At 28.6% G+C, this 57671-nt stretch carries 61 protein-coding genes and 1 tRNA gene (1 of these 62 running past the window's edge); 20 read left to right on the forward strand and 42 right to left on the reverse strand.

Annotated features, from left to right (window positions below; all coding sequences use genetic code 11):
- Window positions 1–153: 153 nt before the first annotated feature.
- From CMOL_RS05840 to nspC, 29 genes are all read right to left on the reverse strand, one after another.
- A complete protein-coding gene (locus CMOL_RS05840; protein WP_239820094.1) occupies window positions 154–2919 on the reverse strand; it encodes a RecB-like helicase in 2766 nt (921 codons plus the stop codon).
- The gene (locus CMOL_RS05845; protein ID WP_239820095.1) at window positions 2916–5282 is read right to left on the reverse strand and encodes a PD-(D/E)XK nuclease family protein; all 2367 of its coding nucleotides are present in this window, start codon (window positions 5280–5282) and stop codon (window positions 2916–2918) included. The genes CMOL_RS05840 and CMOL_RS05845 overlap by 4 nt, the downstream gene beginning before the upstream one ends.
- Entirely contained in the window at window positions 5279–5797 is a 519-nt protein-coding gene (locus tag CMOL_RS05850; protein ID WP_239820096.1) for a FixH family protein, read from the reverse strand. Before CMOL_RS05850 ends, CMOL_RS05845 begins: the two co-directional genes overlap by 4 nt.
- A complete protein-coding gene (locus CMOL_RS05855) occupies window positions 5790–6380 on the reverse strand; it encodes a hypothetical protein (protein WP_239820097.1) in 591 nt (196 codons plus the stop codon). Before CMOL_RS05855 ends, CMOL_RS05850 begins: the two co-directional genes overlap by 8 nt.
- Window positions 6377–6478 (reverse strand): hypothetical protein, encoded by a 102-nt coding sequence (locus CMOL_RS05860; protein ID WP_200281963.1) that lies wholly within the window; start codon window positions 6476–6478, stop codon window positions 6377–6379. Before CMOL_RS05860 ends, CMOL_RS05855 begins: the two co-directional genes overlap by 4 nt.
- A complete protein-coding gene (locus CMOL_RS05865; protein ID WP_239820761.1) occupies window positions 6475–6696 on the reverse strand; it encodes a DUF4006 family protein in 222 nt (73 codons plus the stop codon). The genes CMOL_RS05860 and CMOL_RS05865 overlap by 4 nt, the downstream gene beginning before the upstream one ends.
- Window positions 6693–7559 carry a cytochrome-c oxidase, cbb3-type subunit III gene (ccoP, locus tag CMOL_RS05870; protein ID WP_239820098.1) on the reverse strand — a complete coding sequence of 289 codons (867 nt, stop codon included), beginning with the start codon at window positions 7557–7559 and terminating at the stop codon, window positions 6693–6695. Before ccoP ends, CMOL_RS05865 begins: the two co-directional genes overlap by 4 nt.
- Complete coding sequence (locus tag CMOL_RS05875; RefSeq protein ID WP_239820099.1) at window positions 7559–7822, reverse strand: cytochrome c oxidase, cbb3-type, CcoQ subunit; 264 nt, start codon at window positions 7820–7822, stop codon at window positions 7559–7561. The genes ccoP and CMOL_RS05875 overlap by 1 nt, the downstream gene beginning before the upstream one ends.
- A gap of 4 nt (window positions 7823–7826) precedes the next feature.
- Complete coding sequence (ccoO, locus tag CMOL_RS05880; protein WP_239820100.1) at window positions 7827–8492, reverse strand: cytochrome-c oxidase, cbb3-type subunit II; 666 nt, start codon at window positions 8490–8492, stop codon at window positions 7827–7829.
- Between the two features lie 13 nt (window positions 8493–8505).
- Window positions 8506–9972 carry a cytochrome-c oxidase, cbb3-type subunit I gene (gene ccoN, locus CMOL_RS05885; RefSeq protein ID WP_239820101.1) on the reverse strand — a complete coding sequence of 489 codons (1467 nt, stop codon included), beginning with the start codon at window positions 9970–9972 and terminating at the stop codon, window positions 8506–8508.
- A gap of 184 nt (window positions 9973–10156) precedes the next feature.
- A complete protein-coding gene (locus tag CMOL_RS05890) occupies window positions 10157–10822 on the reverse strand; it encodes a sulfite exporter TauE/SafE family protein (RefSeq protein WP_239820102.1) in 666 nt (221 codons plus the stop codon).
- A 2-nt stretch (window positions 10823–10824) separates the two neighbouring features.
- The gene (carA, locus tag CMOL_RS05895; protein ID WP_239820103.1) at window positions 10825–11943 is read right to left on the reverse strand and encodes a glutamine-hydrolyzing carbamoyl-phosphate synthase small subunit; all 1119 of its coding nucleotides are present in this window, start codon (window positions 11941–11943) and stop codon (window positions 10825–10827) included.
- Window positions 11944–11946: 3 nt separating this feature from the next.
- Window positions 11947–12498 (reverse strand): DUF507 family protein, encoded by a 552-nt coding sequence (locus tag CMOL_RS05900; RefSeq protein WP_200281949.1) that lies wholly within the window; start codon window positions 12496–12498, stop codon window positions 11947–11949.
- A 57-nt stretch (window positions 12499–12555) separates the two neighbouring features.
- Window positions 12556–13074 carry a MotE family protein gene (locus CMOL_RS05905; protein WP_239820104.1) on the reverse strand — a complete coding sequence of 173 codons (519 nt, stop codon included), beginning with the start codon at window positions 13072–13074 and terminating at the stop codon, window positions 12556–12558.
- Window positions 13067–13495, reverse strand: coding sequence for a flagellar export protein FliJ (locus CMOL_RS05910; RefSeq protein WP_239820105.1), 429 nt, complete (start codon window positions 13493–13495; stop codon window positions 13067–13069). Before CMOL_RS05910 ends, CMOL_RS05905 begins: the two co-directional genes overlap by 8 nt.
- Window positions 13492–14742, reverse strand: coding sequence for an adenylosuccinate synthase (locus CMOL_RS05915; RefSeq protein ID WP_200281940.1), 1251 nt, complete (start codon window positions 14740–14742; stop codon window positions 13492–13494). Before CMOL_RS05915 ends, CMOL_RS05910 begins: the two co-directional genes overlap by 4 nt.
- Before the next feature lie 27 nt (window positions 14743–14769).
- Window positions 14770–14864 (reverse strand) — tRNA-Sec (locus CMOL_RS05920).
- A 52-nt stretch (window positions 14865–14916) separates the two neighbouring features.
- Window positions 14917–16386: a sodium/proline symporter PutP gene (gene putP, locus CMOL_RS05925; protein ID WP_239820106.1), complete on the reverse strand. Its 1470-nt coding sequence runs from the start codon at window positions 16384–16386 to the stop codon at window positions 14917–14919.
- Between the two features lie 22 nt (window positions 16387–16408).
- Window positions 16409–17431, reverse strand: a complete 1023-nt coding sequence (selD, locus tag CMOL_RS05930; protein WP_239820107.1) for a selenide, water dikinase SelD — start codon at window positions 17429–17431, stop codon at window positions 16409–16411.
- 8 nt (window positions 17432–17439) lie between these two features.
- Window positions 17440–18015, reverse strand: a complete 576-nt coding sequence (yedF, locus tag CMOL_RS05935) for a sulfurtransferase-like selenium metabolism protein YedF (RefSeq protein ID WP_239820108.1) — start codon at window positions 18013–18015, stop codon at window positions 17440–17442.
- 74 nt (window positions 18016–18089) lie between these two features.
- Window positions 18090–20195 (reverse strand): aspartate chemotaxis receptor CcaA, encoded by a 2106-nt coding sequence (gene ccaA / locus CMOL_RS07920; protein ID WP_239820109.1) that lies wholly within the window; start codon window positions 20193–20195, stop codon window positions 18090–18092.
- Between the two features lie 80 nt (window positions 20196–20275).
- Window positions 20276–21007 carry a winged helix-turn-helix domain-containing protein gene (locus CMOL_RS05945; RefSeq protein ID WP_200281926.1) on the reverse strand — a complete coding sequence of 244 codons (732 nt, stop codon included), beginning with the start codon at window positions 21005–21007 and terminating at the stop codon, window positions 20276–20278.
- The gene (fdhD, locus tag CMOL_RS05950; RefSeq protein ID WP_239820110.1) at window positions 20997–21782 is read right to left on the reverse strand and encodes a formate dehydrogenase accessory sulfurtransferase FdhD; all 786 of its coding nucleotides are present in this window, start codon (window positions 21780–21782) and stop codon (window positions 20997–20999) included. The genes CMOL_RS05945 and fdhD overlap by 11 nt, the downstream gene beginning before the upstream one ends.
- A gap of 34 nt (window positions 21783–21816) precedes the next feature.
- Window positions 21817–22713, reverse strand: a complete 897-nt coding sequence (locus CMOL_RS05955) for a formate dehydrogenase subunit gamma (protein ID WP_239820111.1) — start codon at window positions 22711–22713, stop codon at window positions 21817–21819.
- Window positions 22710–23351 (reverse strand): formate dehydrogenase FDH3 subunit beta, encoded by a 642-nt coding sequence (fdh3B, locus tag CMOL_RS05960; RefSeq protein WP_200281918.1) that lies wholly within the window; start codon window positions 23349–23351, stop codon window positions 22710–22712. The genes CMOL_RS05955 and fdh3B overlap by 4 nt, the downstream gene beginning before the upstream one ends.
- Entirely contained in the window at window positions 23348–26146 is a 2799-nt protein-coding gene (locus CMOL_RS05965; RefSeq protein WP_239820112.1) for a formate dehydrogenase subunit alpha, read from the reverse strand. Before CMOL_RS05965 ends, fdh3B begins: the two co-directional genes overlap by 4 nt.
- Window positions 26146–26334, reverse strand: coding sequence for a twin-arginine translocation signal domain-containing protein (locus tag CMOL_RS05970; protein ID WP_239820113.1), 189 nt, complete (start codon window positions 26332–26334; stop codon window positions 26146–26148). The genes CMOL_RS05965 and CMOL_RS05970 overlap by 1 nt, the downstream gene beginning before the upstream one ends.
- Window positions 26321–26998: a TorD/DmsD family molecular chaperone gene (locus CMOL_RS05975; protein ID WP_239820114.1), complete on the reverse strand. Its 678-nt coding sequence runs from the start codon at window positions 26996–26998 to the stop codon at window positions 26321–26323. Before CMOL_RS05975 ends, CMOL_RS05970 begins: the two co-directional genes overlap by 14 nt.
- 290 nt (window positions 26999–27288) lie before the next feature.
- Window positions 27289–28434 (reverse strand): carboxynorspermidine decarboxylase, encoded by a 1146-nt coding sequence (gene nspC / locus CMOL_RS05980; RefSeq protein ID WP_239820115.1) that lies wholly within the window; start codon window positions 28432–28434, stop codon window positions 27289–27291.
- Between the two features lie 120 nt (window positions 28435–28554).
- Between nspC and CMOL_RS05985 the strand changes: the two genes are divergently transcribed.
- From CMOL_RS05985 to CMOL_RS06005, 5 genes are read left to right on the forward strand one after another with little or no spacing between them, the layout of a single operon-like run.
- On the forward strand, window positions 28555–30096 hold the full coding sequence (locus CMOL_RS05985) for a multicopper oxidase family protein (protein WP_239820116.1): 1542 nt from the start codon (window positions 28555–28557) through the stop codon (window positions 30094–30096).
- Window positions 30083–30304 (forward strand): MoaD/ThiS family protein, encoded by a 222-nt coding sequence (locus tag CMOL_RS05990; RefSeq protein WP_200281906.1) that lies wholly within the window; start codon window positions 30083–30085, stop codon window positions 30302–30304. Before CMOL_RS05985 ends, CMOL_RS05990 begins: the two co-directional genes overlap by 14 nt.
- The gene (locus tag CMOL_RS05995) at window positions 30304–30747 is read left to right on the forward strand and encodes a molybdopterin synthase catalytic subunit (protein ID WP_200281904.1); all 444 of its coding nucleotides are present in this window, start codon (window positions 30304–30306) and stop codon (window positions 30745–30747) included. The genes CMOL_RS05990 and CMOL_RS05995 overlap by 1 nt, the downstream gene beginning before the upstream one ends.
- Complete coding sequence (locus CMOL_RS06000) at window positions 30744–31160, forward strand: GyrI-like domain-containing protein (protein WP_200281892.1); 417 nt, start codon at window positions 30744–30746, stop codon at window positions 31158–31160. The genes CMOL_RS05995 and CMOL_RS06000 overlap by 4 nt, the downstream gene beginning before the upstream one ends.
- Complete coding sequence (locus CMOL_RS06005) at window positions 31154–32344, forward strand: molybdopterin molybdotransferase MoeA (protein WP_239820117.1); 1191 nt, start codon at window positions 31154–31156, stop codon at window positions 32342–32344. The genes CMOL_RS06000 and CMOL_RS06005 overlap by 7 nt, the downstream gene beginning before the upstream one ends.
- 325 nt (window positions 32345–32669) lie before the next feature.
- Here the strand turns inward: CMOL_RS06005 and CMOL_RS06010 are convergent, their stop codons facing one another.
- Both CMOL_RS06010 and purM read right to left on the reverse strand, forming a co-directional pair.
- Window positions 32670–33707 (reverse strand): glycosyltransferase family 9 protein, encoded by a 1038-nt coding sequence (locus tag CMOL_RS06010; protein WP_239820118.1) that lies wholly within the window; start codon window positions 33705–33707, stop codon window positions 32670–32672.
- 143 nt (window positions 33708–33850) lie between these two features.
- Window positions 33851–34840 (reverse strand): phosphoribosylformylglycinamidine cyclo-ligase, encoded by a 990-nt coding sequence (purM, locus tag CMOL_RS06015; RefSeq protein WP_200281252.1) that lies wholly within the window; start codon window positions 34838–34840, stop codon window positions 33851–33853.
- A gap of 60 nt (window positions 34841–34900) precedes the next feature.
- Here purM and coaE point away from each other — a divergent pair, with 60 nt between their 5' ends.
- Genes coaE through CMOL_RS06030 form a run of 3 tightly spaced genes read left to right on the forward strand, consistent with a single transcriptional unit; the run spans window position 34901 to window position 36988 of the window.
- Window positions 34901–35512 carry a dephospho-CoA kinase gene (gene coaE, locus CMOL_RS06020; protein WP_200281250.1) on the forward strand — a complete coding sequence of 204 codons (612 nt, stop codon included), beginning with the start codon at window positions 34901–34903 and terminating at the stop codon, window positions 35510–35512.
- On the forward strand, window positions 35509–36258 hold the full coding sequence (dapF, locus tag CMOL_RS06025; RefSeq protein WP_239820119.1) for a diaminopimelate epimerase: 750 nt from the start codon (window positions 35509–35511) through the stop codon (window positions 36256–36258). Before coaE ends, dapF begins: the two co-directional genes overlap by 4 nt.
- A complete protein-coding gene (locus CMOL_RS06030; RefSeq protein WP_200281246.1) occupies window positions 36233–36988 on the forward strand; it encodes a glucosaminidase domain-containing protein in 756 nt (251 codons plus the stop codon). Before dapF ends, CMOL_RS06030 begins: the two co-directional genes overlap by 26 nt.
- Here the strand turns inward: CMOL_RS06030 and CMOL_RS06035 are convergent.
- The 6 genes from CMOL_RS06035 to tupB form a co-directional block, all read right to left on the reverse strand.
- Entirely contained in the window at window positions 36985–38022 is a 1038-nt protein-coding gene (locus tag CMOL_RS06035; protein WP_239820120.1) for an ATP-binding protein, read from the reverse strand. The genes CMOL_RS06030 and CMOL_RS06035 overlap by 4 nt on opposite strands.
- Before the next feature lie 514 nt (window positions 38023–38536).
- Complete coding sequence (locus CMOL_RS06040; protein WP_239820121.1) at window positions 38537–38986, reverse strand: Dps family protein; 450 nt, start codon at window positions 38984–38986, stop codon at window positions 38537–38539.
- 129 nt (window positions 38987–39115) lie between these two features.
- Complete coding sequence (locus CMOL_RS06045) at window positions 39116–40336, reverse strand: glucose-6-phosphate isomerase (protein WP_200281239.1); 1221 nt, start codon at window positions 40334–40336, stop codon at window positions 39116–39118.
- On the reverse strand, window positions 40330–41154 hold the full coding sequence (galU, locus tag CMOL_RS06050; protein WP_200281236.1) for a UTP--glucose-1-phosphate uridylyltransferase GalU: 825 nt from the start codon (window positions 41152–41154) through the stop codon (window positions 40330–40332). The genes CMOL_RS06045 and galU overlap by 7 nt, the downstream gene beginning before the upstream one ends.
- Window positions 41155–41260: 106 nt before the next feature.
- Complete coding sequence (gene tupC, locus CMOL_RS06055; protein WP_239820122.1) at window positions 41261–42241, reverse strand: tungstate ABC transporter ATP-binding protein TupC; 981 nt, start codon at window positions 42239–42241, stop codon at window positions 41261–41263.
- Entirely contained in the window at window positions 42242–42928 is a 687-nt protein-coding gene (gene tupB, locus CMOL_RS06060; RefSeq protein ID WP_200281230.1) for a tungstate ABC transporter permease TupB, read from the reverse strand.
- A 91-nt stretch (window positions 42929–43019) separates the two neighbouring features.
- On the opposite strand from tupB, the gene tupA reads away from it, so the two are divergent.
- Window positions 43020–43829 (forward strand): tungstate ABC transporter substrate-binding protein TupA, encoded by an 810-nt coding sequence (gene tupA / locus CMOL_RS06065; RefSeq protein ID WP_200281228.1) that lies wholly within the window; start codon window positions 43020–43022, stop codon window positions 43827–43829.
- A gap of 266 nt (window positions 43830–44095) precedes the next feature.
- Here tupA and CMOL_RS06070 read toward each other — a convergent pair whose 3' ends face one another.
- On the reverse strand, window positions 44096–44683 hold the full coding sequence (locus CMOL_RS06070) for an NAD(P)H-dependent oxidoreductase (protein WP_239820123.1): 588 nt from the start codon (window positions 44681–44683) through the stop codon (window positions 44096–44098).
- A 129-nt stretch (window positions 44684–44812) separates the two neighbouring features.
- On the opposite strand from CMOL_RS06070, the gene CMOL_RS06075 reads away from it, so the two are divergent.
- A complete protein-coding gene (locus CMOL_RS06075; protein ID WP_239820124.1) occupies window positions 44813–45259 on the forward strand; it encodes a lipocalin family protein in 447 nt (148 codons plus the stop codon).
- Here CMOL_RS06075 and CMOL_RS06080 read toward each other — a convergent pair whose 3' ends face one another.
- Window positions 45260–46336, reverse strand: coding sequence for an NAD(P)-dependent alcohol dehydrogenase (locus tag CMOL_RS06080; protein WP_239820762.1), 1077 nt, complete (start codon window positions 46334–46336; stop codon window positions 45260–45262). It lies immediately after the preceding gene.
- A gap of 145 nt (window positions 46337–46481) precedes the next feature.
- On the opposite strand from CMOL_RS06080, the gene infA reads away from it, so the two are divergent.
- The 7 genes from infA to rplQ all read left to right on the forward strand — a co-directional run bounded on the left by infA (window position 46482) and on the right by rplQ (window position 49790).
- On the forward strand, window positions 46482–46700 hold the full coding sequence (infA, locus tag CMOL_RS06085) for a translation initiation factor IF-1 (protein ID WP_002781436.1): 219 nt from the start codon (window positions 46482–46484) through the stop codon (window positions 46698–46700).
- Between the two features lie 169 nt (window positions 46701–46869).
- Entirely contained in the window at window positions 46870–46983 is a 114-nt protein-coding gene (gene rpmJ, locus CMOL_RS06090; RefSeq protein ID WP_002781429.1) for a 50S ribosomal protein L36, read from the forward strand.
- A gap of 2 nt (window positions 46984–46985) precedes the next feature.
- A complete protein-coding gene (gene rpsM, locus CMOL_RS06095) occupies window positions 46986–47351 on the forward strand; it encodes a 30S ribosomal protein S13 (RefSeq protein ID WP_002779545.1) in 366 nt (121 codons plus the stop codon).
- A gap of 9 nt (window positions 47352–47360) precedes the next feature.
- Window positions 47361–47753: a 30S ribosomal protein S11 gene (gene rpsK / locus CMOL_RS06100; protein WP_044598131.1), complete on the forward strand. Its 393-nt coding sequence runs from the start codon at window positions 47361–47363 to the stop codon at window positions 47751–47753.
- A 27-nt stretch (window positions 47754–47780) separates the two neighbouring features.
- The gene (gene rpsD / locus CMOL_RS06105) at window positions 47781–48407 is read left to right on the forward strand and encodes a 30S ribosomal protein S4 (protein ID WP_137620237.1); all 627 of its coding nucleotides are present in this window, start codon (window positions 47781–47783) and stop codon (window positions 48405–48407) included.
- A gap of 12 nt (window positions 48408–48419) precedes the next feature.
- Entirely contained in the window at window positions 48420–49433 is a 1014-nt protein-coding gene (locus tag CMOL_RS06110) for a DNA-directed RNA polymerase subunit alpha (protein ID WP_200281219.1), read from the forward strand.
- 3 nt (window positions 49434–49436) lie between these two features.
- Window positions 49437–49790: a 50S ribosomal protein L17 gene (rplQ, locus tag CMOL_RS06115; RefSeq protein WP_134237776.1), complete on the forward strand. Its 354-nt coding sequence runs from the start codon at window positions 49437–49439 to the stop codon at window positions 49788–49790.
- 99 nt (window positions 49791–49889) lie between these two features.
- On the opposite strand, the gene CMOL_RS06120 is transcribed toward rplQ, so the two are convergent.
- The gene (locus tag CMOL_RS06120; RefSeq protein WP_239820125.1) at window positions 49890–51053 is read right to left on the reverse strand and encodes a tetrahydrodipicolinate N-succinyltransferase N-terminal domain-containing protein; all 1164 of its coding nucleotides are present in this window, start codon (window positions 51051–51053) and stop codon (window positions 49890–49892) included.
- 151 nt (window positions 51054–51204) lie between these two features.
- Between CMOL_RS06120 and cas9 the strand changes: the two genes are divergently transcribed.
- The 3 genes from cas9 to cas2 are packed head-to-tail and all read left to right on the forward strand — an operon-like array spanning window position 51205 to window position 55539.
- On the forward strand, window positions 51205–54234 hold the full coding sequence (gene cas9, locus CMOL_RS06125) for a type II CRISPR RNA-guided endonuclease Cas9 (protein WP_239820126.1): 3030 nt from the start codon (window positions 51205–51207) through the stop codon (window positions 54232–54234).
- Complete coding sequence (cas1, locus tag CMOL_RS06130; protein WP_200281212.1) at window positions 54224–55117, forward strand: type II CRISPR-associated endonuclease Cas1; 894 nt, start codon at window positions 54224–54226, stop codon at window positions 55115–55117. The genes cas9 and cas1 overlap by 11 nt, the downstream gene beginning before the upstream one ends.
- Complete coding sequence (gene cas2 / locus CMOL_RS06135) at window positions 55114–55539, forward strand: CRISPR-associated endonuclease Cas2 (RefSeq protein ID WP_200281209.1); 426 nt, start codon at window positions 55114–55116, stop codon at window positions 55537–55539. The genes cas1 and cas2 overlap by 4 nt, the downstream gene beginning before the upstream one ends.
- 486 nt (window positions 55540–56025) lie before the next feature.
- Here the strand turns inward: cas2 and CMOL_RS06140 are convergent, their stop codons facing one another.
- Together CMOL_RS06140 and CMOL_RS06145 are read right to left on the reverse strand one after the other, a co-directional pair.
- Entirely contained in the window at window positions 56026–57039 is a 1014-nt protein-coding gene (locus CMOL_RS06140) for an aldose epimerase family protein (protein WP_239820127.1), read from the reverse strand.
- A gap of 134 nt (window positions 57040–57173) precedes the next feature.
- A protein-coding gene (locus CMOL_RS06145; protein WP_239820128.1) for an Mrp/NBP35 family ATP-binding protein crosses the window boundary here: on the reverse strand, window positions 57174–57671 show its 3' portion. The gene runs 609 nt beyond the window's last position; the window shows 498 of its 1107 coding nt (coding positions 610–1107); its start codon lies off the right edge, out of view; it ends in the stop codon at window positions 57174–57176.

Here is a 57671-nt window from a genome sequence, read left to right on the forward strand (position 1 = left end):
TTCCAATAAATATACAATTAATTTTTAAAAATCAGCAAGTTTATCTTATCAGGTAGTATGTCTATAATTGATACAAAAATATTTAACTTGCTAAAACCACTTAGTAGTTTATTATTTTTAATTTTTTGCGATAAATTTTTAAACAATAATATTTTATTTTTGAGTAAAATCTTTAATTAAAATTTTATTTTCTAAACAATAAACAACAAAAACCTTTGATCTTTTTTTTAAAATTTCATCTACGGCAATTTTATATTCATAAACTTGTTCTTTATGCTTATCCTCCATCGCAAGGCTTGTTTTATAATCAATGATTATCACTTCTTTATCATCTAGAGCAAGCAAATCTAATCGTTTAATTTCTCCTTTAAAACTCAATGCTTGTTCTTTAAAAAGTTTTTTACCTTCAAGAAGGGTTTGAAATTCTGTATTGTTGAGTAAATTTTTAACTCTTAAAAATAATACTTTAAATTCTTCATCATTTAAAAAATATCTAAATTTACTCTTAGTATTTTGACAAACTAAATCAATATTTTCACCATTTGGTAGTTTTAAATTTTGCATAAAAAAATGAAAAGCATTGCCAAAATAAATTTCTTTAGAATCTAATTTTTCATCATGAATAATTTCTTGTAATCCAACCTTTTCAAATTCTTTTAAAACAGGAGGTAAATTTTCCTGTTTTTTTTCATAAAAATCTTGCAACTGCAATACACCAATTTCTTGTTCATTAATTTCAAGCATAGAATTTAAATAGCTAGGATAACTTCCGTGTTTAAATTCACTATTTCTTTTAATAATAATCAAAGAATCCTTAGCACGAGTAAAAGCTACATAAAGTTTATTTATATCATCTTCATAATCAGCCTCAGCTATACTATCTATAAAAGTTTTATAACTGCATTCTTTGGTTAATTTACGTATATTATCTCTAAGATGAAGTTGCCAACCTTTATTAATATCATATTCTAGCATAATGCTATCGCCATTTGTGTTATTTTTTGAAAGACTATCTATTAAAATAACATGTTTAAATTCCAAACCTTTAGACTTATGCACGGTCATAATACTTATTCCCATATTTTGTTCATTGATGATTTTTAAAGGACAAGGCTCAAATAAAAGTTTTAAAAAATCCTCTTTATCTCTGGCATATTCTATAAATTGAATTAAAGCAATATCACTAAGATCAAGCCTTAAATTCTTAATCAAATAAAGCAAATTTTCTATAGCGCTTCTTGCTAAATCAAGATTTAATCTTAAGGGTTCAAATCCTAAAATCTCTTTTAAAAAATGTAAATAAAATTCATCTCCAAAAATACAATATTTTGCATATTCTAAAACAACACGTACACTGGCTTTATTTTCAAGTAAAATATTGCTTTGTGTAAATGCTTGAATTTTACATTTTTGTAAAAATTCTAAAATCATATCTGCATCATTATTTTTCCAACATAAAATACAAATATCATCTAAAGAAATATTTTTATCTTTTAAAAAATAAATTTGCTCTAACAATGCTTGAAATACTTTTTCTTTTATTTCTTGAAATTGATCTTTAGCTTTAACTTCTTTTGTTTCAATAACACGTACAAAACCTCCTTTTTTATCCTCTAAAGAAAGCTGTGGCACATAATCTTTTATTTTATTTTTAAAAACTTCATTAACAAAATAAACTAAATTTTCTTTGGATCGATAATTGACTTTTAGTTGATCTTTTTTAATTTGCTTAAAATCAAGTTGTAATAGATCAAAAAGTTCTTTTTTGCCTTTTCTAAAGCGATAAATACTTTGTTTTTTATCTCCAACATAAAAAAAGGTTCTATTTTTTTTCACGCCTTCACCTGAAACTAATTCAGCAATTAAGGGATATAAAATTTTGTATTGTATAACACTAGTATCTTGAAATTCATCAATCAATAAATGAGAAATATACCCATCCAAGCGAAAATAAATCATATCTTTAAAATCACTTGTGATTAAATCAAAAACTCTTCGACTAATATCGCTAAAACTTAAAACATTTTTTTCTTTTTGTATAGAATTTTTTGCCCCACTATAATAATTTAAAAGATTCATTAAATTGGCAATTTTATATTGTTCAAGTTCTTTAGCATAATCATTTAAAGCGTTAATAAACTCTTCCCTTTTTAAATTAAAATTTACATCTTCATCGTTTAGTTTTTGCAAATACTCCGTTTCATCAAATTTTGACATAAAACTTGTTTTAATAAATTCATTTAAATCTAAAGTTTCACTTTTAAAATTTTGCATTAAATATGTATATTTTTTAATATGAGTCAAACTTAAACAATATGTTCTTAAATCATTATAAGCTTTATTTATTTTTGCCTTTGATGGATTTGGAATTTTTATACAATCCTTATAATAAGCATTTTCATAAAATCTTTCTAATTCATTGAAAAAATCTTGATTTTCTTCTATATTAACCAAATAATAAGCTAAATCTTTCAATTCCTCTCTACTTAAAAGCTTTAAAAAAATAGCCTTAATATCAAGTTTTTCCTCACTAATATTAAAATCGCTACTAAGCCCCAAATTTAAAGCAAAAGCTCTAACTATTTTACTAAAAAAAGCATCAAAAGTGCTGATTTTTAATTCTTGTCTTAAAAATTCTTGCTTTTTGGCATCTCTTAAAACTATGAGTTCTTTTTTTTCTATACCTAAGAGTTTGCACAATTCTTGAGATTCACTCTCTTTTTCCTTGCTTTCTAAATTTAAAAAAGTATCAATAATTCTTTTTTGCATTTCATTAGCAGCTTTTTTAGTAAAAGTTAAAGCTAAAATTTCATTTATTTTTGCATTTTTTAAAATAAGCGCTACAAAGCGGACGCTCAAAGCAAAAGTTTTACCGCTACCAGCACTTGCCTCTAGAGCTAAAAAGGGTTTAAAAGTCATTTAACTTCCTTTTTATAAATCAATCTATAAGGGCAATATCCATCTTTTTTATTTTCAAATTCTATTTCTTCTTTGCTTTCATCTAATAATTCTTTTAAACTTTCAAACAAATCAGGCAAACTCTTAGCCTTCTCTTTAACAAATTTCATACGCTTTAAATCATAAAAAAAAGCTTGAGCATTATGATCATAAAGGGCCTGATAAAAGGCTAATTGATAAGAATCTGTCGGAATTTTTCCACTTTTATAGTCAATGATAAAATTTTCATCCTTATTGTTACGATCGATTCTATCAATAACCCCTATTAATTCTATGGATTCTTGTTTAAAATTTAAAACTTTAGAAATAGGTAATTCTAGTTTATCAACCTTATATCCTAGATCAAAATGCTTTTGCTCGTTTTTATAAAAATTTTCAAATCGAATTTTTAAAATTTCTAGCTCTAAATCACCAATGCCATATCTTAAACTTTCTCTTTGTAATAATTTGTTAAAGATATCACAATCAAAATAATTTTTTAAATTCTCTTTATAATAAATTTCTAAAATCTTATGGATAAAATTACCTTCATTTTTAAAATTATTTTCATAGCTTAAAGCTCTAGCTTCTTTTAAATTCAAAACATAACGATAATAATAAGTTCTTTTTTGATTTTGAAGTAAGTTAAAACGAGTAAAAGATAAAGGTTTTTCAAATGGATTATGTTTTAAAATTGGAGCTTTAATAGGCTCTAAATTTAGTCTTACACTCTGATAATTAAGCCTTAATGCATCTAAGTAAGTTTTAGAATTTGGCTTTTCGTAAAAATATTTTATATCAAGATCATCTAAAAAACGAGATTTCCTTTGCTCTTCATTTTCAACATAAGAAATACTTACTTTTTTGGCATTTTTAATTAAATTTTCATAATAAAATCTTTGCAAATTCTCTCTTCGTTCATAGCTGATTAAGCCTGCTTTTTTGCGAACTTCATTATTTAAAAAAAGCTCATTAATACTTCTTTTGGGTATCACATCTTCATTAAAATCAACTATCACAACTCCATCAAAATGGAGCCCTCTACTTTCTAAAAGCCCCATAACAGTAATTTTTCCGCCGCCAACATAACTTAAAGTTAAATTTGAAATATGTATGAAAAAAAGTTGAAGCAATTCTTTAAATTTTAAAGATTGATTTTTTAATAAATCTTTGATAAAACATAATTCTTTTTGAACTATGCTGATGAGCTCTTGTTTTTCATTCTCCAAAAATTGAATTATTAAATTTTCAAATTGTTCAAAATTAAATTGTTGATCAAATTGACTCTTAAAATATTCAAAATCAAGATTTAAATAATGTAAAAAGGTATTATAATAATCAAAAATTGTATCTTCATTTAGAAAATAATCCTCTTGTTTTTGGTAATAAAATGATTCAGAATTTGCAGCATTATAAAGTATTTTTAATTTTTGATAAAATAAACTCTCTTTAATATTAATACCACTAGCAAAATTAAACATATTATTTTTATCAAATAATCTTAAAAGATCACAAAAATTTTCATCAGGTGTTACAATAACTATATTTTCAGGTTTTAATCCCTCTCTTAAAAAATTGGAAACTTCGTCCATTACAAAAGCACATTGCAAACTTCTAATTTCAAATGATTTAACTTTAACTTTTGAATTTTGGGTATAAATTTTATCTTTTTTAAGAATTTTTTTTTGATTTAAACTCACCTCATAATAAAATCCTATTTCAAGATCCACCTCGCTTAAAAAATCAAATTTAGAAAAATATTCATAGTTAAACCGACTCACTCTAAAACATAAAATCACTTCTTTATATTTGGAAATTTGCAAAAATAAATCTTCCTCAAATTTACTCAAAAATCCTTCTAAATTATACATAATGACATCATATTCATCTATAAAATCAAAATTAATAGAGTAATCTTTTACTAAAGATAAATCATCATGAAGATTATTTTTTTTAAGCAAAGCAAGATAATGATCAAATACTTCTTTTAAAATTTCTAAATGCTCATTATAAGTTGCATAATAATCATTATTTTTAAGATCATCAATACTTTTTTTTTCTAGGCTTAGTTCTTTAAAAAATGAGAATAAATATTCATTATTTTTTAAAAAAGTAAAAAAATCAGCACTAATCCCTAACTCTTTTTCTAAGTTTTTACTTCTTAAACATGCTTCTTGCATTAAAAGTAAACTCTCATAAGAGCTTGCTTTATAGGAATTAACTAAACATACTCTCTCTAAAAAATCTTGTATATTTATGGCATCATAGAGTAAAGCATTTAAAGCTTTACTTTGTTCGTAATATTCTTTAGTTTTTCTTGTAGAACCAAATATTCTAAGTTTCATTTAGCATACAATTCGTAGCTAAAAAAGCCTATTGTTTGAGGATTTTCAATCAGCTTAAATTTTAATTGCCATCTACCTTCTTCAATTTTAGAAGGAAAAGCAATACTTAAAATTCCTTGTTTTATTTGTCCTTGTAATTTTTGATCAAATTTTTTTGTATGAGGTCTTGTAAGTAAAATTTCATACTTTAAATTTTGAATATCTGCTTTTTCTAAAGATTCTATTTTAAAATTAGCTATATAAGAATTACAACTGATAGTATAAATAGGAATTTTTTTAGGACCAATTAATTTCAAATCTTTATTTTCAAAATCAACCTTAAAAAGTTTATTAAAATTTTCTTGCTGCTTTTGAATTTCATTATAATTATTTTCTACATTTTGATAAGAGTCAAAATAAAAATCATCTTCATACACAGGATGATCACTTGAAATTACTACCGTTGCAATTGAAGCCCCTATAATCAATAAAAAAGCGATTAATAAGCCATAAGGCCAAAAAGTATTCTTACCCATTTCTTTTCCCTTTCATTCTTCTTTGCACATAATAAAGTAATGCAAAGCAAACAAAACCATAAATTAAAATTCTTAAAATATTTATTGTATCACGATTTGTATTACCGATAGAAGAATTTAATGTAATTCCTCTAGCTTGAGTTATACGATCAACTATATCAGCATAGCCATTTAAAATAGCAGCATTATAAATATCACCTTTTTGTGTTGCTAAAATAGGCAAAATTGAACCTGTTCCTGAATAGGGACTAAGTATAGCTTCTTTGTCAATTAAATTAAGAACGCCTTTAGAACCAACTATATCAACCCTATGTGATTTTTTAGATAAAATGAGAAGAATATAAGACTTTGGTAATTCTTTTTGCATATTAAATAAAGTTTCAAAATCTGTATTATCCCCTATAGCCACTCCTGTAAAAATCTGACTTTTTTCTTCGAGTTCTTTACCTATTAAGTTAATTTCTTTAACAACTTTTGGACTTAATACACCTTCATTAAAAACAACATAATCAAGAGCAAAAACTTTTAAAGGAAAAAACAAAAAGATAGCTAAAAACAAGCTATCTCGTAATATTTTTTTCATCCTATGTGCAAGTGATTAGCAGTTAATACTGACCAAGCAGTAATTACCGCAGTAGTTATAAGCCCAATAACGATTAAATATTCTAATACTTTAGTCATTGTGCATCCTTTATAACTCTATGATCTTGCTCTTTTGAGTCAAACATTTTAACACTTTGAATATCCTTAAGACTATAAGGTTTTTGCATCACTTCTTGTTGAGTTTTAATACCAAAAATAGTTAATACTACCAAAATGAAAATCAATAACACAGTTGCAATAAGCATCCCTGTAATACCTGAAAAAGAAAATACGCATCTATTTGTGTTTTCCATTATTTACCCCTTGAAAGAGAAATTACATACTCGCCAACAGCTTCTTTTTGGATATTATTTAAAGTAGAAAATGCTGGCATAGTTCCTATAAAACCTTTTTTACCCCTATTTAAAACATCCACTACAAATTCTGCAGAACCATACTTTGTAAGATCAGGGAACATTCCACCTTCCCCTCCTTTTCCATCAGCGCCATGACAAGCGGCACAAGTTTCATAAACTTCTTTTCCCCTAGCTACTAATTTTTCATTTTCAGTTTTTTTAATCGCTGAAATATCTTGGGCAACATAAGCAGCAACTGCTGGAATATCTTCTTTTGCTATGCCTAAAGTAGATGCATCTGGCATTTCTCCACCTTCATAATTCATCCCTTTAGAACCATGTATAATCGTATCAATAATTCCTTTTTCACTACCCCAAATATTTAAATTTTGAGCCTTGCCATTAATTCCATCAGCGGTAATTCCATGGCAAGCAGAACACTGAACTAAAAAAATATTTTCACCCATATCTTTTTTATCATCAGTGGATAAATGTTCAAATTTTTTCTCAAATTTAGAGTTATAAGCTTGAACCTCTTCATTATATTGACCAATGCTTGAAAAAGATTTTAAAGGATATCCCCATAAAAAATACCAAATCGCCCAAACAATAGTAAGACAAAAGACAATAGCCCAGCCCAAAGGAACAGGATTTTTATATTCTCCTATTCCATCCCATTCATGTTCACTAAGCTCAGCTTCTCCTTTTTTTTCTTTCATTTTTCTAAACATTCTGCTTACAATTACAAGCGTGATTAGAACAATAAGAACAGCTCCAATCAAAGACAATAAATTAGTATTATCTTTTAAATTTAACCATTGCATCAAGCACTCCTTTTATTTTCTAAAACACTATCATTAATACTATCATCTAAAACAAGGTTAGCATATTTTTCGTAATTTCTTTCACCCTTTTTCTCTGCTCTATAAAGATGATACAAATAACAATATAAAATCAATGATAAGAAAACAACAAATAGAAAAAATCCATAACCTTGGAAAATTTTCCACTCATCTCTATCAATTCCACTTAAATTAAAAGTGATTATTTTTTTAATTACGTCTAATAAAATTAATAAATGTTCCATCATATTACTTTAAGCTATTTAAATAAGCGATCAAAGCTACAATCTCTTTAATTTCACCTTTGGCAAAAGCTTTTTTCACTTCTTCATTTTTCATTTCATCAACTATAACTTGTGCTTCAGCTTTTACTTCTTCTTGAGCATCTTTCCAAGAACCAAGTTTTATACCGTCTGGTACATCATAAGGCACATTGAAAACTTTTTTTATAGTCAAAGCTTCAGCATAAGCTGTTTCTATATCAGCATCATTTTTAAACATATGTTTGTAAGCTGGCATAATAGAATGTGGAACTACTGAAGTAGGTTCCCACATGTGATTTTCATGCCAATCAGTCGTTCTATAACTTCCAACACGCATTAAATCAGGGCCTGTTCTTTTTGAGCCCCATAAAAATGGTCTATCATAAGCATATTCTCCACTAACTGAATACATTCCATAGCGATCAGTTTCAGATTTAAATGGACGTATAAGCTGAGAATGACAAGCATTACAACTTTCTTTTATATAGATTTGACGTCCTGCAAGTTGTAAAACAGTGTAAGGTTTTTTTCCTTCAATAGGTCTTGCATTTTCAGTAAAATTTGGTAAAACTTCAACAATACCAGCATAGGCAATTACAATAAAAACAGCTACAGCAAAAAAGAATGGATTTTTTTCTAACCAACTAAACATTTTTCCTCCCTTTTTACACTGCCATAGGTGAAGCACTTTTTGGCTCTTTATCTAGCACTCTTCCACAGGCAATTGTTTTATAAATATTATAAGTAAATATAAAGAAACCAATAAGGTATAATAAACCACCAATAGCTCTAATCCAATAGTAAGGTACTATAGCTACAACTGTATCGATAAACGAATAAATAAGATTGCCATATTTATCAGTTGCACGCCACATCATACCTTGTGTAATACCTGCAATCCACATTGAGCTAAAATAAAGTACTACACCTATGGTTTGAATCCAAAATTGAATTTCCATTAAAGACTTACTATAAAGTTCTCTTTTAAATAATCTAGGCGTCATATGATAAAGCGCAGCCATAGTCATAAAGCCTACCCAACCTAATGTTCCATCATGAACATGTCCTGGAATCCAATCAGTAAAATGTGCTAAAGCATTAACAGATTTTATAGAAAGAATAGGTCCTTCTAAAGTTGAAAACATATAAAAAGTCGATGCTAAAATCATAAATTTAATCAATGGACTTTCTCTAAGTTGACTCCACTCACCCTTCATTGTAAGCATAATATTGATCGCTGATCCCCAAGAAGGCAAAATAAGTACAATCGAAAATACAGAACCCATAGTTTGCATCCAATCAGGAACAGTTGAATAAATTAAATGATGTCCACCTGCCCAAAGATACACAAACATTAAACCCCAAAATGCAAATAAAGAGAGTTTATAAGAAAAAATCGGCTGACCACTTTCTTTTGGTAAAAAATAATAAATTTGAGCAATAATTCCTACAGTAAATACAAAAGCAACTGCATTATGTCCGTACCACCATTGAACCAAAGCATCGTTAGTTCCTGCATACATTGATACACTATGATACCATTTTCCTATACCAGCAACGAAATAAGTTGGCACTTCCATATTATTGAAAAGATAAAGCATAGCAATTCCTAAAAAAGTCGCTATATAATACCAAAGAGAAATATAAAGAGTTTTTTCACGCCTAATTCCAATAAGACCAAAAATACTCATACCCCATAATACCCAAACAATAACAACTAAAATATCCAAAGGCCATTCAAGTTCTGCATATTCTTTAGAAGTTGTAATTCCCAAAAACAAAGAAATAATAGCAAAAATCATAGTAAACATATAAAGCCAAAAATGGAGTTTTCCTATGATCATTAAAAATTTTGATTCAGCCATACTTACTTTAAGAACACGTTGTCCTATATAGTACCAAGTAGCCCAAATTCCAGAAAGCATAAAACCAAAAATAACCCCTGAAGTGTGAAGAGGTCTCAATCTTGAAAAGGTTGCATACTCTCCTGCTAAATAATTTAAATTAGGGTAAGCCATTTGAAAAGCTATCAAAGTTCCTATGGCCATACCAATAATACCAAACAATATAGTTGCAAACATAAAACATTTAGCAACTGTATAGTCATAACTCAATGCATTACCTGGATGCATAGTTTTTCTCCTTAAAATTTTGATTTATTATTATTATAGACTATTAATTATACATTTTTTCTTAAAAAAATAATTTTGTTTTATTTATTACACCTTAAAATTAAGAATTTATCGATATTTTAAGCATTTTATTTTAAAAAAATAAAATAAAATTTAGTTATTAAATTAAAAAATATAAATAAAATTATTTTATAAAAGTAATAAAACCAATATAGCTGACACGTATTCCGTATATGATAATTATGATATAAGTAATATAATTAAAAATAGTTCTTAAAAATTCACTCAAAAATTGAGATAATTTAGCAAAAAATAACATAGCTGGGAGTGTTGAAATTCCAAAAACAAACATTATGAGAATACTTTCTAAAATATTTTCTCTTTTAAGAGAATCTGCTAAAAAAAAATAAACCAAACCGCAAGGTACAAAACCATTTGAAAATCCTAATATCAAGGCAGATTTAAAACCTTTAAACTTCATAGATTTTTGCATTAAAAATTTAAATAAAGAATGGAGCACAATATTTTTTTCAAAAAAAGCCAATAAGCTACCTCTAAAAATCAAAGCGCAACCTAAAATAACCATAAAAATTCCGATAATAAAAAATGAAAAACTTTGAATTTTGGCATTAATTGCTAAAATATTTCCAAAAATTCCGCAAAGTATTCCCAAAAAAATATAAGCTAAAATTCTTGATAATTGATATAATAAAGTTAAGAAAAATAAATTTTTACATGAAGAATTTAATCTCATAAAAGCTAAAGTAAATCCTCCACACATAGCATAGCAATGTCCAAAACTTGATAAAAAAGCTATACTAAAAATAATAAAAAAATCAATATTTAACAAAATCACATCAAATCAATAAATTCTTTAAAAATATATTTACTCTCATGAGGACCAGAAGAACTTTCTGGATGATGTTGTACTGATATAATAGGATAATCTTTATATTTAACACCTTCTACATTATCTCCAAAAAGATTACGATGAGTTATATAAGCAACCTCACAAAGCTCCTCTGGAACATTATAATTATGATTTTGCGCTGTAATTTCAATATTTTTATTATTTAAATTAATAACAGGATGATTTGCTCCATGTTGTCCAAATTTCATTTTATAAGTTTCATAACCAAAAGCATTGCTTAAAAGTTGATGACCCAAACAAATACCTAATATAGGAATATTTGCCTTAGCCATTTTTTCAATTTCTGCGATTTCTTGTTTTAAAATTTTTGGCTCTCCAGGACCATTAGAAAGAAATATTCCTTGAATCTCACCTTTTTTGTAAAGTTCAATCAGCTCTTGCGCTTTAACATTATAAGGATAAACTTCTACCTCTAAACCTGCTTCAACAAGCTCATTTAAAATATTAATTTTAACTCCATAATCAATAACAGCAACTTTTTTCGCACTTCTTTTAGCATCATTATAACTTTGAGTTGAATGATTCCAAACGCCTTGCTTATGAACATAAGGTTGTTTTGTACTGACTTCTTTAACAAAATTAATTTCATCAATTTTCGCTGATTTTTCTAAAACGTTTTTTAATTCTTCTTTATTTGAAATTTCAGTTGATATTACAGCCCTTAAATTTCCAAAATCTCGAATCATTTTCACCAAAAATCTTGTATCGAGATCGCATATTCCTATTTTTCCATGTTTTTTTAAATAATCATCTAAACTTTGTTTGGCTCGAAAATTAGAAAAAGTAGAACTTAACTCTCGCACTAAAATACCGCTAGCAAAAACTTCTTTGCTTTCATTGTCATAATCATTAGTTCCAACTATACCAATTTCTGGCATAGAAAAAACAATAAATTGTCCCGCATAAGAAGGATCTGAAATAATTTCTTGATATCCAGTTAAAGAAGTATTAAAAACTAATTCTCCAAAAAAAGTTCCATTTTTACCAAAAGCTTTAGCTGTTAAAAAAATATCATTTTCTAAATAAACATAAGCTTTCATAATTTAAAACATTCCTTTTTTTCTAAGTTCTTCTTGATAAAGTTTTTCAAAAATTAACTCATATTCTTCACTACCTGGAATTGGCTTGGTTTTATAATTACTTATTTTTTCATATACTTCATCTTCTAAATTTTCATAAATTTTAAGATAATTATCAATGCTAGAAAAAATTAAATTTTTTACCCTATTTTCACTTACAATAAAATTAATATAATCATGTTCTATAAGTTCTTCTAAAATTCTATGTGACAGACGATTGTGACGATCTTCTAAATTTAAAATAACGTCAAATTTAGGTGCAAGTTTTTTCTTCACAAGCCAAAACATATTTTTTCTATCAACTTGCATGAGTTCCATTTCATCTTCTTGTTCTTCTAAAAGTTCTTTAGTTCTTTCATCTAACCTTCTTTCATTTAACACATCATTTTCTAAAATCTTTGCAACACAAGGATTAAGTTCTTCCATACTACTCTTAATTTCAACAAAAGAAGAATTGGCCAAATCTAATACTATTTTATTTGTGATATAAGGTATATGTGGTAATTTTATACGCATTTTCAAACCTTTAAATTATAATTTAAAATAATAATATATTTATGTTAAAAAATAAATTTAATGAGTCTTATTATTATCTAAATTTTTTAACAACAAGGTTAATTCACTTGCTTTTTTAGGATCCATTTTAGAAAGAACGCCTGAAATTTTACGAGAATCAAGTGAAAACATGATTTTACTTGCATCTTCAGCATCCATTTGACTTAATACATCAGCTATGGCTGTATCTTTCATCTGAGAATAAATTTCTTTCACTCTTCCTTCTGTTTTTTTATTAATAGAATTTAAAATTTTTTGCTGTTCTTCTAAAAGTTTAGCATTTTGATCTTTTAAGGATTGAATCTGCGCTAAAGTAGCATTTACTTCAGCTTCTTTTTTTACTAAAGCCTCCATTCTTTCTTTTTGCAAAGCCTCAAAAGAAGCTTTATAAGCCTCTAAAGATTGCCTTGCTTCATCAAATTCTTTTGTTTGTAATTCCAATTGTGCTTTTTTGGATTCAAAATATTCTTCACAATTTTGATCAGCCCCAAAAAGTGCAGTCAAGCAAAAAATTAAAAAAATATATTTTTTAGTCATTTTTATCCTTTTTAAAAAAACGGCTGATTGCAATTTCATCAAGAAATTTTTCTTCAATTTTGGCAAGTTCTTTTTTCTTTTGTTTAATTTCTTCAGCTTCTAAAACCTTCATTTTTTCATAATCTAGGTGAGCTTTTTTGTATAAAAACTGATAATGCATCATTTCTTTTTTAGAAAGCTCTACTTTTTCTTTGGCTCTAGATATTGCTTCTCTACCAACCTGTCTCATCAATAAATTAGTTCTTAATTCACTTATAGAACCTGATTGTGGCAAAACACTTAAATTTTCACATTCTTTTCTTGAAAGCTCTAAAAGTCTTTCATTTTCAAGCTGTCTTTGCTTGGCTTGATTTAAATTAGATTCAGCTTTATCAAGTTGTTGTTTTTTTACTTTAACAACAGAATTATATTTGCTTTTCATAAAATAATTGTATCTTCTCTTTCTGGACTTGTAGAAATAAATTTTACTTTAACTCCACAAAGTTCTTCTAATTTAGCAATATATTTTTTAGCATTTTCTGGTAATAAATCATAATCTCTAATTCCAAAAACCTTATCCCATCCATCCATTTCTTCATAAATAGGCTTAGCATTTTCTAAATCACTTGGCATATAATCAATTTCCATTCCATTATACTCATAAGCACGACAAATTTTTACCTTTTCAAAACCATCTAAAACATCAAGCTTCATTAAAGATAAAACATCCAAACCATTTAACCTTGCTGTATATTTTACCGCCACAGCATCAAACCATCCACAGCGTCTTTTACGTCCAGTGCTCACGCCAATTTCTTTTCCAATGCGTGCAATTTTTTCTCCATCCTCGCCCTTATCTTCTGTAGGAAAAGCTCCATTGCCAACTCTAGTTGTATAAGCTTTGACTATACCTATAATACTACCTATTTCTTTAGGATTCAAACCAAGTCCGATTAAAGCACCACCTGAAATTGTACTTGAACTTGTTACATAAGGATAAGTTCCATGATCAATATCAAGCATAGAACCTTGAGCTCCCTCTAGAAGGACTTTTTTATCTTCATCTAAAGCCTTCCAAAGCATCCTAGTTGTATCTGTAATGTAGGGAGTTAAAATTTCGCTAAATCTTTTAAGGTCATTCAACAAATCATCACTATCAGGAATTTCAACGCCTAAAAATTCTAAATAACTTTGATTTAATTCAAAATCTTTCATTAAAGCATTATGAAGTCTTTGTGGATCTAAAAGCTCTCCAACTCTATGTCCTGTACGATTAATTTTATCTGCATAAGAAGGACCTATTCCTTTTCCTGTTGTCCCTATAGCATCCTTACCTTTAAGTTTTTCCTTTGCAATATCTATTAAAGAATGATGTCTTAAATTAAGATGCGCCCTATCACTTATATATAATCTACCTTTTAAATTTTCAAATTGTGCCATTTCTGCAATCAAGACTTCAGGAGAAACAACAACACCATTACCTATGATATTAATGCACTTTGTATTTAAAACACCGCTTGGCATTAAATGAAGTGCATATCTTACACCTTGAACCCAAATCGTATGTCCTGCATTATGTCCGCCGGCACTCCTGCAAACAAAATCATAATTTTCACATAATTTATCAACTATCTTGCCCTTGCCTTCATCGCCCCATTGGATGCCAACAATAATATCTGCTTTACTCATGTTCTCTATCCTTCAATCTTTAAACGGCGAGAAGATGAGAGAATCGAACTCCCCAAAGAATAGCCAGCTACCCTTTCATCTGATTTGAAGTCAGTGGCGATCACCAGATACGCTAATCTTCCAAAAAACTTTTAATTATAGCGACTTTTATTGAAAAATAAAATAAATTTAAGATTAACGAATTTCTTTAAGCATTTTTTCATAAGCTATTTTTGAACCAGAACTTACCTTAGTTAATAAACTCGCAAAAATAATAACCAAAGAAGCCGCTAAAAAACCAGGTATCATCTCATACAAATTAGAATCGACACAATTTTTCCATAATACTACAACCAAAGCACCCGAAATCATACCAGCAATAGCACCGAATTTTGTCATTCTTTTCCAAAAAAGTGAAAAAATAATAACTGCACCAAAGCTGCTGCCAAAACCAGCCCAAGCATAAGAGACTATATCCAAAACGCTTGAATTTTTATCCATAGAAATTAAAAAAGCAATCAAAGCTACGATTAAAACACCTATTTTTCCCAAATTTAAAATTACCCTACTGGATGCATTTTTCTTAAAAATTTTCTTATAAAAATCTTCAGCTATAGTTGAACTTGATACTAAAAGTTGAGAACTTGCAGTACTCATAATGGCAGCTAAAATTGCAGAAAGCAAAATTCCAGCAATCCAAGGATTAAATAAAAGTTGAGACATAAGTATAAAAATTTTTTCAGGATCTTGTAAATTAAGTTGAAATTTATAAATATAAGCAATACCTAAAATTCCTATTAGGCAGGCGCTAAATAAACACAAACTCATCCAAAAAATTCCTATAAAAGTAGCAATAGGTATATCTTTAGCCGATCTAATTGACATAAAACGCACTAAAATATGAGGTTGTCCAAAATATCCAAATCCCCAAGCAAGTGCAGAAATAATACTTACAAAACTCACATGATTTATAGATAAAGCTTGAGGATTTATTTCTTTTACAATAGAAAATGCCTTAGAAATACCTCCTAAATGATAAAGCATAACCAAAGGCACAATAATCAAAGCTCCTAACATCAAAAGCCCTTGAATCATATCTGTCCAACAAACTGCTTTATAACCTCCCAAAAAAGTATAAATAACAATAATTAATGTTCCAGCAATTAAGGCATAATCATAACGGATTTGAAAAGCACCTTCAAAAAGTTTTGCTCCGCTAACAAGACCAGAAGAAATATAAAAAGTAAAAAAAACTAAAATAACTATAGCACAAATCAGACGTAAAATATGCTTATCATCATCAAAACGAGTTTCTAAATAATCTGGTATAGTCAAAGAATTTGCAATAACACCTGTATAAATTCTTAATCTTTTTGCTATAAAAATCCAATTTAAAGTTGCACCTATAATCAATCCAATTACAATATAAAAATTAATTAAACCGCCTATATATAAAGCTCCTGGTAGACCCATTAAAAGCCAACCACTCATATCAGAAGCACCCGCACTTAAAGCAGAAAGAGCAGGTCCTAAAGATCTTCCTCCTAAAAAATAATCCTCAGAGCTTTTATTTTGTTTATAAAAATAAAAACCTATATAAAGCATTAAAAAAGTATAAACTGAAAACATTGTTATAATAGCTATATTTATATGAACAACTTCCATCTTATTCCCTTTTTATATCAATTTAAACAAAAATAAATTTCTTTTCTGAAGCTAAAACACATTCAGCAACAATATTTGCCTCAAGACCTTCATTTTTTAACTCATCAAGACATTGTAAAGCTTGATTTTCATCTATAGCAATCAAAAGTCCTCCTGAAGTTTGTGGATCGCAAAGCAATAAATTTTCCTCATTTATATTAGGATCTATTTCTTGAATAAATTCTAAATTTTTATATGCTCCGGCTGGAATCAATCCCATGTTATAATATTCTAAAACTCCATCTAGATAAGGGATCTTTTCTTTAAAAATTTCAAAACTAATTTGCTGATTTAACATTTCTCCTAAATGTCCTAAAAATCCAAATCCTGTAATATCAGTCATAGCATGAACATTGAATTTTAAAGCAATTTGACTAGCCTTAAAATTTAGAGACATCATGCTTTCAATCATAGGATTTAAATATTTTTCTTCTAAAAAATCAGCCTTTAAAGCTGTGCTTAGAATTCCAACGCCTAAAGGTTTAGTTAGAATGATTTTATCTCCTAATTTTGCACGATTATTGCTAACAAAACAATCAGGATGCACCTTTCCAGTAACACTGAGTCCGAAAAACAATTCTGAACTTTCAATTGTATGTCCACCAATAATTAAACCTTGGCATTCTTTTACTTTATCATTGGCACCCTCTAACATCTCCTTTAATATCTCTAAAGAATGGTTTTTAGTATCAAATCCTACTATGTTTAAAGCATTTATCACTTCAGCTCCCATGGCAAATACATCACTAAGAGCATTAGCTGCAGCAATAGCACCAAAATGATAAGCACTATCAATCACAGGAGTAATAAAATCAAGAGTTTGGACAAGAGCTAAATCACTGCTAATTTTATAAACACTTGCATCTTCATTATTGCCAATATCAGTAAGTAAAGCTGGAGATTTTTGCATAAAATTTAAAATTGTTTTAAGGCCACCCGGGCTTAATTTTGCTGCTCAACCTGCCGCTTTTACAAAATGAGTTAAATTTTGTTTTTTATACTCCAAATTTTATCCTATAAAGTAATGATTTTTGCTTTTCCAAAAAGTTCATTAAGAATTTCATAAGCATTTCCGATAAAGCCAATTTTTAATTCTTTGGTTTTTCCAAAAAATTCCAGACAAGCTCCACAACTTATAATCTCTATTCCTAAATTTTCTAATTCTTTCATTATCTTATGCGCCTTATGATCTTCATTAGCATTTACTAAAACACTTTCATTTACACAAATAATTTTATTAGGAATATTTTCAATATTTTTTAAAGAATCTAAAAAACCTATAAATAATCTTTCTCCTAATTCCCCATAACCTACTTTATCAGTCTTTAAAAATAAAACACTATACTCATTAGGATTATTAGTTTTATTTAAGTCGATTTCTTTTTTTTCAACATGGATAATAATTTCATCTTGATATTCTTTAAAAGTCGGATTTAAATTTAAAGAATGTAAAAATTTTAAAACATTATTTTTAGAAATAATAGAATTTAAAACAATTTCTAAACTATCCCCATTATTTAAATTTTCAAGAGCTTTTTTTGTTTCAACGACAGGTTTAGGACAATCAAGATCTTTGCAATCAATTCTCATTGTATTTTCCTTAATAAAATTATACTTATTTTTAAGTATAATTTTATTATAGATATTTTAAATAATTTTTAAAACTAAAATTTCTTTTTATTTACATCTTCCAAAATTGCACTGGCTATATGATTAACCTTGCTTGTAATTTGATTAGTTACATTAGCAATTTCAGCATTTTCTTTTGTGGCAGTTTCAAGTTTCATGATAGTATCATTAATTTGAGTGATTCCAAAAGTTTGTTCTTTAACTGATTCAGCAACTTCATTAATATTTTGAACCAATACATTAATATTTGCTTCAATCTCACTTAATGATTTTCCAGTTCTTTCAGCAAGTTGTCTAACTTCATCAGCAACAACAGCAAAACCTCGTCCATGCTCTCCTGCACGTGCAGCTTCTATGGCTGCATTAAGTGCTAAAAGATTGGTTTGCTCAGCAATATCTTTAATAACACTAGCTATATTTCTAATGTCATTTACTTGATTTGTAACTTCTAAAGTTCTACCATTAATATTTTGCATAGAGTGGCTTATTTGTTCTATAGTGGTAGCACTTTGCTCGAGTGATTGTGCTTGAGAATCTGAACTATCTGTTAATTTTTGCATTGAAGCTTTTAGCTCTTCAGATTGAGAAGCTAACTCTTTAGAAAATTGAGAAGAAGTTACAAGCATCTTTCTAATTTCTTCTCCTAAAATATTTGTTGTAAGTTCAACTTCGCCTTGAGCATTATCAACAGAAATACTAAAATCAAGTGCTTTGTAACTGTCAAATACTTTATTAATTTTATTCATATCTGAACCAATTTTATTTTGCAATACATCAAGCATTCTATTTAAAACATTCTTAAGCTCTACAAGTTGAGGATTAACAGGAATTTTAGAAATTCTTGTTCTAAAATTACCTCCTTCTATTTCTTTAACTGTTTGTACTGATTCATCAACTGCTTCTTGGTCTTGTTTTAATGAAATACGAGTTTTTTCAATATTTTCGCTAATCATTTTACCCATAGAACCAAGTTCATCACTGGTATAAATTTCTATAGGTTTAAGTTCAACTTTTTCATAATTTAAAAATTTAAAAAATGATTCTAAAGATTTTAAAATAATTGGAAGTCTTATTCCAACAATTCTTCTAACGCAATAATAAACTACTATTAAAACTACAAGAACAAAAACTACAGAAGCTCCAATAATAAGCATTTGAAGCTTCCTTAAAGGTGCAAAAATAGATTCTTTTGGAGCTGTTACCATAATACTCCAAACAGAATCTCCAGCTTTAAAGCTACTCAAACTAGCATAAGAATCATCATTAGTTGAAGCTACATAGTTAAAAATTCCATCTTTACCTTCAGCTAAAGCCCTATAAACCTCTTCTGTCTTATTTCCTCTATTATTAATTTTCATAAGATTTTTAAGGATTAAATTTTTATTAGGGTGCACCGCTATATAACCTTCAGAATTTAACAAAACATTTAGCTGTCTATTAAAAAGGAATGATTTTGAATCAAGTAAATAATTTGCAATATTTTCAAAATCTAAAACCAAACCTACAACACCTACAAGCTTATTATTTTTACCAAAAATTGGCATAGCCAAATTCATACCGTTAAATTCTTTTCCACTTAAGTTCATCTTTATGGCTTTACCAATATAGATTTGATCTTCTCCATATTTCGCATTTTTTATAATATCTTGAACAACAGTAAAATGGACAATATCATCTACAGATTGTAAAACTTCAATTCCACCACGTTTTTTAATATCCTCATCAATATATAAAATAACAAAATTTCCATCTTTTGTATTAAAAAATTTACTTTCATCTTTAAAAGAAGCTGGAGGATCCAACAAATAAAGGTAAGTATAGCTTGCATAAGCACTATTGTCAAAAAGATTAATAAGAACATTGGTGATACTATCTATATCCCAATCATCCTTGCTTACTGATTTAAACATATCTGTTAATGTATAAGCTTCACTTTTATTTAAAGCTATCATTTCATTAAAGATACCTTGAGTGTGAGTTGCATATTCTTTTGAAGTTGCAGAAATAATACTTTCAGTATTTTTAGCAATATTTTGGCTTACTTGATCCGTAATTAAAAAAATTAAAAATACCAAACCTAATATTACAACAATCGCAACTGATAAAATAAGTTTTGAAGCAATATTTAAAGACTTAAACATTTGATTTATAACCTCTTATTACATTAAAAAATAATCAAAATTATATTATTTTGAATAAAAAAATTAGCTTAAAATACAAATTATTTTTTTTTATAATTGAAAAATAATTCTTTAAAACGTTTATTAGCATATTCTTCTATATCTTTTTGTAAAATAGCAAAATTTTCCATCAATTCTATAGCCCTAGGAGTCAATTTTGTTCCCGATTCTTTTGATCTTCCTTGTCTTGTACTTACTAAAATTTCTTGAGAATTTTTTTGCAAAACTTGTAAATGCATCCATGCTTTTTTATAATTTATCCCCATTAGTTTAGAAGCATGCAATAAACTTCCAGTTTGTCCTATTAATTCCAAAAGTTCAGTTTTGCCTTTACCAAAAAGTAAATCTCCATCTGAATTTTCAATCCAAGTTTTAGTTCTAATAACAAATTGTTTTCCCTTTTTCTCCTTAAAACAACCAAGTTTACAGTATTTCACATCAATTTTATACGCTTTTAAAGCTGAACGCATACTTTTTAAACCACAAGTTTTTTGAGCAATATCTCTAGCTTCTTCACAAAAAATTCTTCTTTTTTGATCAAGCTTAGGTTCTAATTCTTTTAAAACTTCAATTTTTCCTTTTTCAAAGTCCAAATGTCCAAATTGACCTAATTCGCAATTATCAATTCTTATATTATTTTCATTGGCAAGTTTGCCTATTTCTTCAATATTTTTTGAAAATTTTTTTGCTATTTTAAAAGCTGTACCACAATCTAATTTTTCATTACTATTTAACATTTCTCTCATATAGGAGAGTATTTTTTTATCTTCCATGAATTCGAAAATCTCCACTATAAATATTGATCTTATTTTCTCTTGCAAAGCCACAAAGACTTAAATTAAATTTTCTTGCTATCATTACACCCAAACAAGTAGGAGCTGTTCTTGAGACTAAAATAGGTACTCTATGCATAATCGTTTTAGCTACCATTTCAGAGCTTAAACGACCGCTTACCATTAAAAAACACTGATCAAGGTCAACTCCAGCTAATCTTGCTTTTCCTAAAGCTTTATCTATGGTATTATGCTGAGCAATATCTTCACCAATAAAAAACGTTTCTTCATCAAATAAAAGTTTAGCTGTATGCACACATCCTGTTTTTTCATATAAATCACATTGAGTATAAAATTGACTCATTTGTTTTAAGATATAATCTTTACTAAATTGAGTTTTAGAAGATATTTGCATTGCTTGAATATTTTCTATATCAATATTAGCCGTATGTGCTCTACCACAACCACTAATCACAACTCCTTCAGCATTAAGTTTAGCAAGATTTTCTTGATCTATTTTTGCTTCAATATATACACTCATACCATCATCTTTACTTTCAATCCTTTGGATATCTTCTACCTTAGCAATGATATTTTCACTCATTAAATATCCCACCGCTAAAGCTTGTTCATCAACAGGCGTCGCCATTAAAGCACCAATTTTTTCGCCATTAATAAAAATTTCAAGCTTGATTTCGCGCACTAAAGTATCATCACAAATAAAAGCTTTATCGTCTTTGTATTTTAAAATTTGAGTTGTAAATAAAGGTTCCATTGATATTCCATTAAAATTTATTTTAAGAAAGTCATCAAACTTTCTTCTTATCTTCAAGTTCTTTATACCAATAATGATGTAAAATATAAACCTCTTCTTCTTCCTTATAACCAGTAATCATAGAATGAATACTCCCTTTAATTGCAAAAACAGCCATATAAATATGCACTCCAAAAAATACCACGCAAATAATTCCTAAAATATTATGCACAATAGCAGAAATTCTTAAAAGTTCTATTTGGGTTAAACCTAAGAAATTTTGAATTACAACAGAGTCAAAATCTACAAAATACATAAACAAACCAGTAATAATCATTAAAAAACCGCCAAATACAGCAATATAATACCAAGTTTTTTGACCAAAATTAAATTTTCCTGCAGGAATTGGTTTTTTAACCTTACTTAGATAACCCCCAACAATCATAAGCCACTTAATATCATAACTTGCAGGAAGCATTCTCTTAATCCAACATAAAAACATCGGAATAATAGAAATAATAAATAAAACCATCGCTAAAGCATGCAAATTTTTACAAATTCTAACAAAATTACCACCTCCAAAAGTAGATCCAAACATCATAATTAAACCGGTAGGAACTAAAATAATCCAAGATAAAGCTGCGATAAAATGGAAAATTCTTTCAAACAAAGTAAAAGTATAAATTTTCTTTCCATTATGAGAAAATTGCTTAGGTCCAATTACCATATAATGCAAAGCAAAAGCACTCAAAGCCGCAATAATAGCGATTAAAGCAATTGTTGCTATATATTCTCCTTGTAAACTAGTCCAAAATTGACCAAAAGTATGATAATTTGGAATATTGCTAATTCTGCGATAATCCCATATTTGCGTGTCTTGTCCCATTCTTTCTTCGCCATAAGCTAATAAATTTATAAAACAAGAAAAAAGCAAGATAAACATTTTTTTCATAAACGTTCCTTTCCTATATAGGCGATTTTCCATTCTATACTTTCCTTAGGTGAAGCAATACCATAGTTTCTACTAACAAGCCTATTATGATAGATTTCTTCAATCTTTGAACTTTCGCCCACTAATAAAGCTTTAGTTGAACACATGGCTGCACACACGGGTACTTTACCTTCTGCAATACGATTTTGCCCATAAAGCTCCCTTTCTTTTTGCGAATTTGTTTCTTCTGGCCCTCCTGCACACATTGTGCATTTATCCATAATACCTTTATTTCCAAAAGCACTATCTTTTGGAAATTGCGGAGCTCCAAAAGGGCAAGCATATAAACAATATCCACAACCTATGCAAATTTCTTTATCATGCAAAACAATACCATCTGCACGTATATAAAAACAATCTACAGGACAAACAATAGAGCAAGGAGCATCATCACAATGCATACAAGAAATAGAAGTTGAAACCTCTTTTCCTTGCACTCCTTCATTAAGAGTTATTACGCGACGACGACGAATATTAATCGGAAGCTCATGAGCTTCATCACAAGCAACTGCACAACCATTGCAATCGATACAACGTTCATTATCGCAAAAGAATTTTAAACGATCTTTTTCTAAATTTATAAAATTTTCTTTACTCATTTTCCATCCTTAGAAATACGACAAAGCCCGCCTTTAGTTTCTGGAATTTGACACATAATATCATAACCATAATTAGTAATTGTATTGGCACTTTCTCCACTTATATAAGGTTTAGTTCCTTTAGGAAAATTATGAGTTAAATCCACTCCTTGCATCACACCTGTAAAATGAAAAGGTAAAAAAATCATTTCTTTTGCAATGCCTGGATTTAATTTTACTCTAACATGAATTTTTGTTCCTTCTGGAGAATGAATCCAAATCATATCTCCTTTTTGGATATTTTTTTCTTTAGCAAGTTCTGGATTAATTTCACAAAACATTTCAGGTGTCAAACGTGAAAGATACATTGAAGCTCTATTTTCCATACCAGCACCATTTAAATTAACAAGTCTTGCCGTAATAAGATTGAGTGGAAATTCCTTAGAATAATCCTTAGCTTTTTGCACAGAAATAAATTTTGTATCTACACGATAAAGCGCCTTTTGATCTTCAAAATTAGGATATTTTTGCACTAAATCATTTCTTGGAGAATGTAAAGGTTCGCGATGAAGTGGTATTTTATCTTTAAAGGTCCAAACTATCGCCCTAGCTTTAGCATTACCATAAGGAACTATACCTTTTTCCATACATTTGTTTACAATAATATCACTATCATCATAAGACCAAGTTGTACCAATTTTTTCTTTCTCTTCAGCACTTAAAGTGATACCTAAAATTTTTTCAATATTCTCTTTAGTAATTTGTGGATAACCTGTATTAATTGGTGAATTTAAAGGTGCATTCTTAGCTAATAAACTTTCACCTTCATACTCTAATCCAAAATTATTTCTAAAACCCATACCACCTTTTGCTACTTCGATATCTGTATTATAAAGTACAGGAGTTCCTGGATGTTTGTCGCTCCAACAAGGCCAAGGGAGTCCATAATATTCACCTTTTACCTCATCTTTTCCTTCTAAGGTAATTTCATCAAATTTATCCCAATTTAAAGTATGTTTTTTAAGTCTTTCAGGGCTCCATCCATTTAAACCTATACTTCTAACTGCTTTAGCAATTTCTTTTGTAGCATTTTCAGGCCAAACAATTTCACCTTTTTCATCTCGTAAAGTTTTAGTAAAATCCTCATAAAAATCAAATCTTTTAGCAAGTTCAAACAAAATTTCTTGATCTTCCATGCTTTCATAAAGCGGATCAATAACCTTAAATCTCCATTGTGCACTACGATTAGTTGCAGTAACACTTCCACTAGTTTCAAATTGAGTTGCAGCAGGTAAAAGATAAATTCCATCTTTTCTTTCTGCAATAATACCCGCTTCATTAACAAAAGGATCGGCTAAAACAAGAAGTTCTAAAGCCTCTAAACCTTCTTTAACTTTGGCTTGTTGTGCGGTTGAAGTAATACCATTTCCCATAACAACCAAAGCCTTTAAGGCGGTTCCTGCATTATCAATAGCATCATTTCCATCTTTACCATTTAAAGCAGCTGCCCACCATCTAGCAAGAGAAAGTCCTGTTTTATGCATCCAATCTTTACTTACAAAATTTCCTAAAAGCCAATCATAATCCACACCCCAAATTTTGGCATAATATCTCCAAGTCGCTTCATTTAAAGGATAATAACCTGGTAAATTTTCACTCAAACATGCCATATCCGAGGCGCCTTGAACATTATCATGGCCACGTAAAATATTAACTCCTCCACCAAATTTACCTATATTTCCAAGTACCATTTGCAAAATAGGAGCCAAACGCGTATTTGAAGTTCCTACAGAATGTTGAGTTAAACCCATAGCCCATACCAAAGTAGTTGGTTTATTTTTGGCTACTTCATGGGTTATCTCTATTAAAAGCTCTTTAGAAATTCCTGTGACATTTTCGACTTCTTCAGCTGTCCATTTTGAAGCTTCTTCTCGAATTTTATCAATTCCAAAAACTCTTTCATCGATATATTTTGCATCCTCTAATCCTTCATCAAAAATAATCTTTAGCATTCCATACATAAAGGCTATATCAGTTCCTGGGCGAATTCTTGCGTAAATGTCTGCTTTTGCTGCACTTTTCGTAAATCTAGGATCTACAACAATAAGTTTTGCACCTCTTTCTTTAGCTTTTAAAAAATGTCTAAAACCTACAGGATGATTCACTGCAGGATTTGCACCAATGATAAAAATACACTTACTCTTTTGTATATCTCCAAGATGGTTTGTCATAGCACCATAACCAAATGTATTCGCCACACCGGCGACTGTTGCGCTATGTCAAATTCTAGCTTGATGATCTACGTTATTGGTTCCAAAAAAAGCTGCAAATTTTCTTATATAATAAGCTTGTTCATTATTAAGCTTTGCAGATCCTAAAAACATTACACTTTCAGGATTTTCTTTACGATAAGCAGCAAGTTTTTCTCCGATCTCGTTTAAAGCTTGCTCATAAGAAATACGTTTCCACTCTCCATTTTCTTTTTTCATAGGATATTTTAAACGCACATGAGAACGCACCATATCGATCATATCAGATCCTTTGCAACAGTGTCCACCTGAGCTAACTGGGTGATCTTGAGCAATTTCTTGACGTACCCAAACTCCATTTTGTACTTCTGCAATAATTCCACAACCTACAGAACAAGCTGTACAGATTGTTTTAATTTTTTTACTTCCTTCAAACGCTTCTTTTAATTCACTCTTGCTTGCTTCTCTAAGATTTTCACTTCTTGTAAGCAAAGGAGTAGCTAAACTAGAAAGAGCTGCCATTTTTAAAAAATTACGACGATTAAGTTTTATATCAATATTCGACATTACTCAGCCTTTATATAATAATTTTCCCAATTCGCACTTCTTTGAAAAAGCACTTCTTTTTTCTTACTTTTACCTTTTACTATATCTTTATTTTCTTCCTTGGTAAAAGCTAAAGTGGTGCTAGGCAATAAACTAGCACTTCCTAAAGCTAAAGCAGATTTTTTAAGAAATTCTCTACGATTTTGCATTCACCCTCCTTTTTTTATTGGTTTCTCTTCTTAAAAATTCAGATCTTGAAAGATCATTTTGAACTTTTTTAGAAGTAGTTTTTGAAACTTTACCAAGATTAAAACAAGATCTTTCAAATTCTATAAAAGTCGCAAGTATCTTTGCTACTTCTTTATATAAATATGCTTTTTTATGTTCAAAAATAAACTTGATAAATTCATCAATATTTTGATGAATAAGTTTTTGAAACAATTCTTTTGCCAAATCATCTTCTTTTTGTTTTAAAAATTCACTCATTAATAAAAAACAAAATCCTATATTGTCTTCACTTTCTTTGAATTTCACTTCATTACGTCTTAAAATACTTTTTGAAAGAATTTCTCTTACGCAAAGCAAAGCTTTTGAATTTTCAAAACCTTCTTCAATATATGAAAATGTTATAGGAATAGCATTTTTTAAAGATAAAAAAAGATCTTCATATTCTTTAAAAAATAATTCCAAATTTTTTTGGGAATTTTGTAACAATAAATCAAAACTATCTAATAATTCTTCATCAAATGAATTTTCTTTCATTACACCCAAACAACGATGCAAAGAATCTAAGTTTTGTTTAGAAAAAACAAAAAGATTGCCAAAAAATTGATAATAAAGACTTCTTGCTAATCTTAAATGTTCTAAATTCATAATCAATACCCTAAGAAAATATTAGATTTGGTAGGAATAAAATATACTTTATTATGCAAATATGACTTAATATCGTTTTAAATCCCATATTTCATTAGATTTTATCTTAGTATGATTTAAGTTAAAAAAAACTGAATTTTATCAATTTTTAATATAATTAAACATTAAAAATAACTAAAATTCATGATTTTAAAAAACATATTATTTAAAAAATCAAATATATAAAAATTTCAAAAAATCATTGTATAATTTAAGTTAAAAGATATTTTATGCAAAATAGAAATAATAAATTAATTCCTTTTTGCATAGTCTTCATAGGTGAATTTTCTTATAGTTTTAAAATTTTTGTTTTGATCTAAAAATATTAAATTAGGCAATCTTATGCCATTAAAGGTTGTATTTTTAACGATTGAATAATGAATTTGATCTAAAAACACAACCTTATCACCTCTTTTCAACTCTTTTTTAAAAGCATATTCCCCCATCACATCACCTGCTAAGCAAGTATTACCTGTTAATAAATATGCTATTTCATCTTTTTCCAAGGAAGAAATATTCTCTGAATCTCTTGTACTTAAAATCCTAGCATTTTGAACTTCACTTGTATAGGGCATAATAATAGTATCTGGCATATGTGCTTCACTTGAAGTATCTAAAATAGCAATTTTCTTTTCATTTTCTATAAGATCAATCACACTTGCTACAAGCACACCTGTTTGCCAACCTACGGCTTCACCTGGTTCTAAATACACTTTAACACCATATTTGTCACTAAATTTTTTACAAAGATCAATAAGCTTTTGGACATTATAACCTTTTTTTGTGATATGATGACCTCCGCCAAAATTAACCCATTTCATGTTCTTAACCCACGAAGAAAAATTATTTTCAAATACTTTTAAAACTTGTTCTAAAGCTTCTGCACTTTCTTCACAAAGAGCATGAAAGTGCAAACCTTCAATACCTCTTAAATTTGCATCTATTAGATCTTTAGCACGAATTCCAAGTCTAGAATATCTCCCACAAGGATTATAAAGTTCTTTTGGAGCCAAAGAAAACTCAAGATTACAACGAAGTCCAAGAGAATTTTTAGTGCATATATTTTTATATTTTTCAAACTGATATAAAGAATTAAAAACGATATGATGTGACAAAGAAGCAATAGTTTCGATTTCATCATCTTTAAAAGCTGGAGAATAAGTATGAATTTCTTTATCCATATATTCTTTAGCAAATTGTGCCTCCCAAAGTCCGCTACAAGTACAACCTTGCAAATATTCTCCAACAATTTTCATTGCTCCTGAAAAAGCAAAACCTTTAAGAGCTAGTAAAATTTTTGCTCCACTCTTTTCGCCCACATAAGCTAAAAGTTCACAATTTTTGCGTAATTTATCTTCCTCTAAAATATAAGCTGGAGTTTGAATTTTTTCATACATAAATACTTCCTTATAATTTGCGAAATAATACCAAAAACAAGCCAAATTTTAAATAATTTACTGAGCTTTTAAAAATAATGACTATAATACAATAATTTATCATTATAAGGAATTTTCATAATGGACAGAAGACAATTTTTAAAATTAAATGCCTTAAGCTTAGCAAGTATTGGCATAGCCTATGGATCACCTATGCATCAAATGCATCATAGCAATACTCCTAATGCTATCAATACTTCTTTTATAAATTTCGCTCCTAGTGATCTTAAGCTTCTTAATAAAAATCAGTTTCCAAGTGGAAAAAAACTAAAAAAATTAACTTTGCTTAAAAATGAAAGTAAAGAAAAAAATTTTTTTCGCGCTACTATAGAAATTAAAGAAAGTCAAATAGAGTTTATCAAAGGTAAAAAAACCAAATGCTATACTTATAATGGCTTAATCCCTGGTCCAAAAATAGAAGTTTATGAAGGAGACACGGTTGAAATTTTAGTTAAAAATCAACTTAAAGAACCTACAACCATACACTGGCATGGCGTTCCTGTTCCACCTGATCAAGATGGCAATCCGCATGATCCTATTTTAGCAGGAAAGGAAAAAATTTATCGTTTCACATTGCCTTTAAATTCTGCAGGTACATATTGGTATCACCCTCATCCTCATTATATCACTTCTAAGCAAGTTTATATGGGACTTGCTGGAATTTTCATAATCAAAGCTAGAAAAGATGCTTTATCTCATTTTAATGAAAAAGACTTAGTTTTTAGCGATCTAAGACTTGATGAAAATGCACAAATTCCTGAAAATACTTTAACGGATTGGTTAAATGGGAGAGAAGGAGAATTTGTTTTAATTAATGGACAATACAAACCTAAAATTACTCTACAAGGCGAAAGAATTCGTCTTTATAATCTTTGCTCAGCAAGATATTTAAATTTAAAAATTCAAAATGCTAAATTTATTTTAGTGGGCACTGATGGCGGACTCATAGAAAAACCTAGAATTGAAGAAGAATTATTTTTAGCTCCTGCTTCAAGAGTAGAAGTTTTTATACAAGCAAATAAAACAGGAGAATTAAAACTAGAAAGTATTTATTATGATAGAGATAAAATGATGGTTAAAGAAAAGAAAGAAAATTTATTTTTAGCCCATATTAATATAGAAAAAAATCCCGAAAATCTACCTTCTACTTTAAGAAAATTTGAAACCTTAAAAGATCCGCAAGATTTCAAAGAAATCATAATGAGTGAAGATCATCACAAAATGCACGGTATGATGAAAAAAAACGAACAAGAGCAAAAAGCTGCTTTAGCCTCTATGTTTTTAATCAATAAAAAAACTTATGATTTAAACCGTATAGATTTAATTTCAAAGGTTGGTGTTATTGAAGATTGGATTGTTATTAATGAGTCACATATGGATCATCCTTTTCATATACATGGAACACAATTTGAACTTATTTCATCAAAACTAAATGGCACTATAAAAAAAGCTGAATTTAGAGCCTTAAGAGATACAATCAATGTTCGCCCAAAAGAAGAATTAAGACTAAGGATGAAACAAGATTTTGTCGGACTTAGAATGTATCATTGTCATATCTTAGAACATGAAGATTTAGGTATGATGGGTAATTTAGAAGTAAAGGCAAATAATGATAAAAATTGAATTTTTAGGACCTATTAATAAAGCTAGTTTGGAATTAGAAGTTAAAAATTTAAAAGAATTAAAAGAATTTTTAAAACAAGATGAAAGTTTAAAAAAATGGCTTGATCTTTGTGCGGTAGCTTTAAATGATGAAATCATCTTTGATGAAAATACAACTTTTAAAGATGGAGATAAAATAGCGCTTTTACCTCCTGTTGGTGGTGGTTAATGGAATACTTTTTACTTCACGAAGGTCCTTTAAATATCCCTGAAATTTATGCAAAATGGTATGAATTTAGCATCAAACAAAATTGCGGAGCCTTAATCACTTTTTGTGGTATAGTTAGAAATGATGATAAAGTAGAAGGTTTAAGTTTTGATATTTATAAACCTTTGCTTATCTCTTGGTTTAAAAATTGGCAAGAAAAACTACAAAACGAACCTGCTTTTCTTTTATTTGCCCATTCAATTGGTGATGTAAAAGTTGGAGAAAGTTCATATTTTGCAGGTATTTTAAGTAAGCAAAGAAAATTAGGTTTAAAACTTATAAATGAATTTGTAGAAGATTTTAAAGCTAACGCGCCAATTTGGAAATATGATATTAAAAATGGTGAAAAAATTTATGCTCTAGATAGATCAAGCAAACTTTTAGGAGCTGGAATTTTATCATGATTAAACAAATTCAAGAATTTTCTATTTTTGGAATCACAACTTCAACCAATAAAAAACTAGAAAGCGATAAACAAACTTCGAAAATCTTCCCTTTATGGAAAGATTTTCATCGTATTTTTGGTGCCCCAGATGAAATTTATAGCGTTTATTATGATTATAAAGATTTGGAATTTAAAATTGGCGTAGGAGTAAAAATACCTTGTCAAAATGCAGAAAAAATTCTTATAAAAAGTGGTTCTTATATCGTTTTCGAAGACTTTGGACAACCTGAAATAATCGTACCAAAAATTTGGTCTAAAATTGAAATATTTTTCAAAAATTCAGATATAAAAAGGGCTTTTTTGACCGATTTTGAATACTACACTTCCCATAAAACTCAAATTTATATCAGTATTAAGGATAATCAATGCTAATTTCTTATGAAGAAAGTTTAAAAATTTTACATTCTCATATAAAAAGTTATGAAAGAATAGAAAAAATAGCACTCACTCAATGTTTAGGACGTATCTTAGCCTGTGATATTAAAGCTCTTAAAAATCAACCAGAAATGGAAACTTCGGCTATGGATGGCTATGCGATTAAATTTGAAGACCAAAATAAAGCTTTAAAAATTTTAGGCTCAACTCCTGCAGGCACCATGCCACAATTTGAAGTGACAAATGGAACTTGTGTTAAAACTTTTACAGGCTCTTTGATGAGTTTAGGAAGTGATACGCTTGTTCCGGTTGAAAATGTCCGTATAGAAAAAGATCAAATTTTGATAGAAAAAAGTGTTAAAAAAGGTTTTGCGGTTAGAAAAATTGGAGAAAATTATAAAAAAGATGAAATTTTACTCAAAAAAGGCACAAAATTAAATTATAGCGAAATTGCACTTTTAGCAGAATTAGGCTTTTTTCACATCAGCGTTTTTGTAAAACCAATCATTGGAGTTTTAAGCAGCGGTAGCGAAATCAAAGATCTAGGGGAAACTTTAGATAATCCTGCTCAAATTCGCTCTTCTAATCACATCGCTATTGCCAATTTAGCCAAAAATTTAGCTTGCGATACAAGGGTTTTTCCACTTTTAAAAGACGATGAAAAAGCAACGTTAGCAACTTTAAAAAGTGCTTTAGAGTCTTGTGATATTTTAATCACAACAGGCGGAGTCTCCATGGGGGATTTTGATTTTTTAAAAGGTGCCATCAAAGAGTATGAAATCATCATTGATAAAGTAGATATCAAACCAGGACGCCACATCAAAATCGCTAAAGCAAATCATAAATTCATCATTGCCTTACCTGGTTTTCCATACTCTGCTATGGTGATGTTTAATCTTTACGCAAGAGAGATTTTAAACTCTTGGTTGTGCCAAGAAAAAGATTATATCACTAAAGCTTTCTTGCAAGGAAGTTATACAAAAAAAACGCCTTATTTGGAATTTGTTGCTTGTAATGTAGAATTTAAAGAAGGGCGTATTTTGGTCAATTTAGAAGGAAAAAAAGAAGGTTCTAGCGCGATCATTAACAACCTAAATCACAAAGCTGCATTAATGATTGTTCCTAAAGAATGTGAAATTTTAGAAAATGAGAGTTTGGTTGATATAGTTTTTATGCCTTAAGTTACTGGGTGGTAAGTAATTTGATGGCCTTTTTCATCGTAAGTATAGATTGCTCTATCTCTTTTTATGCTGACAGTAGAATTAGTAAATCCTATTAATAATCAGTTTAGGATTAAATGGCCTGGGATAAAGTTGTTTATTTCCATCATAAACATATAATAAAGATCCTTTAATTGTCACTAAAGCAATAGCCATAATTTTCTCCTTAATGATAAAATCGAACGCAATGCTATCAAAAAAAAATCAAGTGCTTTTACTTAAAAAACTGGTTTATAAAATTAAGAAATGACTTTTATAAATTAATGAAAAAATATCAAAACAAATTTTAATCAAGCAATTGCTTTAGCCTGTCCAAACATTCCTCAATGATTTCATCAATCTCTTGCTTACTTAACTCTTTTTGTGGTTTTGGGATAAAAACATAATTTTTATTAAAAGTTGGCCATTGCTCATCATCCTTATAAGGATATAAACCTATGCTTGGAATTTCAAGATTGGTAGCAAGGTGAATCGTTCCTGTGCTAGGACTGATAAGGCATTTAGAATAATAAAGCAAAGCAGCTAAATTTAAAATATCCTCATCATTTTTAAAAATAAAAATTTGTTTATTTAACAAAGTATCTAAGCTATTTATTTGCTCCATAAATTCTTGATGGACTGCTTCGTAAGTAGGAATAATAACTTTTTTCATCAAACTAGCTTTACAAATTAAAGCGATGTAATCTTGAATGCTTAGATTATAAGGTGTTGAAACAGCAAAAGGATTAATTATGATAAAATCTTTTTCTTTTAACTTGTAAGAATTTAAGAAATTTTGAATAAAAATTTGATTTTTAGTTGGAATTTTAATCCTGGTATTAAAACATAAATTTTTAATTTTTTCATCATAAAGCTTTGGATTGATTTTTCTTGCATAATAAAGAAATTTTGCTCTCTCGCTTCTATCTTTAAAAAATCTCTTAATAAAACTAATATTGATAGTAATACAACGAGGACTTAGAAAACTTAGCCATTTAAGACGAATTATAATGCGTTTGACATTGGTTTGAAGTAAAAATTTAACTAAAAAGCTTTTTGTATGAAATGCTATTAAATAATCGCAATAAAAAGAATTGATTTGTTTTAAAACTTGCTGATTTCCTCCTCTTGCGGCGAAATCAATAATTTCAACTTTATCTATAAAATCAAAATTTTCTAATAATTTTTGAGTATTTTTCGCACCAAATACAATAACCTTTGCCTTAAAAATAGTTTTTATAGCATAAAGCATATCCAAAGTTGCAACCATATCTCCTATACCATAAGGGCAATAATACCCTACGCAAAGTTGCTTATACCCCCCCCGTAAATCTATATTTTTCATTGTTTATCTCCTTTTCTTAATTAATACATTCACATAAAAACATTTCAATTGTATCATCTTTAGCAATTTTATCAAAATTTTTGGAAACTTTTGTATATAAAATTTCATACATTTGGGTACATAAGGCATCGTAATAATTGCTTTCATTCTAAAACTATACCTTCATTGATCACAATTTCACCGATGATAAAAGCATCACTTGCCTCTAAAACCTTACTTACATTTGATGGATCAACCACCATCACTAAACCAACACCCATATTAAAACTTCTATACATTTCACTTTCTTCAACCGCTTCGCCTATGGTATAGAAAATTTCAGGGGTTTTAAGATGATGTTTTCGGATGATTGCTCCCATTCCACGTGGTAAAACACGCGGTAAATTTTCAACCAAGCCCCCACCGGTAATATGTGCTAAAGCATTGATAAAAGGTTTTAAAGTAAGAAATTCACGCACATAAATTCTTGTAGGCTCCAATAAAACATCGATTAAATTTTTTCCTTCCACCTTATCATCAAACTTCATTTTTAAACTTTCAAAAAGCACTTTTCTAGCTAAAGAATAGCCATTAGAATGAAGTCCAGAACTTGGAAGTGCTAATAAAATATCGCCATTTTTTACAAATTTGCTTCGATCGATTTCATCTTCTTCAGCCATACCTACAGCAAAACCCGCAAGATCAAAATCATCTTTTGCATACATTCCAGGCATTTCAGCAGTTTCACCGCCAATTAAAGCACAATTTGCCAATTTACAACCCTTAGCGATCCCTTCAACAACGACTTTTGCGACATCCACTTCTAACTTAGCTGTAGCATAATAATCTAAAAAGAATAAAGGTGTAGCAAAATTACAAATAAGATCATTTACGCACATCGCAACCAAATCTTGCCCTATGGTGTCGTATTTTTTTGCATCTATAGCTAAACGAAGTTTAGTCCCAACTCCATCTGTAGCACTTAACATCACAGGCTTTTTAAAGCCACTTGGCATTCTAAAAGCACCTGAAAAAGATCCTATGCCGCCGATAACATTTTCATTAAAAGTTTCTTTTACAAGTGGCTTTATAGCTTCAACAAAAGCATTACCATTATCTATACTTACCCCAGCATCTTCGTATGAAATTTTCATTAATTTTCCTTTAAGAAATAAAAAGTTATTTTAACGAAAAAAGTTTTAATAAGGCATAAGATGAAGAATGCTTTTTTTGTAACCGCTTCAATTGCTTGTGGCAAAAGCACTTTTATACAAATTGCAAATTCTATGGGATTTCAAAGCATCAGCGCAGATGAAATTGCTCATGAAATTTTAGATCGATACTCTTTAGAGCTTGCGCAAATATTTTTAAAATTCAATACAAAAAATCAAAAATTATTAAAAGAAAATAAAAAAATCGATAGAAAAGTTCTTGGCGATATCATCTTTAGCAATCAAGAGGCAAAAAAAATGTTAGAAGATTTTACTCACCCAAAAATCAGGACACGAATTTTAGAACAAATGCAAATTTTAGAAAAAGAAAATAAACCCTATTTCGTTGAAATTCCACTTTTTTTTGAAAGCAAAGCTTATGAGAATTTAGGCAAAGTCATCTTAATCTACTCTCCTAAAGAATTAAGCCTAGAAAGACTTATGAAAAGAGATAATTTAAATTTAAAAGCTGCCAAAAAAAGACTTTATACACAAATGGATATTGAAGAAAAGCTTAAAAAAGCGGATTTGATTATAAAAAATACTAGCTCTTATGCCGATTTTGAAAAAGAATGTATACTAACAATTAAAAAAATCTCCAAAGGAATAATTTGAAATTTTATAAATATTGTGCCAATGGCAATGATTTTATTATCGCAAATGCTGATAAAAAAGAAGATAGAAGTGAATTAGCCAAAGAAATTTGCGATCGCTATAAAGGCATAGGTGCGGATGGTTTTATCGTGATCTTGCCTCATGAAAAATATGATTTTGAATGGGAATTTTATAACAATGATGGATCTTATGCGAGTATGTGTGGTAATGGCTCAAGAGCTGCAGCACATTTTGCACATCATATCAATAAAACACCATCAAAAATGACTTTTTTAACTGGAGCAGGTGTGATTAAGGCTGAAGTTGAAAATGATTTGGTAGAAATTTCATTTGGAAAAGTTAAAAACATAAAACAACCATTTGAAGAATTTGGAAAAACTTGGCAAATTTGCGATACTGGGGTGCCACATTTGGTACATTTTTGTAAAAATTTAGATGAATTTGATATCATACTTTGTGAAAAAATGAGAAAAAAGTATAATGCAAATGTCAATTTTGCAAAAATCATGGATCAAAATTCCTTAAAGGTGCGAACCTTTGAACGCGGTATCGAAAATGAAACTTTAGCTTGTGGAACAGGAATGGGAGCTTGTTTTTATCTTGCATTTTTAGAACAAAAAATTCAAAATAAGGCAAGTGTGATTCCAAAAAGTGGAGAAAAAGTTAATTTTAGATTAGATCATGAAGAATTGTTTTTTAAAGGAAAGGTAAGATACTGTTTTGAGGCGAATTATAATTTTTCTTAGTCTTTTTTTAAGTCAAATTTTTGCTACATCAAATTTGGTAGATGGTTTTGGAGAAGATTATTATAACTTAAGCATAGAAGAAAGAAGGCAAGTTTTTTTTGTTAAAATGAATGCAATGTTTGATGAAAGTTTTAAAGAAATTGCTAAGGAGCAAGACTTCATCAATGCATTTTTTAAATATGAATTTCAAAATGGATTTAGATTAGCTAATCAACAAGCCTTTGCCAAACTCTTAGAACTTAAAGAAAAATATCGTGTACAAAATCTCTTTGATTATCATGAATATAAAAAAAGAATTGCTCCTGTTCCAAAATCTATGGGTATAGCACAAGCTTTAGTCGAAAGTTCAACTGGCACTAGCCGTTTTGCAAGAGAAGCTAATAATCTTTTTGGGGAATGGACTTGGGGAGATAAGGGTCTGATTCCTGATTTAAGACATCCTAATAAAAAACATAAAATTAAAATTTTTGATTCTTTACAAGATAGTGTTGATTCTTATGTTTTAAATTTAAATAGACATTTTGCTTATGCTAATTTTAGAGAAGCAAGATATCAAGATATGCAAGAAGGCAAACTTATAAAAGGCTTTGAAGCCATAAAAACCTTGCATGCTTATTCAGAACGTAAAGACTTTTATATCGATATTGTAACAAAAGTTATGAATAAATATCATCTTGAAAAATATGACAATCTTAATTCCAAGCCAAGTTTAGATTTATTTAAAAATTAAAAACCAAGTGCAAATTTATCAAAAGGTAAAATTTCAAATTTGACTCCTTGCTCCAAAAAACTTTCTTCACTTGAAAGCGTGATAAATATCACATTATAAATTCCTAATTCTAAAGCTTTAGAAACAATTTTTCTTGCACGAATTTTAATTAAATCAATATCCAAAGTTGGACTAGAAATATAAGCGATTTTTAATTTTTTACTAAAAAAATGAAAATATTTATTATAAAAAAAATCTTCTTGAAATTTAAATAGCTCATTTAAAATTACATTTTCAAATAAATGTGTAAAATCTTTATAAATGCAAAGATTATTTCTTAGACCAAAATCTCTAAAATAAATCTTTTGAAGTTTTTTTTCATCATGCATTATAGGATAAATAATATAGCTATTATCAAGTTCTTTTATAGCATGATAAACGCTATCTTTTGAAGTTTTTATTTTTGTTTTAAGCTCTAAAAATAACTTAGAAATGCTAATTTGCTGTCCTAAATTTTTAGCTAAATATTTTAGAATTTCAAGCTCTAAAAAATTAAAGTTTTGCCTTAAAAGCTCATTTTTTTGACTCAATTCACTGCGTCCAGTCTGCAAAAAAAGCCCTACTAGATGATTAATGGGTAAATTTTTTTTATTGATACTTATAAATTCTTCAAAATCAAAATAATCAAGCCAAAGTTCTTTAAAATCTTTAAAATGCAAATCCTTTTTATCTGTGCTTACTATAATAGGTATTTTTATATCTTGTAAATCTAAAATAAAATCAATATCATAAAGACAAAGAATTTTAATTTGATTATGATTTTGTAAAAAATTTCCAAGTTGTTTTAAGCTCTCTTTTTCAAAACGTATATCACTTAAATCTAAAAATAAAATTTCTTCAGGTTTAAATCGGGATAAAAAATTAAAAATTAAAGTTTTTTTACCTGATTTTTTAGGGCCTTTAAGAATAATATTGGTTTGTGAAATTTGCACTTTTCTTTCATAGTTCATTTCAAATTTAGGTGCATTTTCATAGAAAAAATTCAATACTTTCATTTTTTTCCTTTTAAAAAGGATATTATAATAATTCTTTCTTCATAAAAGTTTTAAAACTTTATAAATAACTAGGAGCAAAGTTTTGGATGATGTAGCCTTATTCGTAAATTTAACACTATCTTATTTCCTGTTTTAAAATGTAAAGCTTGAACAAAATTAAAACAAATGCCAATAAATTTGATCTTTAGCTAAATGATGCGTATAAAAATGATAAGAATTATATATTTTTGGAGCTTGAAAAGTATAAATTTTATAGCAAAGCCTAAACGTGCCATAAAAATACCTAAAGAATGCCCTATTATGATTATTTTTTAAAATGAAATTTTGATTTGAGTTTTTTATAAAAATAACATAAAGATAAATATTGTGCTTTGGGAATTTTACGATTTAAAATTAAAAAATCACTCCAAATATTCCCAAAATCAAAAGAATTTAATTCTTAAATAGCTAAAGATTTTTTAGACGATAAATTAAAAGGTATTAAAATCATAAAGGGGTAAAAACCCCTTTTTAATTACATTTTGCAAGAGTTTTGTAAAGTAGAGCTAAGCATCCAAAGATTTTTTTCATATTTTGCAATATTTTCTTGTGCAAATGCAGCTGTAGTAGTATCTCCTGCTTTTTCTGAAGCATCATTTAATTTTTTAAACTCAGCTAAGAGATACTCATAATCTTGCTTGATTAATTCAATTACTTCAGTTGGTGTAAAGCAATCTTTGTTTACTTTAGGACTTTTAGCATTTTCCATTAAAGTTTTTTGACAAGTAATTGCTTTCTCGCCAAGTTGTAAAACTCTTTCAGCGCAATCATCAAAAAGTTCTGCCATTTCTTCGTATGCTTTTTCTGTGTATTCATGGATTGAAAAAAATTGCAAACCTTTTACATTCCAGTGATAATTATGGAATTTAATCCATAAATGATGAGCATCTGCTTGCATTTGTAATAATTGTTTAACAACTGACATTTTTAACTCCTTATTTTTATTTTTTTAAAATTATAACATAAAATTCTTAAATAATAATAATTATTAGTTAAAAATTTATATCATAAATTTATCTTAATAACTATTATACTCTTTTTAATTAAAAAATGGTTAAGATTTTAAAATATTTTTTAAAATCAACTTTCCCACCTCAACACCAGGTTGATTGTAAGTATTAATACCTAGCATTATGCCACAAGCTGAAGTAAAAAGTTCATAATAATACATCAAATAACCTGCATGCCAAGCATCAAGTTTTTCTATTTCTATAACATCTACGCTTAAATTCTCAGAAATTAAAGCATGCATTGTAGCATCACATTGCGCATTTAAAAGATCATGTAAATTGACTTTATTGCTTAAAGAATCTAAAAATTTAAAATGAATATCAGGAATTATAGGCGATTTTTCACTATCTTTTACTTTTAAAAAAGTGATGGTTTTATTCTTAGGACCATCCATGATTAATTGCAAAAAACTATGTTGATCTCTTGCGCCTATTAAAGCAATAGGAGTAAGACCTATACGCTTATAACCTTGTTTTTTTCCAAGACTCTCTGCAATCAATTGGATATACCATTCATTAAAACCTTTAAAAATATCATCATAAGAAAAAAGCACATTTATATTTGCATTTTTATGCGTACAATAATGATAAGCTTTTTGTAAAATTTCTTCCTTTTTATAAATAAAAAAATCATCAAAACAAGCCTTAGCACCTTCTAAAAGAGCTTTCACATCATAACCACAAAAACAAAGTGGCACGATGCCAACAGCTGAAAGAATACTAAAACGTCCGCCGACATTTGAAGGGATAAAAAAACTTTTAATGCCTAAATTTTCACCTTCTTGATGAAGTTTAGAATTTTCATCTGTAACAAAGATAAAATATTTTTTTAAATTAGAAAATTCAATCTTAAAATAATCAATAATTAATTTAAAAAGTGAAACAACTTCTATAGTACTGCCTGTTTTACTTGTAATTAAAAATAAACTTTCTTCCAAATTTAATTTTTCTAATATAGAAAATAAAGAATAAGTACTCGTATTATCAAGTATAAAAAGTTCTTTATCTTTGCTTTTTTGATTTAAAAGCATATCTTTTAAAGCTTTAACCCCGCAACTTGATCCGCCCATTCCAATTAAAATAATATTTCTAATATGATCTTGCTTTTTAATAAATTCTAAACTTTCCTCGATAAGCGGTAAACTAGTATTAAAAAGATGATAATATCCTATTTCACCACTTTGAACTTCATCATTAATACGGTATGCATAAGAGGTAATGGTAGAAACTTCTACCTTTTTAAAAAAAATTGAATTTTTTAACATTTACTCTTCTCATAAAAATAATTTGTCGCTTCGACAAAGCCTTCAACGCTACCGCAATCAAAACGTTTTCCTTCAAATTTATAAGCTAAAACCATACCATTGGTTGCTTGAGTTAAAAGCGCATCAGTGAGTTGAATTTCTCCATTTTTACCTGCTTGAGTATTTTCTAAAATTCCAAAAATATCTGGAGTTAAAATATATCTCCCAATAATAGCTAAATTGCTTGGAGCTTCATCAGGATCAGGCTTTTCTATCATAGAATTTACCATGATTAAATTCTCTTCTACTGTATTACCAGCTATGACTCCGTAATTGCAAACTTGTTCTCTTGGTACTTCCATAACAGCGATAATAGTACAACGATATTTTTCATAAATCTTAACCATTTGTGCCATCACATTTAAACCATTTTCATTTACACATAAATCATCAGCCAAAATAACTCCAAAAGCTTCATCCCCTGCTAAAGGCTTGCCTTTAAGCACAGCATCTCCTAAACCACGCATTTCATTTTGGCGTGTAAAAGTAAAAGTACATTGATCAATCAAAGATCTAATATCTTTAAGTAAATATTCTTTTTTTGTTCCAGAAATTTGATGTTCTAATTCATAAGAAATATCAAAATAATCTTCTAAAGCTCTTTTACCTCTTCCTGTAACAAAACCCATATTATCCATTCCAGCTTCTAAAGCCTCATCAACTCCATAATGGATTAAAGGTTTAGTGAGTATAGGCAACATTTCCTTGGGTAAACTTTTTGTAGCAGGTAAAAATCTAGTCCCATAACCAGCCGCAGGAAAAATACAAGTTTGAAGCATAACAATCCTTTTTATTTTAAATTAAAATCAACAATGATTTTCTATTAAATATTTTTTAAATTAAAATTGAATTCCAATCTTAAAAAGCGATTTTACAAAAATTATGTTAATCTAAAAAATAAATAGCATCTTGATTAAATGTTAAAATAATTTCATCATATAAATTTAAACCACTCTTGCTAAATTGATCTTGACTTAAGGCAAATTCTAAAATTTTATCTTGAATTTTAATACGCACAAAAACAAAATCTTTTCTAGTTCTCAAAGCTATAATTAAACATTGATAAATTATAAAATCAAAATCATGGTTTAAATTATTTTTTTCTTTTATAAAAAAAATCTTATAGGGATTTATTGCTATTTTACTTGAATTTTTTTTCATATAAGAACTAAAATCTATTAAACGATCAAAATAAATTCCTTTATTTTCAAGATCAAAAACATTAGTATTTTCAAATTCTAAAATTTCACCAGAATGTAAATAATATCTTTTTTGTGCTAAAGAATCTAAAAAAACTTTATCATGACTTGCAATTAAAAAACCACTTTTATAAGTTTTTTGCATAAATAAAATTGCTTTTTTGAGTAAAATAGCTGTTTTTTGATCTAAAAAAGCACTAGGCTCATCTAATAAATAATACTTCGCACGAACACTTAAAGCTAAAGCAAAAGCAAGTTTTTGACTTTGTCCTGAGGAAAGCTCATTAGGGTGTTTTTTAAGTAAGTTTTTATCAATCTCAAGCAAATTAAAAGTTTCATCAATACGATTTTTTATTTCTTTTAAGTCAATTTTATAAGTTTTTAAAAGAAATAAAAAGTTTTTTTCAATACTACGATTAAGGAATACAGGCTCTGGAAAAAGAAGATAAATTTGACGCTTTTCATCTGAATTTAAATGTGTCTTTCCAAAATAAGAAATATTTTCAAAATCTCCCTCAAGAAATTTAAGAATTCTTAAAAGTGTGGATTTACCACTTCCATTTAAACCCATTAAAATGCTGATTTTATTAGTATCTAAAACTAATTTTTTAATATTTAAAATATTTTTTTGATCATAATTAAAATTAAAATTATTAAGTTCTATCACTCAACGCCTTTTTAATTTATAAATAATACAGTTTAAAATAAAAGCAATTGAGATTAAAACCAAAGCAAGGGCAATGCCGCTAGCAAATTCGCCTTTATTAGTTTCTAAAGAAATTGCTGTTGTAATTGTTCTTGTGTCGTATTTGATATTTCCACCTACTATCATAGCTACACCAACTTCAGCCACAATACGCCCATAAACTAAAGCTATAACACTAATAAGAGAAAACCTTAACTCATGGATGATAATCATGATAAGTTTTATAGAATTTAAATGAAACGATTTAATAAGCAATAATTGTTTTTTACTAATGCTTTCAACCAAATTGGCAAAAAGAGCTATTGCTATAGGTAAAGCCAGTATAAATTGGCCTAAAATTAAAGCTTTTATAGTAAAAAGTAGGCCAAATTCACCAAAGGGACCACGATTTGAAATCAAAGCATATAAAATCAATCCCACAGCTACCGTTGGAAAAGAAAGACTGGTATCCACTATAAGTCTTAAAAAACGTTTTAATTTAAAATTAAAAAATCCCAAAACAAAACCCAAAGGAAAGCCAACCAATAAAGCCAAAACAATAGATACACTAGAACTTAACATAGTTGTTTTTATAGCCGAAATTACACTATCATCAGCATTTAACAACAATAATAAAGCTTGTTTAAAACCATCAAAAATATATTCCAAAACGCAACCCAAAAAATAAATTAAGAAATTTTAGCATAATTTATGTTAAAATATTTCTACATTGATTTTTAAAAATTCTTAAAGGAAAAAAATGAAAAAAACGATATTTTTAGGATTGTTTTTGGCTTTAAATATTCAAGCAGCAGAATTAAGGATGGCAACTACAACAAGTACCGATAATACTGGTTTACTTGATGCTTTAGAGCCTCTTTATAAGCAAGAAACTGGCAATACCTTAAAATGGGTTGCTGTTGGCACAGGAGCAGCTTTAAAAATGGGTGAAGATTGTAATGCAGATGTACTTTTTGTTCATTCTCCAGAAGCTGAAAAGAAATTTATAAAAAAAGGATTTGGCATTGATAGAACTCCTGTAATGTATAATGATTTTATCATTATTGCAGATAAATCTTTAGCACCAAAATTTAAAGGTAAAAATTTAGAAGAAAGCCTAAAACTTATAAGAGATGAAAAATTAACTTTTATTTCAAGAGGGGACAAATCAGGTACTGATAATAAAGAAAAAAGCTTATGGAAAAGTATAGGCAAAGTTCCAGAAAAAGAAAGCTGGTATCAACAAAGCGGACAAGGAATGCTTGCAAGTATTAAAATCGCTGAAGAGAAAAAAGGAGTGATTTTAACCGATCGTGGCACTTATATCAAGTATGAATTTAATGAAAAAGGAAAACCAAATTTAGTTATTGTCAATGAAGGTGATGATAGATTGAAAAATTTTTATTCTGTGATTGCAGTAAATCCAAAACATTGTAAAAATGTTAATTACACTCAAGCAAAAAAATTTATCAATTGGCTTACAAGTGATGATACTTTAAGTTTTATTGGCGGATTTAAATTGCTTTATAAACCTCTATTTATAGTAGATGCTAAAACAAGAAAAGAATAAACTAAGCAAGGAAATCCTTGCTTAAGTAAAAAGTTAACAAATTTTCAAACTATAAAAATAAAATATTTCTATAAAAATTTAACCAAACCTTACAAAACCAAAAATCTCAACAAAAACAATCTTTTTGTTTCAATAAATTAAACAAATTTTACTTATGCAAATATTTGCTAAAAATTCAAAGAATAATTATGATTGATATTGCAAAATTTAAATTTTGATATTTTAAATTTTGCAAACTTTTTTTAAAAATAATCAGTTTTAATATCTTAGTCTTTATTAAAAACTCTTTTTAAATGTACTTCATAATCACTTAAGTATTTTTCAACTTGTGGATTTTTTATAACATCATTACATATAAAAGTTTCTAAAGCCTTCATGCCTAAAAATTCATGAGCCTTATGCAAGTGCCAATACACCATATCCACGCCCTTACCTTCGAAAAATTCATTTTTATCATCAAAAGCTTCAATAGGTGCATTCCAAGTTAGGCTAAACATATATTTTTTATCTTTAGCTAAACCACCTTTTCCATAATTTTTTGCAGGATTTTCATGACTTCTTCCATCATTGGCATAAAGTTTGCCATGCCCTGCGGTAAAAACCTCATCGATGTATTTTTTTACAATCCAAGGTTCACCCATCCACCAAGCTGGCATTTGATAAATAATCATATCAGATTTTAAAAATTTTTCCAATTCCTCTTGTGCATTATAACCCTGATCAATATGCGTTTGTAAAATTTCAAATCCTAAATCACTTAAAATTTTAGCAACATGATTGTGCAAAGTAAGATTAAGTTTTCCTTTTGAATGCCCAAATTCCTTTGCTCCATTAAGTAATAATATCGTCTTCATATTCACTCCTTTTAATTAATTTTTATGCTAAAATTATATTTTAACTATAAACAATAGTCAATGCAAAAAATAAAGTCTTATCCTAGAAACTATGTATGAATGAGATAAAAATCACAAAAAGGATAAACCATGATAGAACTTATTGGCGATATTAATTTGCAAAATTATATGGGAGAATGGCTTGAAATCGCCAGAAAGCCAAATTTTTTTCAAAAAACTTGTCAAAACTCAAAGGCTAAATATACATTAAAATACAAAGGCGAAACTCCTTATATAGAAATAGAAAATTTTTGCCAAAAAGAAAATGAAATTTCAAGCATCAAAGGTAAAGCAAAGCTAAATGCTAATCGAAAATTAGCTGTGAGTTTTAACTTCTTTATGAATCTTTTTAATAAAACCAATTATGAAATTATTTTCATTGATACAAAATACAAAGTGGCTATTGTTGGAAGTCCTGATAAAAAATATCTATGGATTTTAGCAAGAGAAAAATTAGATGAAAAAACTTTGCAAGAACTTTTAAAAATAGCCAAAGAAAGAAATTTTGATATCAGCGATCTGATTTTTGATCGCTGATTATTCTTTTGTCATATCGATTACATAACGAAATTTTGCTTTTCCAGAAGTTAAATTTTCATAAGCTTTATCGATTTCTTGTGGAGTGATTAGCTCGGTTTCTGGATAAATTTTATTTTTAAGTGAAAAATCAAGCATTTCTTGAGTTTCAGCTATTCCACCTATTAAGGATCCATAAACTCTTTTACCTGCTTTATGAATTAAATCATTAATTTTAATTCCTATTTTATACTCAACAGGTGGAAGACCCACTATAGCCATTTCTCCTCCAAATTTAATTAAGTCAAGATAAACCGAAGGATCATAAGGTGTTGGAATAGTTGAAATGATTAAGTCAAAACGCTCTTTAACCACATCTTTATCCGTGCTCGTATAAAATGAACTTACACCCATTGCCAAAGCATCATTTTTTTTATTTTCATTTCGTGCAAAAACACTCACTTTTGCACCCATTTTAATAGCGTATTTTACCGCCATCATTCCAAGTCCACCAAAACCTGCTATAGCTACTAAAGATCCTTCTTTAATTTTAGAAAATTTCAAAGGAGAGTAAGTCGTAATACCTGCACAAAGCAAAGGAGCAACCTTTTCAAGAGGAGCATCTTTGGGAACGCAAACTGCAAATTTTTCACTCACAACTATATTATTAGAATAACCGCCATAGGTAATTTCATTATTATGAAAAATATCTTTACTATTATAGGTATAAATTGTTTTTCCATTTTCACAAAATTGTTCTTGAGAGCGCTTACAAGCTTCACATTCTCCACAAGAATTTATCATGCAACCTACACCTGCATAATCACCTACCTTAAATTTATTCACATTTTTACCAACTGCGATAACTTCTCCAGCGATCTCATGACCAGGAACACAAGGATAAACAGTTGCACCCCACTCACCTTTTGCAGTATGTACATCACTATGACAAATTCCTGCGTATAAAATTTTGATCAAAATATCATTATCGCCTATAGCATGACGCGTAAATTCAAACGGAGTAAATTTTGTATCTTTACCAAGCATTGCATAGCCTTTACTACAAATTCTTCCATTATCTAAAATTTTGTAATCAATCATTATTCATCTCCTTTTTAAAAGATTAATTATTTTTATTCTATCAAAAAAATATCAAATGATAAATAACGAAAAATAAGTAAAATTTTTAATAATTTTTGATAAAATATTTCATATTATTTTAAAAATTACAAGGAGAAAACTTTTGGCAAAAGATGATGTAATAGAAATAGACGGAACAGTGCTCGAAGCATTACCTAATGCAAATTTTAAAGTAGAATTAGACAATAAACATGTTATTCTTTGTCATATTGCAGGAAAAATGCGTATGCATTATATAAGAATCATGCCTGGTGACAAAGTTAAAGTAGAACTCACACCTTATAGCCTTGATAAAGGACGTATTACTTTTAGATATAAATAAGCTAATTAAAAGTTTTTTTTCGATAAAATTACCATTTTTGCGACATTTCGTATCGAACTATGAAAGAAGTATTTTTAAAATTCACCACTTATTTTAAAAATAGTTGGTTATTCATAAAACCTGATGCAGTCGTAAATCAAGTGGAATTTACTTAATCAAGGAGACGCTCATGAAAGTGAGACCATCTGTTAAAAAGATGTGCGACAAGTGCAAAGTAGTTCGCCGTAAAGGCGTAGTTCGCATTATTTGCGAAAATCCAAAACATAAACAAAGACAAGGATAAACATGGCTCGTATTGCAGGTGTTGATTTACCAAAGAAAAAAAGAATTGAGTATGGACTAACTTACATTTATGGTATAGGGCTTTTTACATCAAGAAAAATTCTTGATAAAACTGGAATTTCTTACGATAAAAGAGTTCATGAACTTAGCGAAGATGAAGCAGCGGCAATTAGAAAAGAAATCCAAGAAAACTATATGGTTGAAGGGGATCTTAGAAAACAAGTTGCTATGGATATCAAAGCTCTTATGGATTTGGGAAGTTTTAGAGGTTTAAGACACAGAAAAGGTTTACCTGTTCGTGGTCAAAAAACAAAAACAAATGCTAGAACTCGCAAGGGTAAAAGAAAAACCGTTGGTGCAAAATCATAAGGATAAAAAATGGCTAAAAGAAAAATTGTAAAGAAAAAAATAGTTAAAAAAAATATAGCAAAAGGTATTGTATATATTAGTGCAACTTTTAACAATACTATGGTAACAGTAACTGATGAAATGGGAAATGCAATTGCTTGGAGTAGTGCAGGTGGTTTAGGATTTAAAGGTTCTAAAAAATCAACCCCTTATGCAGCACAACAAGCAGTAGAGGATGCTTTAAATAAAGCAAAAGAACACGGAATTAAAGAAGTGGGCATAAAAGTTCAAGGACCTGGAAGCGGTAGAGAAACTGCTGTAAAAAGTGTAGGCGCTATGGAAGGAATCAAAGTTACTTTCTTAAAGGATATCACTCCATTAGCTCACAATGGTTGTAGACCGCCTAAGCGTCGTCGTGTCTAAGATATAAGAAAAATTTAGGAGATTATTATGGCAAGATATAGAGGACCAGTAGAAAAATTAGAAAGACGCTTTGGTGTTAGCTTGGCATTAAAAGGAGAAAGAAGATTAGCAGGAAAAAGTGCATTAGATAAACGCCCTTATGCACCAGGACAACACGGAGCAAGAAAAGGTAAAATTAGCGAATATGGACTTCAATTAAGAGAAAAACAAAAAGCTAAATTTATGTATGGAGTTAGCGAAAAGCAATTTAGAAGACTTTTTGCAGAGGCAGCTAGAAAAGATGGAAATACTGGGGTTTTACTTATCCAGCTTTTAGAGCAAAGATTAGACAATGTAGTTTATAGAATGGGTTTTGCAACTACTCGTCGTTTTGCAAGACAGCTTGTCACTCATGGACACATTTTAGTTAATGGTAAAAGAGTTGATATTCCAAGCTTTAGAGTAGAAGCAGGTGCTAAAATCGAAATTATAGAAAAAAGCAAAAATAATCCTCAAATTACAAGAGCAATAGAGCTTACAGCACAAACCGGTATAGTAGCTTGGGTTGATGTAGAAAAAGATAAGAGATTTGGAATTTTTACAAGAAAACCTGAAAGAGAAGAAGTTGTCATTCCGGTAGAGGAAAGATTTATCGTTGAGCTTTACTCTAAATAATAGGGGCTAAATATGAGAAAAATTACAACATCCGCTTATACGCCAACAGAATTTACAATAGAAAATATTAGCGATACTGTGGCTAAAATTAGCGCTTGGCCTTTTGAAATTGGCTACGGGATTACCCTAGCCCATCCTTTACGTCGCTTGCTTTATACAAGCACTGTAGGTTATGCTCCAACCGCGATTCATATCGATGGAATATCACACGAGTTTGATAGTATGCGTGGTATGTTTGAGGACATTGCGCTTTTTATTCTTAATTTAAAAAAATTACGTTTTAAGATTAAAAATGATTCTGATAAAGAAATCGTAGAATTTAGTTTCAAAGGCCCTAAAGAAATTTATGGCAAAGATTTAAACAATGATCAAGTTGAAGTGGTAAATGCTGATGCATATTTAGCAACTATCAATGAAGATGCAGATCTTAAATTTACTTTGATTATAGAAAAAGGTATTGGCTATGTTCCAAGCGAAGAAATCAAAGAATTTTTAAATGATCCTAAATTTATCGCATTGGATGCTTTCTTTACACCTGTAAGAGAAGCGACTTATGATATTGAAAAAGTTCTATTTGAAGATAATCCTGATTATGAAAAAGTAGTTTTAACTATAACTACAGATGGACAAATTACTCCAAATGAAGCTTTTCAAAATGCTTTAGAAGCTATGTATAAACAATTATCAGTATTTGATAAAATTACTAATGTTAGAAGCATTATTAAAAATCAAGCAACTAGCAATGAGTTAGAAAATACTAAATTATTGCAAAATATTACTGACTTAAATTTAAGCGCAAGAAGCTATAATTGCCTTGAAAAAGCAGGAGTTGTTTATATAGGTGAACTTGCTTTAATGAGTGTAAATGAACTTGCAGGACTTAAAAATTTAGGTAAAAAATCACTTGATGAAATCAAAAATATCATGGAAAGTATAGGTTTCCCTGTAGGAACTTCTAAACTAAGTGATAACAGAGATATATTAAGCAAAAAAATCACTGAATTAAAAGCACAAAATGAAGGATAAAAAATGAGACATAAACACGGATATAGAAAACTTGGCAGAACTTCATCTCATCGTGCTGCTTTGTTAAAAAATTTAACGATAGCTTTAGTTAATAGTGGCAAAATAGAAACAACTTTACCAAAAGCTAAAGAATTAAGAGGATATGTAGAAAGACTTATCACAAGAGCAAGATTGGGCGATTTTAATGCACATAGAGCTGTTTTTGCTTCATTGCAAGATAAAAATGCTACTAATAAATTAGTAACAGAAATTGCTCCAAAATTTAAAGAAAGAAATGGTGGCTATACTAGAATTATCAAAACAAGAATTCGTCGTGGTGATGCTGCTGAAATGGCTTTTATTGAATTTGTAGCTTAATAAAATCCTAGCTTCTTAGCTAGGATTTACTTCTTATCTTAAAACAACAATCTAAAAAATTTTATCATAAAAATCCCAAGCCAAGCTTGAGAATTTATCTTAATGTAAAGCTTCGTTGAGTTTGACTGCTTTTTTATTTAAAGCAACGATCATTACTCCAGTTGTAGAGTCTTGACGGAAATGGAGTCCATTTAAGCCTTGAAGTTCTAAACCTTTGTATATTTCTTTATCAAAAGTGAAATTTGGATTAAGCTTTGCGAGTTCTTGCGCATCTTTTAATAAAAATTTAGTTCCCTCTAGCACTGCAATTCCTGCATCAACGATACAATTATCACCCAAAGGAACACCTGTAACAGAATTAGCACCTAAAAGACAAGCTTTACCTATACTAATAGCATTTCCACTTGTGCCGCTTAATACTCCTAAAATAGAAGCTCCTCCGCCTATATCAGATCCTTCTCCTACAACTACACTTGAGCTTATACGACCCTCTACCATGCAAGCTCCTGTTGTTCCAGCATTAAAATTCACATAAGAAGCACCTGGCATAATCGTTGTTCCAGCTGCTAAAGAAGCACCCATTCTCACTTTTGAACTTTCTAAAATTCTTGTGTTATCTTCAGGTATGATATGTGCTAAAAATCTTGGAAATTTATCGACAAAATCAATTTTTGGATATTGATTAGTCATTTTTAAACGCATTTCATTTTCTCTTAAATAATCAAGCTCTATAGGCTTATCATCACTCCAAGCAACATTACTTAAAAGTCCAAAAGCACCGTTTAAATTGATACTCCTTAAAGGTACTTTTTTTGTGGAAAGTAAATAAAGCTTAAGATAAACACTTTCAACACTCAAAGGCTCTTTATCTTCAAAAAGACATACAAAGGCAAATTCATCATCTTTAAATTTCTCTTTAATTAATTTTAATAAGTCAATATTTTTATGCCCTTCTTCCTCTAAAAAAGGTTTAAAACAAGACAAAGCAAATTCAATATCTTCCATTTTTAAAACTTGAGTGAATTCACTCGCATTAAAATCAATCTCGATTCCTCTTTGCATAAAAGATTCAAGCATAACTGCAGCTGAGCTAAAATTCTGCTCATAATTTATCAAAGCAAAACTTGCTTGTAAGATTTTATTTTTATTAATTTGCCCTCTATCAAGTCTTGCTATACCAAAAGCTTTAGGTTGTTTATATCCACTTTTTTGTTCTATTTGTTTGATTAAAAGTAAAAAATCTTCTTTGGTGTTTATCGACATTTTCTTCCTTTTTGTTATTTGTTTTATAATTTTAGACAAATGATTATATCAAATAAAACTTGAAATCTTATTTTAAATTAAAAGCTAAAAATTTTTACAAATAATAATTAAATAATAAATATTTTAAGCTTATACTGAAGATTGTTAATATATGATACAAACAAAAAATTTTGGAATTGTCATGAGAATTTTAGGTTTTGATATAGGAATTAGCTCCATAGGCTGGGCTTTTGTTGAAAATAAAGAATTAAAAGATTGTGGGGTTAGAATTTTTACAGCAGCGGAAAATCCAAAAACAAAAGATTCCTTAGCATTGCCAAGAAGAAATGCTAGAAGTAATAGAAGACGTCTTGCTAGGAAAAAATCAAGACTCATTGCATTAAAACATATTATTTCAAAAGAATTCAATCTAAATTATAAAGATTATGTAGCCGAAGATGGAAATTTACCTCAAGCTTATCAAGGAAAACTCGAAAGTCCTTATAAATTAAGATATCAAGCTCTAAATGAAAAGCTTGATAAAAAAGATCTAGCAAGAGTGATTTTACATATAGCAAAGCATCGTGGTTATATCAATAAAAATGCTAAAAATTCTAAAGATAGTGAAAAAGGCAAAATTCTAAGCGCCTTAAAAAATAATTCTTTAAAATTGCAAAATTATAGAAGTGTTGGGGAATATTTCTATCAAGAATATTTTCAAAAATTTAAAGAAAATACCAAAAATTTTATCAAAATACGTAATACAAAAGAAAATTACGAACATTGTGTTTTAGCAAGCGATTTAGAAAAAGAATTAAAACTTATTTTAGAAAAACAAAAAGAATTTGGCTTTAAATATAATGAAAAATTTATAGATGAAATTATAAAAATTACTTTCTTTCAACGTCCATTAAAGGATTTTTCTCATTTGGTTGGCTTATGCACTTTTTTTGAAAATGAAAAAAGAGCTTGTAAAAATTCTTATAGCGCTTGGGAATTTGTAGCCTTGACTAAAATCATCAATGAATTAAAAAGTCTAGAAAAAATTACAGGTGAAATCGTTTCTAGCGATAATATTGAAAAAATTCTTAATCACATTTTAGAAAAAGGCAATATCAGTTATAAAAAATTTAGAGAATATATCAAACTTGATGAAAAGATAAAATTTAAAAATCTAAAATACAATAAAGAAAATGCCGAAAATACCAAATTTATAGAATTTAAAAAATTGACTGAATTTAAAAAAGCGCTTAAAGAGCATTCCTTAAATCAAGAACAACTTGATGAAATAGCCTCTCACATAACCTTAACAAAAGATAATGACAAACTTAAAAATATTTTAGAAAAATACAATCTAAGCAAAGAACAAATTCAAGCTTTATCAGAAATTGAATTTAACGATCATATCAATCTTAGCTTTAAGGCTTTAAAAATGATTTTGCCGCTAATGAAAAAGGGGTTAAGATATGATGAGGCCTGTAAAGAACTTAGCTTAAAAACAAAATCTAATGATCAAAAATTTGACTCACTTCCACCATTTTGCGAAAGTATTTATGCACAAGAGCTTAGCAATCCTATTGCCAATCGTGCCATAAGCGAGTATAGAAAAGTTTTAAATGCTCTGCTTAAAAAATACGGAAAAATGCATAAAATCCATATAGAATTAGCTAGAGATATAGGAACTAGCAAAAAATTAAGAGAAGCTATAGAAAAAGAGCAAAAAGAAAATCAAGAAATCAATACTTGGGCAATTAAAGAATGTGAGAAATTTAGCCTAAAAGCCAATTCTAAAAATATTTTAAAATTAAAACTTTGGAGAGAGCAAAACGAATTTTGTATTTATAGTGGAAAAAAGATCACCATAGAGCATTTAAAAGATGAAAAAGCTTTAGAGGTTGATCATATATATCCTTATTCTAGAAGTTTTGATGATTCATTTAATAATAAAGTCTTAGTTTTTACCAAAGAAAATCAAGAAAAACGCAACAAAACACCTTTTGAAGCTTTTAAAGACAATCAAGAAAGATGGAATACAATCACAGCTTTAGCACAAAAACTCCCTTATAAAAAAAGTCAAAAGATCTTAGATGAAAATTTCAAAGACAAAAAGCAACAAGAATTTATTTCAAGAAATTTAAATGATACAAGATATATTACTACTTTGATAGCTAAATATACAAAAGAATATTTAAATTTTTTACCTTTAAGCAATGATGAAAATCTTAATCTATCAAGCGGAGAAAAAGGAAGTAAAATTCACGTTCAAACGATCAATGGAATGCTTACATCTGTTTTAAGATATATTTGGGGATTTTCCAAAAAAGATAGAAATAACCATATCCATCATGCCATAGATGCTATTATAATTGCTTATAGCACTCCTTCTATGATAAAAAGTTTTTCTGATTTTAAAAAAAATCAAGAACTTTTAAAGGCGCAACTCTATGCTAAAAAAATTACAGATGAGGATTATAAGCATCAAGCTAAATTTTTTGAACCTTTTGAAAACTTTAGAAAAAAAATTGAAACAAAAATAGATCAAATTTTTGTTTCAAGACCTCCAAGAAAAAGAGCAAGAGGAGCTTTACATGAAGAAACTTTTTTATCTCAAAAGCAAGTTATAAAAGAGTATGCTTCAGAAGAAGGAGTTAAGAGAGCCTTAGAATGTGGAAAAATCAGAAAAATTGGAACAAAATATGTCAGAAATGATACTATGGTAAGAATTGATATTTTCAAAAAAGAAAATAAATTCTATGCTATTCCTATTTATACCATGGATTATGCTTTAGGAGTATTGCCAGATAAAATAGCGGTTTCAGGAAAAGAAAATAATATTCCAAAAAAATGGAAAACAATAGATGAAAGTTATGAATTTTGTTTTTCTTTATATAAAGATGATTTGATATTGATTCAAAAAAGCAAAATGCAAGAGCCAGAATTTGCATATTTTAAAAGTTTTGGTATCAGTACTGTAAGTATTTGCATAGAAAAACATGACAATAAAATCGAAAATTTAACCCTAAATCAAAAATTATTATTTACCAATGCAAAAGAAGAAAACGTTCAAGCAAAGAGTTTAGGAATTCAAAATTTAAAAACTTTTGAAAAATATATCATAACACCATTAGGAGAAAAAATAAAAGCCAAAATAGAACCAAGACAAAATATTTCTTTAAAAACAAGTAAAAAATATGGCTTATGATGAAGCTTTTAAAAGCATTTTGATCACAACTCAAGCAAAGCTAAGCTTAGAATATAACCATCTTGTAATCAAACAAAAAGAAAAAGAGGCTAAATTTTTTCTAAAAGATATCAATTTTATCATTTTAGAATCCTTACAAGCTAGTCTTAGCTCGAGTTTGCTAAATGCCTTAGCCGAAAATAAAATTATACTCTTAACCTGTGATGAAATGCATAATATAAATGGAATTTTTTCTCCATTTTTAGGGCATTTTATAAGTGCAAAAGTAGCTAGAGAGCAAGTGGCTGTTAGCTCACAAAGAAAAGCTATTCTATGGCAAAAAATTATTAAAAATAAAATTTCAAACCAAGCTTATGTTTTAAAATTATTTAATCATATGCAAGAATACAAAGAACTTATAAATTTGTGCAAAAAAGTGAGTTTAAATGATGCTAAAAATGTAGAATCTACTGCAGCATCTTTATATTTTAAAACCTTATTTGGAAAAAATTTTTATAGAAATGAAATCTGCTTTGTTAATTCTGCTTTAAATTATGGCTATGCTATTATTAGATCAAATATTATTCGAGCTGTATGCATCAGTGGTTTATTGCCATGGCAAGGTATAAAACACAATAATATTTATAATAGCTTTAACCTTTGTGATGATTTAATAGAAGTTTTTCGCCCTTTAGTTGATATTTGTGTATTTAACTTAAAAGATACCAAGGAAAGTGAATTTTTAGATAAGGAAAGTAAGCAAAAACTCATTCAAATTTTACAAGAAGAACTTATCTTAGAAAATAAATCTTATCCCTTAAATAGAGCCATCAATTTTTATGTGCAAAATTTTAAAAATGCTTTATTAGAAAACCAAGAACTTTTTTGGGTAAATTTAAAATGATAGAAGATAAATTTATGAGAGTGTTGCTGATGTTTGATATACCCACTAAAAGCAAAAAAGATCAAAAGCACGCCTCTAAATTTAGAACTTCATTAATAAAACTTGGATTTTTCATGATGCAATTTAGTGTTTATGTAAAAATTTGCAAAGGATTAAGTTCAGCAAAAAGTACTATAAAATCTATAAAAAAATTTCTACCGCCCTATGGAAACATCAGAGTTTTAATTATAACAGAAAAGCAGTTTGATAATATGCAAATACTTTTAGGCGGAATTTCTTTGAATGAAAAAATGAATAATGATAAGAATTTAGTTCTTTTTGAGTATGATGAAAAAAGTCAAAATTTTAAATACAATACTGAAAAAATACAAAAACAAAAAAGAACAAAAACTATCAAGCAACAAAGCTTATTTGAATTTTAACGGTTTTAATGGGATTGTAACCCTGCGTGGATAACCGAAAACCACTTATTTTAGCCTCTTTTTAAATTTCTTAGGAAAAATCATAGCATATTTTTTTAAAAATTTCTATATAAAAACCTTATTTTCCTTGTATTTGATAAAAATGTATTTTATCATAAAGAAATTTAAAAAGAGGCTAAAACGAAGTTGATGCAGATTTCACAAGCCCAGATATTTTATCATAAAGAAATTTAAAAAGAGGCTAAAACATTAAAATGATTTCTAGTGTTATTGTGTGGATTTTATCATAAAGAAATTTAAAAAGAGGCTAAAACTATAAGATATTCTGCAAGCAATTTCATTTTATTTTATCATAAAGAAATTTAAAAAGAGGCTAAATAATACATAAGTATATCTATAATAACATAAAAGATTTAGAAATTTTCTAGATGTAAAACTAAAAAATTTCCTAAAAGTATTTATTTTCAAACCAATAAATTTCACTTTTTAATCATTTTTAAATGTAAATGATATATAGTAGCTTTGCTTACTATGACGCGGCAATATAATATCACCAAAATTTTCATGATGAATCGCATCAGGTAAAGTCTGTGCCTCTAATGCAATGCCTTCATTTTTATTTGCCAAAGTGCCTTTATCTCGGCTAAATGAAATATTTTGTCCTTCGATCTTTTCAGGCGTATAAACAACAAGTCCATTACGATCAGAATGCACGATAATTTGACGCTTGCTTTCTTTATCTTTTAAAATGGCAGCCAAATTTGTTTTAAGCACATAAGCTGTATCTAGTCCTTTAATTTCTTTAAGCACGGATTCTACATTTTTAAAATGACGAAAATCATAAGGTGTATTATCAACAGCGATAAATTTTCCAGTAGGGATTAAATACTCATCAGTTTCTAAAATATGATCGCTATTGATTTGTAATTCATGCGTTGTCAAATCGCGACGATTGCTCAAATTAAAATAAACATGGCAGGTTGGATTAAACAAGGTATCTTCTTCGCCAGCTATCGCACTATATGCAATGCTTACTTTATTTTGATTATCCAAGGTATAAACAATACTAGCTTGTATCTCTCCAAAAAAGCCATCCATACTTTCATCGATCTTTTTTTGAAAAGTCACACTCACACTATTTTCATCAACCGAAGTTGAATATTCCCAATTCCAAGTTGAAAAGCCGTGTGGCCCACCATGAAGAGTATTACCATGATCATTTTGTGGCAATTTATAATGTTTATAAGATGCGTTTTTGATCCTTCCAGCAACCCTGCCGATTGATTTGCAAATATTTTGAGGATTTGAGTAATAATCGTTAATGTTATCAAAACTCAATAATAAATTTTGATGCTCTTTATCCTTAGTGGGAACTAAAAACTGATGCCAAATTGCCCCCATACTAAGGCAAGAAATTTCTATATTATTGTCATTGATCAAACGAATTCTCGTTACTTTTTCATCATTATATTCACCAAATGCTTCTTGCAATATCTTCATTTTTGCACTCCAAAAAAATCTTAATATAAGTTTAACACTAATTCCATAAATACTTTAATAAGAAGTAATAAAAATTTAAAAGCGATTAAAAAAATAAGAAGTAAAAATAATATTTAGGGATAAACCCTAAATAATTAATGAGAGCAAGCACTTTTTCCATTCATAATAGGTTGTATTGCGGAATTATCCGCACCGCCTTCATTATTAATCTTTTCTATAAAATTCCAAATTTTTTCAGCAGCCATTAAATAGCGTTTTGAACTTACACTTTCAGGATGGTAAAAACTCACTGGTTTTCCATCATCTCCACCTTCTCTAACGATCATTTCAATAGGAATTTGTGCTAGAACTTCGCTTTTGTAAGCTTTCGCCATTTCTTCAGTGGTTCCTTTGCCGAAAATATCATATTCTTTACCATTATCAGGACATAAAAATCCGCTCATGTTTTCTACAATACCTGCTATTGGAATATGAAGTTTGTTAAACATATCAAGCGCTCTTTTACTATCATCTAAAGAAACAGTTTGTGGAGTACTTACACAAACACCTGCAGTGATTGGAATACTTTGTGCAGAAGTGATTTGCGCATCGCCAGTTCCTGGAGGCATATCTAAAAATAAAACATCAAGTTC

It is taken from the genome of Campylobacter sp. RM10537 (assembly GCF_022369435.1).
Taxonomy (GTDB): Bacteria; Campylobacterota; Campylobacteria; order Campylobacterales; family Campylobacteraceae; genus Campylobacter_D; species Campylobacter_D molothri.

Excerpts from the sequence above, each read along its gene's own strand:
- CMOL_RS05840 (WP_239820094.1), bottom strand. The coding sequence starts at position 2,919 with ATGACTTTTAAACCCTTTTTAGCTCTAGAGGCAAGTGCTGGTAGCGGT.
- CMOL_RS05845 (WP_239820095.1), bottom strand. The coding sequence starts at position 5,282 with ATGAAACTTAGAATATTTGGTTCTACAAGAAAAACTAAAGAATATTAC.
- CMOL_RS05850 (WP_239820096.1), bottom strand. The coding sequence starts at position 5,797 with ATGGGTAAGAATACTTTTTGGCCTTATGGCTTATTAATCGCTTTTTTA.
- CMOL_RS05855 (WP_239820097.1), bottom strand. The coding sequence starts at position 6,380 with ATGAAAAAAATATTACGAGATAGCTTGTTTTTAGCTATCTTTTTGTTT.
- CMOL_RS05860 (WP_200281963.1), bottom strand. The coding sequence starts at position 6,478 with ATGACTAAAGTATTAGAATATTTAATCGTTATTGGGCTTATAACTACT.
- ccoP (WP_239820098.1), bottom strand. The coding sequence starts at position 7,559 with ATGCAATGGTTAAATTTAAAAGATAATACTAATTTATTGTCTTTGATT.
- CMOL_RS05875 (WP_239820099.1), bottom strand. The coding sequence starts at position 7,822 with ATGGAACATTTATTAATTTTATTAGACGTAATTAAAAAAATAATCACT.
- ccoO (WP_239820100.1), bottom strand. The coding sequence starts at position 8,492 with ATGTTTAGTTGGTTAGAAAAAAATCCATTCTTTTTTGCTGTAGCTGTT.
- ccoN (WP_239820101.1), bottom strand. The coding sequence starts at position 9,972 with ATGCATCCAGGTAATGCATTGAGTTATGACTATACAGTTGCTAAATGT.
- carA (WP_239820103.1), bottom strand. The coding sequence starts at position 11,943 with ATGAAAGCTTATGTTTATTTAGAAAATGATATTTTTTTAACAGCTAAA.
- CMOL_RS05900 (WP_200281949.1), bottom strand. The coding sequence starts at position 12,498 with ATGCGTATAAAATTACCACATATACCTTATATCACAAATAAAATAGTA.
- CMOL_RS05905 (WP_239820104.1), bottom strand. The coding sequence starts at position 13,074 with ATGACTAAAAAATATATTTTTTTAATTTTTTGCTTGACTGCACTTTTT.
- CMOL_RS05910 (WP_239820105.1), bottom strand. The coding sequence starts at position 13,495 with ATGAAAAGCAAATATAATTCTGTTGTTAAAGTAAAAAAACAACAACTT.
- CMOL_RS05915 (WP_200281940.1), bottom strand. The coding sequence starts at position 14,742 with ATGAGTAAAGCAGATATTATTGTTGGCATCCAATGGGGCGATGAAGGC.
- putP (WP_239820106.1), bottom strand. The coding sequence starts at position 16,386 with ATGGAAGTTGTTCATATAAATATAGCTATTATAACAATGTTTTCAGTT.
- yedF (WP_239820108.1), bottom strand. The coding sequence starts at position 18,015 with ATGAGAATTGATTGCAAAGATCTTGATTGTCCTAAACCTGTCGTTGAA.
- ccaA (WP_239820109.1), bottom strand. The coding sequence starts at position 20,195 with ATGTTTAAGTCTTTAAATATTGCTTCAAAACTTATTTTATCAGTTGCG.
- CMOL_RS05945 (WP_200281926.1), bottom strand. The coding sequence starts at position 21,007 with ATGGAAGATAAAAAAATACTCTCCTATATGAGAGAAATGTTAAATAGT.
- fdhD (WP_239820110.1), bottom strand. The coding sequence starts at position 21,782 with ATGGAACCTTTATTTACAACTCAAATTTTAAAATACAAAGACGATAAA.
- CMOL_RS05955 (WP_239820111.1), bottom strand. The coding sequence starts at position 22,713 with ATGAAAAAAATGTTTATCTTGCTTTTTTCTTGTTTTATAAATTTATTA.
- fdh3B (WP_200281918.1), bottom strand. The coding sequence starts at position 23,351 with ATGAGTAAAGAAAATTTTATAAATTTAGAAAAAGATCGTTTAAAATTC.
- CMOL_RS05970 (WP_239820113.1), bottom strand. The coding sequence starts at position 26,334 with ATGCAAAATCGTAGAGAATTTCTTAAAAAATCTGCTTTAGCTTTAGGA.
- CMOL_RS05975 (WP_239820114.1), bottom strand. The coding sequence starts at position 26,998 with ATGAATTTAGAACATTTAAGATTAGCAAGAAGTCTTTATTATCAATTT.
- nspC (WP_239820115.1), bottom strand. The coding sequence starts at position 28,434 with ATGTATGAAAAAATTCAAACTCCAGCTTATATTTTAGAGGAAGATAAA.
- CMOL_RS05985 (WP_239820116.1), top strand. The coding sequence starts at position 28,555 with ATGGACAGAAGACAATTTTTAAAATTAAATGCCTTAAGCTTAGCAAGT.
- CMOL_RS05990 (WP_200281906.1), top strand. The coding sequence starts at position 30,083 with ATGATAAAAATTGAATTTTTAGGACCTATTAATAAAGCTAGTTTGGAA.
- CMOL_RS05995 (WP_200281904.1), top strand. The coding sequence starts at position 30,304 with ATGGAATACTTTTTACTTCACGAAGGTCCTTTAAATATCCCTGAAATT.
- CMOL_RS06000 (WP_200281892.1), top strand. The coding sequence starts at position 30,744 with ATGATTAAACAAATTCAAGAATTTTCTATTTTTGGAATCACAACTTCA.
- CMOL_RS06005 (WP_239820117.1), top strand. The coding sequence starts at position 31,154 with ATGCTAATTTCTTATGAAGAAAGTTTAAAAATTTTACATTCTCATATA.
- CMOL_RS06010 (WP_239820118.1), bottom strand. The coding sequence starts at position 33,707 with ATGAAAAATATAGATTTACGGGGGGGGTATAAGCAACTTTGCGTAGGG.
- purM (WP_200281252.1), bottom strand. The coding sequence starts at position 34,840 with ATGAAAATTTCATACGAAGATGCTGGGGTAAGTATAGATAATGGTAAT.
- coaE (WP_200281250.1), top strand. The coding sequence starts at position 34,901 with ATGAAGAATGCTTTTTTTGTAACCGCTTCAATTGCTTGTGGCAAAAGC.
- CMOL_RS06035 (WP_239820120.1), bottom strand. The coding sequence starts at position 38,022 with ATGAAAGTATTGAATTTTTTCTATGAAAATGCACCTAAATTTGAAATG.
- CMOL_RS06040 (WP_239820121.1), bottom strand. The coding sequence starts at position 38,986 with ATGTCAGTTGTTAAACAATTATTACAAATGCAAGCAGATGCTCATCAT.
- CMOL_RS06045 (WP_200281239.1), bottom strand. The coding sequence starts at position 40,336 with ATGTTAAAAAATTCAATTTTTTTTAAAAAGGTAGAAGTTTCTACCATT.
- galU (WP_200281236.1), bottom strand. The coding sequence starts at position 41,154 with ATGCTTCAAACTTGTATTTTTCCTGCGGCTGGTTATGGGACTAGATTT.
- tupA (WP_200281228.1), top strand. The coding sequence starts at position 43,020 with ATGAAAAAAACGATATTTTTAGGATTGTTTTTGGCTTTAAATATTCAA.
- CMOL_RS06070 (WP_239820123.1), bottom strand. The coding sequence starts at position 44,683 with ATGAAGACGATATTATTACTTAATGGAGCAAAGGAATTTGGGCATTCA.
- CMOL_RS06075 (WP_239820124.1), top strand. The coding sequence starts at position 44,813 with ATGATAGAACTTATTGGCGATATTAATTTGCAAAATTATATGGGAGAA.
- rpmJ (WP_002781429.1), top strand. The coding sequence starts at position 46,870 with ATGAAAGTGAGACCATCTGTTAAAAAGATGTGCGACAAGTGCAAAGTA.
- rpsM (WP_002779545.1), top strand. The coding sequence starts at position 46,986 with ATGGCTCGTATTGCAGGTGTTGATTTACCAAAGAAAAAAAGAATTGAG.
- rpsK (WP_044598131.1), top strand. The coding sequence starts at position 47,361 with ATGGCTAAAAGAAAAATTGTAAAGAAAAAAATAGTTAAAAAAAATATA.
- rpsD (WP_137620237.1), top strand. The coding sequence starts at position 47,781 with ATGGCAAGATATAGAGGACCAGTAGAAAAATTAGAAAGACGCTTTGGT.
- CMOL_RS06110 (WP_200281219.1), top strand. The coding sequence starts at position 48,420 with ATGAGAAAAATTACAACATCCGCTTATACGCCAACAGAATTTACAATA.
- rplQ (WP_134237776.1), top strand. The coding sequence starts at position 49,437 with ATGAGACATAAACACGGATATAGAAAACTTGGCAGAACTTCATCTCAT.
- CMOL_RS06120 (WP_239820125.1), bottom strand. The coding sequence starts at position 51,053 with ATGTCGATAAACACCAAAGAAGATTTTTTACTTTTAATCAAACAAATA.
- cas9 (WP_239820126.1), top strand. The coding sequence starts at position 51,205 with ATGATACAAACAAAAAATTTTGGAATTGTCATGAGAATTTTAGGTTTT.
- cas1 (WP_200281212.1), top strand. The coding sequence starts at position 54,224 with ATGGCTTATGATGAAGCTTTTAAAAGCATTTTGATCACAACTCAAGCA.
- cas2 (WP_200281209.1), top strand. The coding sequence starts at position 55,114 with ATGATAGAAGATAAATTTATGAGAGTGTTGCTGATGTTTGATATACCC.
- CMOL_RS06140 (WP_239820127.1), bottom strand. The coding sequence starts at position 57,039 with ATGAAGATATTGCAAGAAGCATTTGGTGAATATAATGATGAAAAAGTA.